The organism is Haloechinothrix salitolerans (assembly GCF_042662605.1).
Taxonomy (GTDB): domain Bacteria; phylum Actinomycetota; class Actinomycetes; order Mycobacteriales; family Pseudonocardiaceae; genus Haloechinothrix_A; species Haloechinothrix_A salitolerans.
Genome location: NZ_JBHSXX010000001.1, coordinates 1,255,078 through 1,312,748, shown reverse-complemented (window position 1 = coordinate 1,312,748; position 57,671 = coordinate 1,255,078). Strand labels below are relative to the sequence as shown.

The 57,671-nt window shown below is 65.7% G+C and carries 45 protein-coding genes and 2 CRISPR repeat arrays (2 of these 47 only partly in view); of the genes, 13 read left to right on the top strand and 32 right to left on the bottom strand.

The features are described 5' to 3' along the window. Positions 1-529, bottom strand: the 5' portion of a protein-coding gene (locus ACFQGD_RS06195; protein ID WP_390221020.1) for an SMP-30/gluconolactonase/LRE family protein. The gene continues 266 nt to the left of window position 1, outside the view; the window shows 529 of its 795 coding nt (coding positions 1-529); it begins with the start codon at positions 527-529; its stop codon lies beyond the left edge, outside the window. Between the two features lie 80 nt (positions 530-609). Between ACFQGD_RS06195 and ACFQGD_RS06190 the strand changes: the two genes are divergently transcribed. Together ACFQGD_RS06190 and ACFQGD_RS06185 are read left to right on the top strand one after the other, a co-directional pair. After that, positions 610-1,799, top strand: a protein-coding gene (locus tag ACFQGD_RS06190; RefSeq protein ID WP_390221019.1) for an IS3 family transposase whose coding sequence is annotated in 2 segments (ribosomal slippage) — positions 610-862 and positions 862-1,799 — 1,191 coding nt in all. Because the reading frame shifts where the segments join, the coding sequence is not laid out codon by codon here. A gap of 103 nt (positions 1,800-1,902) precedes the next feature. Beyond that, a protein-coding gene (locus ACFQGD_RS06185; protein WP_345398863.1) for an IS3 family transposase occupies positions 1,903-3,101 on the top strand; the annotation gives its coding sequence in 2 pieces (ribosomal slippage) (positions 1,903-2,161 and positions 2,161-3,101; 1,200 coding nt in all). 92 nt (positions 3,102-3,193) lie between these two features. Here the strand turns inward: ACFQGD_RS06185 and ACFQGD_RS06180 are convergent. Further along, the gene (locus ACFQGD_RS06180) at positions 3,194-5,266 is read right to left on the bottom strand and encodes a family 20 glycosylhydrolase (protein ID WP_345393081.1); all 2,073 of its coding nucleotides are present in this window, start codon (positions 5,264-5,266) and stop codon (positions 3,194-3,196) included. A 157-nt stretch (positions 5,267-5,423) separates the two neighbouring features. Between ACFQGD_RS06180 and ACFQGD_RS06175 the strand changes: the two genes are divergently transcribed. From ACFQGD_RS06175 to ACFQGD_RS06165, 3 genes are read left to right on the top strand one after another with little or no spacing between them, the layout of a single operon-like run. After that, entirely contained in the window at positions 5,424-6,719 is a 1,296-nt protein-coding gene (locus tag ACFQGD_RS06175; protein WP_345393078.1) for an alanine racemase, read from the top strand. A gap of 10 nt (positions 6,720-6,729) precedes the next feature. Next, positions 6,730-8,331, top strand: a complete 1,602-nt coding sequence (locus ACFQGD_RS06170) for an N-acyl-D-amino-acid deacylase family protein (RefSeq protein ID WP_345393075.1) — start codon at positions 6,730-6,732, stop codon at positions 8,329-8,331. Positions 8,332-8,387: 56 nt separating this feature from the next. After that, positions 8,388-9,815: an amidase family protein gene (locus tag ACFQGD_RS06165; protein ID WP_345393072.1), complete on the top strand. Its 1,428-nt coding sequence runs from the start codon at positions 8,388-8,390 to the stop codon at positions 9,813-9,815. A gap of 108 nt (positions 9,816-9,923) precedes the next feature. Here the strand turns inward: ACFQGD_RS06165 and ACFQGD_RS06160 are convergent, their stop codons facing one another. Then, positions 9,924-10,352, bottom strand: coding sequence for a VOC family protein (locus ACFQGD_RS06160; protein ID WP_345393069.1), 429 nt, complete (start codon positions 10,350-10,352; stop codon positions 9,924-9,926). Positions 10,353-10,445: 93 nt separating this feature from the next. On the opposite strand from ACFQGD_RS06160, the gene ACFQGD_RS06155 reads away from it, so the two are divergent. Continuing rightward, the gene (locus tag ACFQGD_RS06155) at positions 10,446-10,706 is read left to right on the top strand and encodes a hypothetical protein (protein ID WP_345393066.1); all 261 of its coding nucleotides are present in this window, start codon (positions 10,446-10,448) and stop codon (positions 10,704-10,706) included. A gap of 88 nt (positions 10,707-10,794) precedes the next feature. Here ACFQGD_RS06155 and ACFQGD_RS06150 read toward each other — a convergent pair whose 3' ends face one another. The 8 genes from ACFQGD_RS06150 to ACFQGD_RS06115 form a co-directional block, all read right to left on the bottom strand. Beyond that, entirely contained in the window at positions 10,795-12,030 is a 1,236-nt protein-coding gene (locus ACFQGD_RS06150; protein WP_345393063.1) for a S8 family peptidase, read from the bottom strand. A 316-nt stretch (positions 12,031-12,346) separates the two neighbouring features. Beyond that, entirely contained in the window at positions 12,347-13,117 is a 771-nt protein-coding gene (locus ACFQGD_RS06145) for a metallophosphoesterase family protein (RefSeq protein WP_345393060.1), read from the bottom strand. Positions 13,118-13,232: 115 nt separating this feature from the next. Next, the gene (locus ACFQGD_RS06140) at positions 13,233-15,437 is read right to left on the bottom strand and encodes a glycoside hydrolase family 31 protein (protein ID WP_345393056.1); all 2,205 of its coding nucleotides are present in this window, start codon (positions 15,435-15,437) and stop codon (positions 13,233-13,235) included. Further along, on the bottom strand, positions 15,434-16,597 hold the full coding sequence (locus ACFQGD_RS06135; RefSeq protein ID WP_345393053.1) for a glycoside hydrolase family 15 protein: 1,164 nt from the start codon (positions 16,595-16,597) through the stop codon (positions 15,434-15,436). Before ACFQGD_RS06135 ends, ACFQGD_RS06140 begins: the two co-directional genes overlap by 4 nt. Then, positions 16,594-17,847 carry an ABC transporter substrate-binding protein gene (locus ACFQGD_RS06130; protein ID WP_345393050.1) on the bottom strand — a complete coding sequence of 418 codons (1,254 nt, stop codon included), beginning with the start codon at positions 17,845-17,847 and terminating at the stop codon, positions 16,594-16,596. The genes ACFQGD_RS06135 and ACFQGD_RS06130 overlap by 4 nt, the downstream gene beginning before the upstream one ends. A 19-nt stretch (positions 17,848-17,866) precedes the next feature. Continuing rightward, positions 17,867-18,691 carry a carbohydrate ABC transporter permease gene (locus ACFQGD_RS06125; RefSeq protein ID WP_345393047.1) on the bottom strand — a complete coding sequence of 275 codons (825 nt, stop codon included), beginning with the start codon at positions 18,689-18,691 and terminating at the stop codon, positions 17,867-17,869. After that, the gene (locus ACFQGD_RS06120) at positions 18,684-19,643 is read right to left on the bottom strand and encodes a carbohydrate ABC transporter permease (protein WP_345393044.1); all 960 of its coding nucleotides are present in this window, start codon (positions 19,641-19,643) and stop codon (positions 18,684-18,686) included. The genes ACFQGD_RS06125 and ACFQGD_RS06120 overlap by 8 nt, the downstream gene beginning before the upstream one ends. Continuing rightward, entirely contained in the window at positions 19,640-20,857 is a 1,218-nt protein-coding gene (locus ACFQGD_RS06115) for an ROK family protein (RefSeq protein WP_345393041.1), read from the bottom strand. Before ACFQGD_RS06115 ends, ACFQGD_RS06120 begins: the two co-directional genes overlap by 4 nt. 521 nt (positions 20,858-21,378) lie before the next feature. Here ACFQGD_RS06115 and ACFQGD_RS06110 point away from each other — a divergent pair. The 4 genes from ACFQGD_RS06110 (at position 21,379) to ACFQGD_RS06095 (ending at position 30,033) form a co-directional block, all read left to right on the top strand. After that, on the top strand, positions 21,379-22,590 hold the full coding sequence (locus ACFQGD_RS06110; RefSeq protein WP_345393038.1) for an ROK family transcriptional regulator: 1,212 nt from the start codon (positions 21,379-21,381) through the stop codon (positions 22,588-22,590). A gap of 38 nt (positions 22,591-22,628) precedes the next feature. Beyond that, positions 22,629-25,949 (top strand): TIM-barrel domain-containing protein, encoded by a 3,321-nt coding sequence (locus ACFQGD_RS06105; protein WP_345393035.1) that lies wholly within the window; start codon positions 22,629-22,631, stop codon positions 25,947-25,949. Next, entirely contained in the window at positions 25,946-28,846 is a 2,901-nt protein-coding gene (locus ACFQGD_RS06100) for a TIM-barrel domain-containing protein (protein WP_345393032.1), read from the top strand. The genes ACFQGD_RS06105 and ACFQGD_RS06100 overlap by 4 nt, the downstream gene beginning before the upstream one ends. A 95-nt stretch (positions 28,847-28,941) precedes the next feature. Further along, entirely contained in the window at positions 28,942-30,033 is a 1,092-nt protein-coding gene (locus ACFQGD_RS06095; protein WP_345393029.1) for an ABC transporter ATP-binding protein, read from the top strand. Positions 30,034-30,097: 64 nt separating this feature from the next. Here ACFQGD_RS06095 and ACFQGD_RS06090 read toward each other — a convergent pair whose 3' ends face one another. The 10 genes from ACFQGD_RS06090 to ACFQGD_RS06045 form a co-directional block, all read right to left on the bottom strand. Continuing rightward, a complete protein-coding gene (locus ACFQGD_RS06090; RefSeq protein ID WP_345393026.1) occupies positions 30,098-30,607 on the bottom strand; it encodes a thioesterase family protein in 510 nt (169 codons plus the stop codon). Positions 30,608-30,797: 190 nt separating this feature from the next. Further along, entirely contained in the window at positions 30,798-31,082 is a 285-nt protein-coding gene (locus tag ACFQGD_RS06085) for a putative quinol monooxygenase (RefSeq protein ID WP_345393023.1), read from the bottom strand. Positions 31,083-31,123: 41 nt separating this feature from the next. Beyond that, positions 31,124-32,539, bottom strand: a complete 1,416-nt coding sequence (locus ACFQGD_RS06080) for a pyridoxal-dependent decarboxylase (RefSeq protein WP_345393086.1) — start codon at positions 32,537-32,539, stop codon at positions 31,124-31,126. Positions 32,540-32,561: 22 nt separating this feature from the next. Beyond that, the gene (locus ACFQGD_RS06075; protein ID WP_345393020.1) at positions 32,562-33,092 is read right to left on the bottom strand and encodes a hypothetical protein; all 531 of its coding nucleotides are present in this window, start codon (positions 33,090-33,092) and stop codon (positions 32,562-32,564) included. A gap of 300 nt (positions 33,093-33,392) precedes the next feature. Continuing rightward, on the bottom strand, positions 33,393-34,109 hold the full coding sequence (locus ACFQGD_RS06070; RefSeq protein ID WP_345393017.1) for a maleylpyruvate isomerase family mycothiol-dependent enzyme: 717 nt from the start codon (positions 34,107-34,109) through the stop codon (positions 33,393-33,395). Positions 34,110-34,141: 32 nt separating this feature from the next. Beyond that, complete coding sequence (locus ACFQGD_RS06065) at positions 34,142-35,047, bottom strand: carbohydrate ABC transporter permease (RefSeq protein ID WP_345393014.1); 906 nt, start codon at positions 35,045-35,047, stop codon at positions 34,142-34,144. After that, positions 35,047-35,988 carry a carbohydrate ABC transporter permease gene (locus ACFQGD_RS06060; RefSeq protein ID WP_345393011.1) on the bottom strand — a complete coding sequence of 314 codons (942 nt, stop codon included), beginning with the start codon at positions 35,986-35,988 and terminating at the stop codon, positions 35,047-35,049. Before ACFQGD_RS06060 ends, ACFQGD_RS06065 begins: the two co-directional genes overlap by 1 nt. Beyond that, positions 35,981-37,030 (bottom strand): ABC transporter ATP-binding protein, encoded by a 1,050-nt coding sequence (locus ACFQGD_RS06055; protein ID WP_345393008.1) that lies wholly within the window; start codon positions 37,028-37,030, stop codon positions 35,981-35,983. The genes ACFQGD_RS06060 and ACFQGD_RS06055 overlap by 8 nt, the downstream gene beginning before the upstream one ends. Before the next feature lie 36 nt (positions 37,031-37,066). Next, entirely contained in the window at positions 37,067-38,485 is a 1,419-nt protein-coding gene (locus tag ACFQGD_RS06050; RefSeq protein WP_345393005.1) for an ABC transporter substrate-binding protein, read from the bottom strand. A 71-nt stretch (positions 38,486-38,556) separates the two neighbouring features. Then, positions 38,557-39,777, bottom strand: coding sequence for an MFS transporter (locus ACFQGD_RS06045; RefSeq protein ID WP_345393002.1), 1,221 nt, complete (start codon positions 39,775-39,777; stop codon positions 38,557-38,559). 219 nt (positions 39,778-39,996) lie between these two features. Here ACFQGD_RS06045 and ACFQGD_RS06040 point away from each other — a divergent pair, with 219 nt between their 5' ends. Further along, positions 39,997-40,128, top strand: a complete 132-nt coding sequence (locus tag ACFQGD_RS06040; protein WP_390221018.1) for a hypothetical protein — start codon at positions 39,997-39,999, stop codon at positions 40,126-40,128. Between the two features lie 214 nt (positions 40,129-40,342). After that, positions 40,343-41,467: a CRISPR direct-repeat array (repeat unit 28 nt; unit sequence GGATCATCCCCGCGTGCGCGGGGAGCAC). A 77-nt stretch (positions 41,468-41,544) separates the two neighbouring features. Here ACFQGD_RS06040 and cas2e read toward each other — a convergent pair. The 10 genes from cas2e to ACFQGD_RS05990 form a co-directional block, all read right to left on the bottom strand. Then, positions 41,545-41,952 carry a type I-E CRISPR-associated endoribonuclease Cas2e gene (gene cas2e / locus ACFQGD_RS06035; RefSeq protein ID WP_345392999.1) on the bottom strand — a complete coding sequence of 136 codons (408 nt, stop codon included), beginning with the start codon at positions 41,950-41,952 and terminating at the stop codon, positions 41,545-41,547. Continuing rightward, positions 41,949-42,896: a type I-E CRISPR-associated endonuclease Cas1e gene (cas1e, locus tag ACFQGD_RS06030; RefSeq protein ID WP_345392996.1), complete on the bottom strand. Its 948-nt coding sequence runs from the start codon at positions 42,894-42,896 to the stop codon at positions 41,949-41,951. Before cas1e ends, cas2e begins: the two co-directional genes overlap by 4 nt. Then, positions 42,893-43,561, bottom strand: a complete 669-nt coding sequence (gene cas6e / locus ACFQGD_RS06025) for a type I-E CRISPR-associated protein Cas6/Cse3/CasE (protein ID WP_345392993.1) — start codon at positions 43,559-43,561, stop codon at positions 42,893-42,895. The genes cas1e and cas6e overlap by 4 nt, the downstream gene beginning before the upstream one ends. A 1-nt stretch (position 43,562) precedes the next feature. Beyond that, positions 43,563-44,288 carry a type I-E CRISPR-associated protein Cas5/CasD gene (gene cas5e, locus ACFQGD_RS06020; RefSeq protein ID WP_345392991.1) on the bottom strand — a complete coding sequence of 242 codons (726 nt, stop codon included), beginning with the start codon at positions 44,286-44,288 and terminating at the stop codon, positions 43,563-43,565. Beyond that, positions 44,285-45,406, bottom strand: a complete 1,122-nt coding sequence (gene cas7e, locus ACFQGD_RS06015; RefSeq protein ID WP_345392989.1) for a type I-E CRISPR-associated protein Cas7/Cse4/CasC — start codon at positions 45,404-45,406, stop codon at positions 44,285-44,287. The genes cas5e and cas7e overlap by 4 nt, the downstream gene beginning before the upstream one ends. 7 nt (positions 45,407-45,413) lie before the next feature. Continuing rightward, positions 45,414-46,067: a type I-E CRISPR-associated protein Cse2/CasB gene (gene casB, locus ACFQGD_RS06010; RefSeq protein ID WP_345392986.1), complete on the bottom strand. Its 654-nt coding sequence runs from the start codon at positions 46,065-46,067 to the stop codon at positions 45,414-45,416. Continuing rightward, positions 46,064-47,710: a type I-E CRISPR-associated protein Cse1/CasA gene (casA, locus tag ACFQGD_RS06005; RefSeq protein ID WP_345392983.1), complete on the bottom strand. Its 1,647-nt coding sequence runs from the start codon at positions 47,708-47,710 to the stop codon at positions 46,064-46,066. The genes casB and casA overlap by 4 nt, the downstream gene beginning before the upstream one ends. Continuing rightward, positions 47,700-50,492: a CRISPR-associated helicase Cas3' gene (gene cas3, locus ACFQGD_RS06000; RefSeq protein ID WP_345393084.1), complete on the bottom strand. Its 2,793-nt coding sequence runs from the start codon at positions 50,490-50,492 to the stop codon at positions 47,700-47,702. The genes casA and cas3 overlap by 11 nt, the downstream gene beginning before the upstream one ends. 304 nt (positions 50,493-50,796) lie before the next feature. Then, positions 50,797-53,522: a CRISPR direct-repeat array (repeat unit 28 nt; unit sequence GTGCTCCCCGCGTGCGCGGGGATGATCC). 21 nt (positions 53,523-53,543) lie between these two features. Beyond that, the gene (locus tag ACFQGD_RS05995) at positions 53,544-54,665 is read right to left on the bottom strand and encodes a methyltransferase domain-containing protein (RefSeq protein WP_345392980.1); all 1,122 of its coding nucleotides are present in this window, start codon (positions 54,663-54,665) and stop codon (positions 53,544-53,546) included. A gap of 216 nt (positions 54,666-54,881) precedes the next feature. Beyond that, complete coding sequence (locus tag ACFQGD_RS05990) at positions 54,882-55,049, bottom strand: hypothetical protein (RefSeq protein WP_345392977.1); 168 nt, start codon at positions 55,047-55,049, stop codon at positions 54,882-54,884. Between the two features lie 131 nt (positions 55,050-55,180). On the opposite strand from ACFQGD_RS05990, the gene ACFQGD_RS05985 reads away from it, so the two are divergent. Continuing rightward, the gene (locus ACFQGD_RS05985) at positions 55,181-56,425 is read left to right on the top strand and encodes a hypothetical protein (protein WP_345392974.1); all 1,245 of its coding nucleotides are present in this window, start codon (positions 55,181-55,183) and stop codon (positions 56,423-56,425) included. On the opposite strand, the gene cutA is transcribed toward ACFQGD_RS05985, so the two are convergent. Then, entirely contained in the window at positions 56,389-56,703 is a 315-nt protein-coding gene (gene cutA, locus ACFQGD_RS05980) for a divalent-cation tolerance protein CutA (protein ID WP_345392971.1), read from the bottom strand. The two genes, ACFQGD_RS05985 and cutA, sit on opposite strands and share 37 nt — an antisense overlap. Positions 56,704-56,910: 207 nt before the next feature. Between cutA and htpG the strand changes: the two genes are divergently transcribed. Next, positions 56,911-57,671 carry the 5' portion of a molecular chaperone HtpG gene (gene htpG, locus ACFQGD_RS05975; RefSeq protein WP_345392968.1) on the top strand. It continues 1,207 nt past the right edge of the window, so 761 of the gene's 1,968 nt are visible here — the first part of the coding sequence; its start codon is at positions 56,911-56,913; its stop codon lies beyond the right edge, outside the window.

Sequence of the window (57,671 nt, the reverse complement as noted above, 5' to 3'; positions counted from 1 at the left end):
TGAGCCCGTCGGGCAACCCGTCGGCGGCGGGCAGCGAACACACCACCCTGCCCGCGCCGAGCCCACCAGAGGAGACGTCGCAGTCCCACGCGGTCAGCGTCCCGGCGCCGGTGTCGACGTGATACAACACCTCCCCCGACGGGGACCAGTCCAGACCGTTGGACATCCCCAGCCCCGTCAGCTGCGTGGTGACCTCGGTGCCGTCGAACCGAAACAACGCCCCACGGCCGCTGGCGTCCCGCACCGCCGAACCAGCCCACAACGCACCACCGGCATCGACCGCACCGTCATTCATCGTGATGGTCTCGTCGTGCACGGTCCGGACCAGCTCCTCAACCCGACCGGTCGCCGGATCAAGCGTGCCGAACCCAGACCGGGTCACCGCCGCTAAAACCGCGCCCGGTCCCGGCTCGATCGCCGTGACCGCCCCCGACAACGCCACACTGGTCTCGGTGCCATCCAACACCAGCGTGAACAACCGGCACCCCGCCACATCCAGCCACCGCAACCCCACACCCGCAACCCACAACGGCGGCTGGGGTGCTGAGGGGCTGTTGATCTTCCGGACAGCGAACCCACTAGGGTTTTTGTTCGGAAGAGAGGAAGCCAGTGTCAAAGAATCGTCGGTCGTTTACTCCTGAGTTCAAGGAGGAGGCGGCGAAAATGGTGGTCGAGACGGGCCGCCCGGTGGCGTCGGTCGCGCGGGAGAACGGGCTGAACGAGCAAACGCTTCGTAACTGGGTGAACGACTACCGGAAGGCTCATGCTGCGGACGAGCCACCATTGACCGTGTCGGAGCGCGCGCGGCTGCGTGAGCTGGAGAAGGAAGTCCGTGAGCTACGGATGGAGAAGGAGTTCCTGGGAAAAGCCGCAGCCTTCTTCGCGAGCGAGTATCGGTGAACGAGAGGTACGAGTTCATCGAGGTGGAGAAGGGCGCAGTGACCGATACTGGCGAGAAAAAGTACACAGTGACCAAAATGTGCGAATGGTTGGGTGTGTCGAAGTCGGGATTCTATGAATGGCGTTGTCGGCCCAAGTGCGCGACGGCGCAGCGTCGCGCCTACCTGGCTCCGTTGATCACGAAGGTTTTCGACGATTCGGATGAGACCTACGGTCACCGGCGCGTCCACGCCCAGCTGCAGCGCCAGGGTGAGCGGTGCACCCCTGAGCTGATCCGCAGCATCATGCGTGAGCTGGGGCTCGAGCCTTGCCAGCCCCGTCCGTGGCGACTCGGCCTGACTGAGCCGTCTGCCAGCTTGCTGCCCGACCTCGTTGGCCGCGACTTCGCCGCATCCGCGCCCGGCGAGAAGATGGTTGGCGATATTACCTATATCCCTACGTGGGAGGGCTGGGTTTATCTCGCGACGGTCATCGACTGTCATACGAAGGGCGTTATCGGGTGGGCGATGGACGATAATTACCAGACGCCTCTCATCGAGAAGGCGATTCGCATGGCCGTACGCAACTATCCTATCGCACGCGGGGCGATATTCCACTCCGACCGTGGCAGCAATTACACTTCCGCCCAGTTTGCCAGCACGCTCCGATCATTGGGCATCAGGCAATCGGTCGGACGCACGGGAATATGCTATGACAATTCGATGGCCGAATCGTTTTTTGGTGCCCTGAAGAACGAGCGGGTTCACCGAGTGATCTACTCCACCCGAAAGAGGGCCAGGACAGATATTGCTGCCTATATCGAACTTAGATATAATAGTCGACGTCTCCATTCGGGACTCGACTATAAGGCCCCAAATGAGGTCTACAACGAGTACCTGAACCGGCAGCAAGCGGCATGAATTGACCCACTAAACAGCTGTCCGGAAAGATCGAGGCCGCTCATGCCCGTTATTTCCCGGACTGTGGACCGCATAGGGTCCGTTCTGGAAGGGATGTTGGTTCGTGGCAAGGAAGTATCAGAAGTACACGCCTGAATTTCGTGAGCAGGCGGCGAAGCTGGTTGTGGAAGGGCAGCGTCCGATCGCTGAGGTCGCTCGCGAGTACGGTCTCGGGGAAACGACCCTAGCTAATTGGGTGAAGAAATACCGCGAGGATCACGCCGGGGACGAGCCGCCGCTGGAATTGTCTGAGCGTGCCGAACTCGCCGAACTGCGTCGCCGGGTGCGCGAGCAGGAGATGGAACTGTCCTTTTTGAAAAAAGCGGCAGCGTACTTTGCGAGGGAGCAGCGGTGAGCGAGAAGTACGAGTTCATCGCCGCCGAGTACGCGCACAACAAGGGCCATAATGTGGCGGACGCTCCCACCCTGACGCAGATGCTGGCGTGGCTGGATGTGTCGAAATCGGGCTACTACGAGTGGTTTCGCCGGCCGCCGTCGGCGACCGAGCGGCGCCGCGAACTGCTCAAGACCAAGATTGAGACACTGTTTGACCTCTTCGGCGGCACCTACGGTTACCGGCGGATCCATGCCGAGCTCGTCCGTGCTGGTGAGCGGGTCGATGACGAGACGGTCCGCCAACTCATGCGCGAGATGGGCCTGGTCACGGTGCAGCTGAAGCCGTACCGCACCACCACCGTCCGCAGCGCTGAACAGCCCGACGGCGTGCCAGATCTGGTCGAGCGGAACTTCACCGCCAACCGGCCCGGGGCCAAGCTGGTCGGCGACATCACGTTCATTTCCACCTGGCAGGGCTGGCTGTATTTGGCGACCGTGATTGATTGTTTCAACAACGAGGTCATCGGCTACGCGATGGCCGATCACATGCGCACCGAATTGGTCACCGACGCCCTCGACATGGCCGCACGAAATCACACGCTTGAGTCGGGCTGTATTATGCACAGCGATCGCGGCACCCAATATACATCGGCCGAATATCGCGCGAAACTGGATGAACTCGATTTGCGACATTCCCTCGGTCGCACCGGGATTTGTTGGGATAACGCGCTCGCCGAGTCGTTCTTCGCCAGCCTCAAAAACGAGCGCGTTCATCATATGGTGTATCCCACACGAAAAAGGGCTTCGACTGATATTGCCCGCTATATCGAACTTCACTACAATCGGCGACGAATCCATTCAGCACTGGGATACAAAACTCCGCACGAAGTCCGCAACGAATACCTGAATCAGCAGTTCGCGGCATAAAAGGACACAAACTCACCAGTCCGGAAAACACGGGGCAGCCCACAAACCATCTGCGTCGACGGCGGCTGGACACCACTCTAAACCTGGCGCCGTCAGAGCAGCCACGCGTACCAGGACTCCGCGGGACGCAGTCCGTCCGTGTCGCGGAGCCGCTTGATGACGGGCTCGATGTCGCGGATGAGTCCCCAGTGTTCGCGCAGGGCGACGGGGGCGACGTAGGGTGCCTTGCTGTTCGCGGCCAGGTGGAGCAGCGCGGTGGCCCGGGATGCGAGCTGGGCCGTCTCGTGTTCGGTCGGCGGCTCGGATTGGCGAGCCGCGTCGAGCACGGCGAGGAACAGGTCCAGGGTGTCCGCCATCCGCGTGGTCTCGTTCCGCCATGCGGTGACCGGGTTGGGCCAGTGCCGCACGTCGCGACCGTTCGGCATGGTCGCGAGCGCGTCCCGCAGTGTCTCGATCACCTGCCGCACCACATCCCCCAACGCGGGCTGCGGCGCGGCGAACGCGCTCAGCACGCCGTCGGGGTAGGGGACGTCGTCAGGGCTCGTCGTGGCGAATAAGGGATGCACGTGGTTGAGGAGGTACATCATCAGCGGATAGCAGGCCGTGATGGTGCTCGCCATCGACAACACGTACCCAGCGGTGTCCGGGTCGTCGGGGCAGATGAGCCGCGCCCACCGTCGCCGGAACGACGCCGCTCCCTCCGAGGGGTCGCAGTTCCAGGCGAAGTCCGCGAGAAACGCGACATTCGCGTGGTCCGAGGGATCGCTGATCGAGTAGGCGAACGCGCCGGACGTACCTGCCGCCTGGCCGCGCCGGAGCACGGTTTCGATGTTGGTTCCGAAGTCGAGCTGGAACAGAAACGGCGCCAGTCCCGTCGTCGGGCAGCTCCATGACTCGGCGCGATCGGTACGGGGCGTCGGCACGGGGTCGTTGTACTTCCACCAGGCGATCACCGGCTCCGGCACGCCCGCGGCGTCGAGGCGGTCAAGGTAGTCGTCCAGCACGCCTTCGCGGACGAGCGTGTCGTGCCAGTGCACCATCGTGATGTCGTTTTCCGCGAGCACTTGCCCGACCAGCACCAGGTATTCCATCAGCAGCTGTCCCGGTGATAGTTGCCCGCATCCGGTGCAGCGGCAGTAGGGACTGACGACGCGTGTGCGGTCGTCCGGGTCGACATTGCGGATCGGGTAGTACTCGTCGCCCGCCACATGCAACCGGCGCACACCGTTCGGCGTGAGGTGCTGCCGCGCCAACGCCCTGATCAGCCGAGTGAGCGTGTCACGCGCGGTCGTGCGAGACACGCAGTAGCCGTATCCTGTGGGGTTTCCATCTTCGTCTACAGCGGACAGTTCCGGCAGGCACCGGGGTATCAACGTCGAATGTCCCGGACCGCCGAGTTGTGGCAGGACGTCGATCCCTCGCTCACGCGCGTAGCACACGATGTCGCCGAAGAAGTCGTGCTCGAACATCCGTGGCAGGTAGTGGTACTCGATCTCGCGCTCGGTCGCCGGATCCCACGTGACCATGCGTCGGGGTGACCGCAGTTCGGGGAACTCGTCCAGCGGCGTGAACAGCCACTCGCTGCGCTGACCGTGGTGGATGTCCCAGCAACCGTAGATGGACACGCCGAGCGTGTTGAGTTTCAGCTGCGCCAGCCGGTCGATGTGGCGGCGCCACTCGGCAAGGTCCATGTGGTCGACGCCGGCGTACGACTCGACGAACACGCCGCGCGTGGCGAACGAGGGTCCATCTTCGATGTCGGCGAGCGGCAACGCCGGACCATCGGCGCTGTCCCAGACGTCGACGAGCGTGCGCATCGCATGCAGTGCGGCCAGCGCGTCCGTCGCGCGAATCCGCACCTCATCACGCTGGATGCACAGGGTGTACTCCTCCGGCCTCCCGTCGAACCGGTCGAAGGTAACCGGCAGCACGGGCAGATCGGGCGTCCCCGCGACGACCTTGGCAAGAGCGAAGATCTCGTCCCGGTACGTCGACAACCCGTCGGGGAGCGCCTCGATGGCCAACCATCCGACAGCAGCCTCCCCCGGATGCCGGGCAACGTGGCGAGGTCGCGGGATCAGCGGTAGGGCATCGAGTTCAGCCATCGTCACGGCCTCCGACTCCTTACTGCCGCCAGCGTCGACCGGACGACGGTACTCCCGCATCTAAGAATGCTCCCACGCGCTCAGTTTCGGCCCTTTTCCTTACATTCAAAAAGGCGATGGGAAATCACGTTCGTTGACGCAACATAACCGCCCTCGTAATATCGAAAACACCGAGTATTATCCCGCTGATTTCAAACCGCGTTTCTTGGTGCCGTATATGACCGCTCCGCGCTCCACTGTTGCTTCTGATCTGGAGGTAGCGCCGCATAGCAAGGGATTTCCACCCGATGCGGCCGGACGGTCGATCGGCGAACTTCGCGGGAAACTCGGCCTTATCGGCAACGGGTTCACGAGCCCGGTATTGCTCCTTTCCGAATCCGCGCTACACCGAAACCTTCGCGCGATGCGGGAATTTTGCGCGACGGCCGGAATATCCATCGCGCCACACGTGAAAACGACGATGTCACCCGAGATCATCGCGCGGCAGTTCGAGCACGGGGCGTGGGCCGCGACGGTGGCCACCTGCACTCAGGCGGCCGCGGTGCGTGACATGGGCGTCGAGCGTGTCTTGATCGCCAACGAGGTCGTCGATCCCGTTGGCATCGGGTGGCTGGGCGCGGAACTCGACGGGGACGAGCGGTTCACGGCGTTGTGCTACGTCGACTCGGCGGCGTCCGTCGTCGCACTGGAGTCGGCGCTCAGCGCGCGAGGCCAACGCAGGCAGCTACCCGTCCTGATCGAGTACGGCATCACCGGCGGGCGCACCGGTGCCCGCACGGCGGACGAGGCGCTGAACGTGGCGGCCCTTGTCGCGAACTCGCCTCATCTCCGCCTCGCGGGGGTCGCGGGTTTCGAGGGCATCCTCGGCGCGGACGGCGACGTCGACGAGGTCACGACGTATCTGCGAGGGCTGCGTACCGTCGCTGACCAGATCTACCAGCGGTGGGCGACGGACGGCGCGGAGTTCGTCGTCACCGCGGGCGGGAGCTCGTTCGTCGAGGTGGTTCGCGACGAGCTCGACACGGAGTGGCGCGCGGGACGCCGGATCAGGGTCGTCGTGCGGAGCGGGTGCTACGCCACGCACGACTCAGGGGGCTACGCGAACGTTCGTCGCACCATGGCGACGCGAGCCGCGCCGCTACCGCTGGAACCGGCGCTGGAGCTGTGGGCGCGAGTGCTGTCCCGCCCAGAGCCCGAGTTGGCGATCGTCGACTTCGGCAAACGCGACACGGGTACCGACGCGGGCTTGCCCGTTCCGCATTCCGTGCTGCGTCGCGGGTCGAGCCGGGTGGAAGCGGCGCCATCGTGCACGGTGACGCGGCTCAACGACCAACACGCCTACTTGCGACTCGGTTCAGCCTCGGTCAACGGCGATCCGTACCGGGCGGTCCAGGTCGGCGACCTCGTCGGCTTCGGGATCTCGCACCCCTGCACCACCTTCGACAAATGGCGCCTCATCCCGATCGTCGACGACGACCGGACACTCATCGACGTCGCCAGGACCTGGTTTTGAAGCGGGCACGATGACGGGCACGGAGACCTGGTTGCGGGGTGGGACGATCGTCGACGGCACCGGGGCGGCGCCGCGTATTGGTGATGTCGCCATCCGGGGTGATCGCATCAGTCGGGTAACACCACCTGGTGTGGTGCCCGCGCACCCGAGCGACGAGATCGACTGCATCGGGCTGACGGTCACGCCGGGGTTCGTCGACATCCATACCCACTCCGATCTCAGCTTCGTTCACCATCCTTCCGCCCCGAGCAAGGTCATGCAGGGCGTGACCACCGAGGTCGTCGGCAACTGCGGCTTCTCACCGTTTCCCGCGCACCCGCATCGGCGAGAGGCGCTGATCGGCTTCCTCCGCGGCATCGGCGTGCCACGGACGAACATCCCGTGGTCCGATTTCGCGGGCTACGCCGACGTCGTCGACGCCTACCGGCCCGTCATGAACGTGGCTCCCCTCGCCGGACACGGCGCGCTGCGGATCGCCGCGACCGGCACCGACGATGTCACCGTCGACGGCGACATCCTGCGCACGATGGAACGACTCCTGCGTGAGTGCCTCGACCAGGGCGCCTTCGGGCTGTCCACCGGGTTGAGCTACGTGCCCTCCCAGTTCGCTGGGCCCGATGAGATCAACGCACTGGCGCGAGTCGTACGGGACCACGACGCGCTCTATGCGACGCACGCACGGGCCACACCGGACCCATTCGACTCCTTCGACGAGGCCATCGGGGTCGGCAAAGCCACCGGCGTCCGGGTGCAGTACTCCCATCTCGCGCTCAACGACCCGCGCATGTGGGGCCGCGCCGACGACGTCGTCGCGCACTTCCAGCACGCCGCCGACGCGGGCATCGACGTCCGGTACGATGTCTATCCCTACGACGCCTCCGCCTCCTCACTCACCCAGTACCTGCCCGCGTGGGTACAAGCCGGCGGCGAGGACGGGATCCGGCGCCAGCTCGCGGACCGGACAGGCTTCGCCAGGGCACGCGACGACCTGGCGAAGGGCCTGTACGGCACGATCCCGTGGGACTGGGAGCGCGTCGTCGTCTCCCTCGCCGGGCCGGACGACGAGGCACTCGAAGGCCGCAGCATCGCCCACGGCGCCGAGCGGTACGGCATGACACCGGAAGAGCTGTGCCTGCGCCTCGCCATGCGATACGGCAACCGGGCACAAGTCGTGCTGTTCTACCGCGCCGAGGCCGACGTCGCGGCGTTCCTCGCACATCCACTCGCCATCGTCGGCAGCGACGGCACCGCCATGCCGGTCACCGCCCCCGGCAGGCCACACCCCCGCAGCTTCGGCTCCCACGCCCGTCTCCTGCACCGCTACGTGGCCGACGAGGGGCGGCTCACTCTCGCCGACGCGGTCCACAAGTCGACACTCGCACCAGCACAACGCATCGGCATCACCGACCGCGGCGTGCTGACCGAAGGCGCACGCGCCGATATCGCCGTGCTCGACGCCACCGCCGTACGCGACACCGCCACCTGGACCGACCCCTGCCAGCTGGCCAGCGGCGTGCGCGACGTCTGGGTCAACGGCGAACACACCATCGCCAGCGGAACCCCGACCGGCCACCGCGCCGGCCACGTTCTCCGACGCGCCAGCCGCCCTTGACGTGGTCGTCATCGACGACCAGAGTCGATCACGTTCGAGGCGACCGGGGAGTAAGTATGGCCGACGTGACGTTCCAGACCGCGCGCGAGTTATCCGACCAGCTCGCCGCGCGGGAGATATCCGCACGGGAATTGCTCGACGCGCATGTGCGCCGACACGAGCAGGTCCACGATCCGCTGAACGCCGTCATCGCGACGGATCTGGACCGTGCGATCGCGGACGCCGCGGCCATAGACGACGCGAGGTCACGCGGGGAGCGGCTCGGCCCGCTCGCAGGGATCCCCATGACCATCAAGGACGGCTACGACGTCGACGGTCTGCCAGCGGTCGCGGGTAACCCGGCCTTCGCCGACCGGCCGAAGCGATGCGGCGACGCGGACCTCGTGGCGCGGCTCCGCGACGCGGGTGCCGTTATCTGGGGCAAGACGAACGTCCCCCTCATGCTGGGTGATCTGCAGAGCTACAACTCCGTCTACGGGACGACACGCAATCCGCACGACGTCGAGCGCACACCTGGCGGGTCGTCGGGCGGCGCGGCGGCCGCACTCGCTTCCGGTGTTACGCCAGTCGAGCTGGGCTCCGACATCGGCGGCTCACTACGGCATCCCGCCAACTGGTGCGGCGTCTACGCACTCAAACCAACGTGGGGTGTGCTGTCGATGCGCGGGCACATCCCGCCACCGCCGGGACGGCACGTCGAGCACGACCTCGGTGTCGGTGGTCCCATGGCACGCACCGCCGATGACCTCAGGATGCTCTTCGACGTCCTGCGCGACAACGCACCGCGGCAGCCGCGCGATGTCCGCGGGGCGCGCATCGCGCTGTGGCTGGACGAGCCGGGCTTCCCCGTGTCGCGGGACGTGCGTGACGTCGTGGCACGGGCTGCTGACAACCTCCGCCGTCAGGGAGCGACCGTCGAGGCCGCGACGCTTCCCTTCGCCGCCGACGAACTGATCGCGAACTACTTCGCGCTGATGTATCCGATCATCGGCAGTGGCTTGCCTCCGGCGGTCTACGCGAAGCTGGAGCAGGCTCGGGATGCCTACCTCACCTCCGGCGAGAGCACGCTCGACCCATATGGCATCACAGCGATGGCCACCCACTCCACCGCCTCCTACCGCGAGGTCGCACGGGCGATGGCGAGTAGGCAAGCGCTGAAAGACCAGTTCGCCGCATGGCTCACCCAGTGGGACGCCATCCTCGCGCCGGTCGCGGCGGTGCCAGCCATCCCCCATCAGCACAAGGGACCGCTGCCGGAGCGCACTATCGACGTCGACGGCACCGACGTCGCCTACAACCACCTGTTCGACTGGATCTCGCTGGCAACCGCCTTGCACCTTCCGGCTATCGCGGCACCGGTCACTAGGACAGACGCCGGGCTGCCCGTCGGCGTCCAGCTCATCGGCGGTTGGCACGAGGAGCACTTCCTGCTCAACCTCGCCGAAGCGCTCGAGCAAGAGACCGGCGGCTTCAGCGCGCCATAATCCAATGCCCGCGGATGCCGTGCGCCTAGTTCGACGAGCCGTACGGCAATCGCTACGCCCGGGGCCCTGGACGTCAACCGCCGAGAGCGGACGTCCGCGGACTGATGCCTAGCCGAAGTCAGGGATGGTGAGCGAGCCGTCGTCGGCAAGCGGAAAGCCGGGGTTGTAGGCGATCTCCCACGGGTGACCATCGGGATCAGTGAAGACCCCGGCATAGCCGCCGTAAAACGTCTCGCCAGCGGGCCGGGTGATGGCGGCACCCGCCTCCGCCGCGGCCCGCATGACGTCGTCCACCTCGGCGGCCGACCGCACGTTGTGTGCCAGCACCACGCCGCTGAATCCGGCGGGCGTATCGTCGGAAATCCCGCAGTCAGCGGCGAGCTTGTCCCTGCCCCACAGCACGAGGGCGCTACCGCCTGCCTGCAGGAACACCGTCTCCTCGACCTCCTGGCCCCGCCAGCCGAGGCGTTCGTAGAAGTCGCGAGCCCGTGCCAGGTCGGTGACACCCAGAGTAATGAGGCTAATCCGCTGCTCCATGAGTCGGCAGCGTAGGCCAACCGACCGACAATCACCCGCTCGCACTACGGCGCAGGCCGCGACGCCGAGGCTCGCGAGGATCTGACCGACTACGTGAACGACCGCCTACTCGACGCGCTCGATCTCGGCGAGGACCTCGTCTCCGACGTCGAGGCGAAGACGCGAGACAGATGGGGCATCCGCATGCCGACCGGCCGAGACACGCCCGGTGAGACGTACCGGCCGGAGAGCCAGAGCATGAACCGAGACAGCGTTCTCACCGACATCGTGTTCTGCTTCCGCGAGGACATCGACGACTACCCACGCGAACACGGCTCCTACCGCGGCATGACCGTGACGCCGCACGGCCGGTGACGATCGGGCACCCGCCCCACAACGAACCGCCGGGTGCACCCCGCCGAACAACGGCAGGACGCACCCGGCGATCGTGCATAGGCGTGCGTCAGAAGTTCGCGACGTTGAGCAGCTTCTCCTGAATGCCGTCCTCGTCCTCGCTCGGCCACGTCCAGTCGGTCGTGCCCGCGTCCTGTAGGGCCTGCTTGACCTGCTCCGGGGTGGCCGAGGGGTTGTTCGCCTTGTACAGCGCCGCCCCGCCCGCGGCATGCGGGCTGGCCATCGACGTCCCCGAGATGGTGTTGTAGCCACCGCTGAGCCAGGTGGACTCGATGCACACGCCAGGAGCGATCAGGTCGACGTCCTCGCCGTAGTTGGAGAAGTCGGCGAAGGTGTCGTCGACGTCGTCGCGGCAGGTCGGTGCCGCGCCGCCGCCGGGCTGACCGTTGAAGTCGGCGAGCGCGCTGACCGTGATCACCTCGTCGTACGCGGCGGGGACGAAGTCCTTGGCGTCCGCGTGGTCGTTGCCCGCGGCCACCACGAACGTCACACCAGCGGCGACCGCGCTGCAGATGGCCTCATGCTGGGCATCGCCATCAGTGGCGCCGCAATCGCCGTCGTCGCTGCCACTGCCGCCGAGACTCATGTTGGCGACCTCGATCTGGTCGGCGTTGGCGGCGACGTAGTCGATCCCGCAGATGACATCGGACGTCGAGCCGAAACCGAGATCGTTGAGCACCTTGACCGGCCAGACGCGCGCACCGGGCGCCATGCCGACGACTCCGTTGGCGTCGTCGAGCGCGCCGATGGTGCCCGCGACGTGCGTGCCGTGCCCGTGACCGTCATTGGCGCTCAGGCTGAGCAGCGCGCAGTTCCTCGCGCCCTCCCGGTAGACGTTGAGGTCCGGGTGGTCCAGATCGACACCGGTGTCGATCACCGCGACGTCGACGTCGACCCGCTCGTCGACACCGTCGATCGCCGCGGTCGGGCTCTGCTCGGCGTCACTGCGGTCGATGCCGGTCGGCACGCTCTGCGCGGTGGTTTCCACCGGTGTGTCGGCCTGGATGTAGTCAACCGCCGGATTCGCGGCGAGCCGCTGCCGCGCGAGGTCGGTCAGCTCCGCCGAGTAGCCGTTCAACGCCGAACTGTAGACATGGCCGAGCGTGCCGCCCAGCGCCCCCACTTGCTGCTGCGCCACCGACGAGGCGTCGATGCCGTCCTTGAGCACTACGATGTAGCTGTCGAGCACGCCGCCGAGCGTGTCCGCCGCCGCGATCTGCGCCGGTGCCACCGTCGCACCCGCGACCGCACACGCGGCGATCGCGACACCCATCTTCGTTCTCATTGCTTCCGTCTCCCATGCGTCGGTTCGGCGGAGTGTCCGATATACGAGTCGGGCTCACGTCCGCTGACTTGCGCTGCCCAACGCACGGGTTGAGCTGGGGAAACGGGTACTGGCGAAGAATTTGTCAACTAGGCGCCAACATGGTCAATCGATTACTCCATTCGCCCTAGCGGTGGTGAGCTGTCCGGCACCCGCCGAAAGTCGGTGGGCACCCGACGCGCTGTGTCCGACACTCACGCCGGTGTATTAGGCACACACGACGTCGTGTTTCTCACCGCGAGCGCTGGAGTGCACGGTTTCGCCTTTCCGGCGACGTCTAGGAACGCGAATCGACCGCGCGGCCGTCACGGGGCGCGAAGACAGCCATAGCCTCCGCGTCGCTGGCGCGAGCGCGCACGAAGTAGTCGACCCAGTCACCGACGCTCGAATAGGACGAGGTCGCGCTGATGGTCGCGCACGCGGCGTCGAAGTCAAATTCGGTACGGCGCAACGCCACCGCGCCATCAGCGAGCAACGCCCAGTGCGCACCCGCGCGGCCGTATGGCATACCGACACTGCCCGGGTTAACAACCTGTCTGCCGTGCGCCAGCCGGACGAACGGCATGTGAGTATGTCCGCAAACCACGGTAGTCACCGTGGATGGCAGGTCGGACAGCACGTCATCCCAGCGATCCAGCCGGGTGTCGACCAGGACCACCTCGTCGTCATCCCGTGGCGTGCCATGGCAGAACACGACCTCCCCGAACCCGGCGACAGGCAAGGTCACCGGATGTGGCAGTTCGGCGAGCAACTCGATGTCTCTCGCGCTGAGTTGGTCAGCCGCCCACGGAACAATCGGGTCGGGAATGTCGGTGTGACCTCCGCGTGCCAAGGCGACGAGTTCCCGATCGGCGTTCCCTCGGACCCATACCGCCCGATCGCCCAGTTCAAGGAGCCGGTCGATCACCGCGACGGGCTGCGGCCCCGCGGCGATGTCACCGGTGAGCACGATGCGCTCGGCCGCCGCCACATCGGGCTCCGCCAGGACAGCATCGAGCGCGGGGAGAACGCCGTGGATGTCCGAGAGCACCGCGACCGAGTTGAGCATGCCGACACGATGCCCCGCCCCGGTCGAACCGACAAGGCGTCTCGCGAACGGCGAACACAGCGTCCCGAGGGCAGGACACGATGTCCCGAGTGCGGGACACAGCGTCATACGACGTCTAGGGGTGGATGACCGCCGTCAAGCTCGCCCACCGGTCGGCACGGCAGTACACCGGTATCTCATCGATCGGCACTGGGCGACGGACCACCTGACCACCGGACACCGCCTCCCCACTGAAGACGTCCGTCCACTCGCCGGGCGGCAGGTACGTCGCCCACTCCGTGGCGCCCGGCTCGGTAACCGGGTGCACCAGCAGGTCGTCGCCGAGCAGGTACTGCCCCGGGTAGTCCCACACCTCATGGCGGTCACCAAAGTCGAAGAACAGCGGGCGCATCAACGGCCGATCCGTCGTGACGGCGATCCGTGCCTGCTCGGCGAGGTAACCCACCAGGCGTTCCCGCAGCTTCGCGAACGCTCGGAACACCGGCACGACGCGCTCGTCTCCGGTGGTCTCCGCGACATGCCACGGCGTGCGGTCCCGCAATGGACGTCGATGGTGGTTGAACTCCGAGTGGTACTGCATGATCGGCATGAACGCCGACGCGCCCGCCGCCCGCAGGTACAGCTCGGCGTCCGGCACCGGTCCGGAGAACCCGGCCAGGTCCCAACCCCAGTACACGATGCCGCAGGACGCCGCCGTGACGCCCGCGGTTACCGAGTTGCGGAACGCCTCCCAGGTTGAGTCCTCGTCACCAGCCCAGAACACGCCGTGCGCCTGCGAGCCGGTGAAGCCGGCGCGGGAGAACGTCACCGGCGCCTTGCCCGCCGAACGTAGCAAGTCACCGAACGTCCGCGCGTAGTGCACCGGGAACAAGTTGTTGCCCTCGTCGCCGCGCTTGCCGTCGCCGTACCGCAGGTCGTGACCCCAGCCGTGCTCACCGCCATCGGTCTTGAACCCATCAACGTCGAGGTCCTCAACCAAGTAGCGGCGCTTCGCGGCCCACCATTCGCGGCCGCGCGGCACCGACAAATCCGGCATGAGCGCGTTCGGAAACCACCAGCCCCGGTTGTGGTATGGGGTCCCGTCCGCCTCAAGCACCGCGTGCCCCTCGCGCACCATCGCTTCGGCGTCCGCCTTGGCCTGCGCACCGAGGTCATCATCGGTCTTGAGCAGCGGAATCTGCCACAGCAGCACCTTGACGCCACGCGCGTGTAGCTCGTCGATCATTCCCTTCGGATCCGGCCATGCGCCGTCGGCCGGGTAGTGGAAGTCGCTCGCCTTGTGCGCGCTGCCGTCCTCGGTCACGGCGTACTGCGCGTCGCGGAAGATGGTGATGCCTTCCTCGTCGCTCCACGCCTCGATCACAATCGCGCCCACCGGGATGTCCAAGTCGCGGTGACTGTCCATCCGGGACATCACGATGTCCTGAGTGTTCCACTCGTTACCTGACGCCCACAGTCGAAACACCCACGCCGGCAATTCCTCGGCACGCCCGACCTCGTCCAAAAACGCCGACAGCACCGCACGCGGGTCACCTTCGTACATACCGACGTCCACAGTGGCCTCCGGGCCAAGAGCGACCTCGACGATCAGCCGGTCCGGAATAGCCGCGCCGACGTCGAACCAGGTGCGCCTGCTGGTGCGCACGTGGAAACCCCAGCCGTCACCATCGACACCCACGACGTGCGCGAACGGCATCGGCAGATACGTCCTGCCGTGGACACCCTGCTGCTTGTACTGCTCGAACACAACCGCATCCAGCGCGCGTCCCCGCTGGTCAAGGGCGTCGTAGCGCTCGCCGAATCCGACGACGTGGTCGTCCGGCCGCAACGCGAACGCGAACCGGGCACGGTGGACGCCGGCATCGGACACCAGCCACTCCACGCTGCCTGGCACGATCCGCTCGCTCCCGCCGGTCAGCGTCCCCACAGGGTCGGTGGTCCACCGCGCGGGAGACACCTCGAACCAGTCGGTCGTCTCCGTGCGACCGTCCGACGTCGTGGCGCGAAAGCGGTACCGGTAGGTGACGTCGGCGGCGAGCGGCGGCGACTCCACCGACCAGCCGCCGCTGCCCAGAGCCGACGCCTGTGCCTCGGCGAGGTGGCCCTCGCCGCCCGCCAGCGCTGCCGCATCCGCTTCCGAGGTCTGGGTGGGCGCCATTGTCAGCATGGCGTCGCCGAACTCGCAGGTCACGTCCGTCACCTCGGGTTCGGTGACAATGCCGAGCCGCACCCGTTCCCCTGCCAGCGGAAGGACAGGCACGCGCTGGTCAGGAGACGCGGCGTAAGGGTGCTCGATGCCGTGTGGGCGGTGCCGGATCATGGCTCCTCCGTGGCTAGCAGGCCGAGTTCGTCGGCGAGGATCAAGTACATGCCGTGCGACCACAGCAGCGGGCTGGCGACCTCACCCCAACGCGCCACCCACTCCGCCTTGGTCTCGGGGTGCAGCAAGTGGTGGTCGACCTGTTCTGGCAGGTCACCGTCGTCGTTGGCCTGCGCCGCGATCCAGCGCAGGTGCCGCATCGCGCCGTCGGTATCACCACGCGCGGCGAGGTTCCAGCCGAGCAGCGCGGCGAGCAGGATCCACTGCCCGCCGCCGTAAAAGACGTCGGCGGTGAAGCGATGCACCCCGCCGTCGACGTCGAGGTCGTGGGCAACGGCCTTGAGCGTGGTGTCCGCGAGTTCGGTGTCCGGCGCGACCAGTCCGAACGGGACTATGCACGCTGGCAGTGAACCGTCCACGGCGGAGTTGCCGAGCCACTTCGTCAGGTGCCCCGCCGCGACACCTTCCTCACGAACGAGGTCGTAGATGTCCTCTGCCGCGGTGCGGACCGCGTCTGCACGGCGCGTGTCGAGCAGTGTCGCGACGGTCGTGAACCCACCATATATAGCGGCCAATGTGGACACGTGCCGCTGCTCGACATGCTCCTCCCACCAGTCGTAGCAACAACGGTCCCAACAGGACAGCAGATAGTCGACGGCGACGGTGATGCCGCGACGCCACCGTTCGATGTCGATGCCGTGTCTGTCCGCGTGGGTGACGACCGACCACAGCCACATCCCGTAGCCGTCGGTCTGGAAGTCCCACCACGGGTCAGAACCGTCGGCACCGTCGAAGGTGTAGCGGGTCGGCAGCATCTCGTCCGCCGGTGGCGGCTCACCCCGCAGGGCGGCCGCCACCAGCCGATCGACCTGCTCCCGACGACCGCGCAGTACGCCGTCCACCCAGTCGTGGAAGCGGTTCGCCGACTCGGTGTCGCCGTACCGGGAAATCCCTTCCGCGGTGAACGAGCCGTCCCGCAGCCAGGCGTATCCCCGGTAGGCCGAGAACGTCGGCGAGGCGGGATAGGCGCCGCCGTCGTCCTGGTGACGGGTGATCACGGCGTGGCTGTGCTCGGCGAGCGCACGTATCCTCGTACGCTCGTCGGCATCAATGGCTACGGTCGCCGGGCAGGTAGGGACCCTCTTGTCAGTTTCGGTCATTTCTCCAGCAGTTCATTCACGGCGGCCTGTGCGTCGGCCAGTGCTTCCTTGACGGTCTTGCGGCCAGCCGCGGCGTCAGACAGTTCCTGCGTCACCGCGTCCTGCATTTCCTGCTGCCGCTCGATGACGGGAGGGAGAACCGCGGCGTCGAGCGAGGCGAACACGGCCTCGCGGTTGTCCGGCTTCGGCTGCTCCAGGTAGGAAGCGAGTTTGGTCTCGTCAGCGACCGGCGGCAGCTCCCACGACGTGTCGAGCCGTACCTCCGCGGTCTTGTCCGACGCGGCGAGGAACGAGATCCACTTCTGCGCGGCCTCCTGGTTCTTCGAGGCGGCCGAGACGGCAAGGCCGTTGGTGAACATCGCGGACGCCTTCCGCTCGCCGCCCGGCTCGACGACGACATCCCATTCGAACCCGACATCCTCCAGTTGGCTGAACATCCAGATGCCGGAGTGCCACATGGCGAGCTTGCCCGACTTGAACAAGTCGGTATCGAAGTCTGGTGTGCCCGCACCGTCGGCCTCGGTGGGCATCGTGGTGCCGACCTTGTCGACCAGGAACTTCGCGGCCTCGACGCCCTCCGGCGAGTCGAACACGGCCTCGGTGCGGTCGTCGTTCAGGAACTCGCCGCCAGCCTGGGCGAGCGTCTTGTAGAACTCGTGGAACGTCACCGGCTGGTAATCGCCCCAGACTCCCTCGCCCTTGTCCGTGAGCTGCTTCGCGGCGGCCTGCTCGTCCTCCCACGTCCAGTCGTCGGTAGGCGGCTCGACGCCAGCCTTCTCGAACAGCGTCTTGTTGTAGAACAGGACGACGTTCGAGAACGACTCCGGCAGTCCGTACTGCGTACCGTCGTGGCTGAACGCGTCCAGCAGCGACTCCTTGTATGCTGAGGAGTCCACATCGGTCAGCTCCGCGAGCGAGCCGTTGTCAGCGTAGATAACGAAGTTCTCGTAGTTCAGCTCGAAGGCATCCGGCGCGGTGCCGCCCGCGACGGCGGTTTGCAGCTTAGTGAAGTAGTCGTCGTACGGAACGGTCTCCACCTGCACCGTGATGTCCGGGTTGGCCTTCTCGAAGGCGTCCACAATGGCGTCGAGATCCTTCTCGTGGCCGTCATTGGCGGAGAAGTTCATGTATCGCACGGTGGTTTCGCCGTCGGGCGACTCGGCTTGGCGAGTGGCCGAGCCTTGCGTGCACGCGCCGAGCGCTAACGCCGCGACCCCCGCGATGGCGATCGCCCTCAGTCCGTTCGTCATTGAACGCATCGGATTCCTTTCATTTGATACCGGTGTGCGCGATGCCAGCGATGATGTGGCGCTGCGCGAGGAGGTACACCAGCGCGATGGGCACGATGGACACGACGGATCCCGCCATGACGACGTCCCATTGCGTGGTGAACTGGCCTTGCAGGGTCGAAAGGCCGAGAGGAAGGGTCATCAGCTCGGGCGAACGGATCACCACGAGCGGCCAGAGGAAGTTGTTCCAGCTGTACATGAACGCGAACACCGCGACGGTGGCGAGCGCTGGTCGGATCTGCGGCAACACGATGGTCGCGAAGATCCGCAGGTGGCCAGCGCCGTCCAGCACGGCAGCCTCGTCCAGCTCGGTCGGCACCGCCGACACCGCTTGCCGTAGCAGGAACACGCCGAACGCCGACGCGATGCCCGGTGCGAGCAGCGCGAAATAGGTGTCCTGCAGTTGCAGCGCTCGCATTTCGATGAACAGCGGGACGACGAGCACCTGCAGCGGCACCATCAACGTCGCGAGGTAAACGCCGAATACGACGTTCTTGCCCGGGAAGTGCAACCTGCCGAACGCATAGGCGGCCATCGAGCCGGTCACCAGCTGCAACGCGGTGGATACGATCGCGATGCCGAGCGAGTTCAGCACGATCCGCCACATCGGCAGCGTGTCGAACAACGTGCGGTAGGCGTCCAGTGTCGGGTCCTCGACGAACAGCGTCGGACCCTTGGACAGCGAACCGTCCGGGGTGATCGAGGTGATCACGGTCCACAGGAACGGGAACAGCATGATCGCCGCACCGAGTATCACCGCGGTATAGAAGGCGATTCGTGCGACGGGCGAGCGTGTCTCACGCATAGTGCACCCACTTCCGCTGCACCCGGATCTGGATCACGGTCACCACGAGCAGCACCGCGAACAAGATCCACGACAACGCGGACGCCTCGGCGGCGCGACCGTAGCGGAACGTCAGGTCATAGATCTGCCCGACGACGACCTGGCTCGCGCCGGACGGCCCGCCGCCGGTCATCACGTAGACTTGATCGAACACCTGAAAGCCGTTGATCAGCGAGATCACCACAACGAAGAACGTCGACGGCGACAGCAGCGGCAGCGTGATCCGGTAGAAGCGCTGCCACGCGCTCGCACCGTCAACCCGGGCGGCCTCGTAGTAATCCGATGGGATGGCCTGCAAACCAGCCAACAGGATGACCATGACGAAGCCGAGGTCCTTCCACGCCGAGGCGAGGATGACCGACGGCAACGCCCAGTCCGGGTCGGTCCACCAGCCGGGTTGCGGCAGGCCGAGCGTGCCGAGTACTTCGTTGACGATGCCGTTGGCCGGGTTGAGCAGCCACTGCCACACCAGCGCGACGACGACCCAGCTCGTCACGACCGGTAGGAAGTACGTCGCACGCAGGAATGCCCTGCCCTTGAGCTTCTGGTTCAGCAGCAGTGCGAGGCCGAGACCACCGACGTAGACCAGCGGCAGGTACCCAGCGACGTACATCAGCGTGTGGCCGAAGACCGTACCGGTCTGCGGATCGGTGAGCAGGTTGCGGTAGTTGTCCAGCCCCACCCACTCCATCGGGGAGATGAGGTTCCACTCGTGCAGGCTCACCCACGCGGAGGAGATCATCGGCGTGATCGTGAACAGCAGCAGCGGAATCGCGCTGGGCAGCAGGAACACCAACGCCCACAGCACCTGACGACGTCTACGGCGTTTGCTCGCCCTGCGTCGTGGCGCCACCGGGGGCGGCTCTGTTGTTCTGGGCTCGGTAACGGGTTCGGTCACGGCGGCTTGGGTCATCGCGCCACCTCCACCGCCCGGTTGCCGAGCCGAGCCCGCACCAGGTTGCTTTGCTCACCGCCGTTGCCGCTTGCGTCGAACGGCGAGGCCAGCACCAGCGACGCCGCTCCCCGCGCCCACTGGTCCTCGCTCCACGGCTCGACGACGACGGGCAACTCGCCCCTGGTAGGAGCGATGCACCGGCGTAGTGCGGAGTCAAAGCCGGGCCGCCAGTGCTCCCAGGCGTCAATGCCCTCACCCATCAGTACGACGACCTCGGGGTCAAGGGTGAGCGCGATCCCGGCCAGGGTCCTGCCGAGCAGCTCGCCCGCCTCGCGGTAGACGTCTTGGGCCTTCGGGTCACCGTCGCGCGCGGCACGCAACAGGGTGGCGAGCCGCCCGCGGGCGCTGACGAGGCCGCGTTCCCTGGCAGTGCGGAGCAGTCCTGCCGCACCGATGTGCGCTTCCAAGCATCCGGTGTTGCCGCAGCCGCACACCGGGCCATCGATGGAGACCGGGATGTGTCCGATCTCGCCCGCGGTGCTGGTGGCGCCCCGATAGATCGCCTTGTCCAGCACGATCGCGCAACCGATACCACGGCCGATGGTGACGACGAGGTACGACGAGTGCTCGCGCCCGATGCCGTAGACCTGCTCGGCGGCGGCGAGCGTGTTGACGTCGTTGTCGACCAACACCGGTGCGCCGAGTGCGTTGCGCAGCACCGGGCCAACGGGCGCGGCCTGCCAGCCGAGTGTCGGAGCGTGGACGAAGCCGGAGTCCTGCGAGTCGACCGACCCGGGCACACCGACGCCGACACCGAGCAGTTGTTCGTCCATGCTGTTCGCCTGCGACGCCAAGATGTCGGCGAGCTTGTGCACGGCGTCGGGGGCGTTCGGTGTGAACGGGTGCTCGGTCGACGTCCGCACCGAGCCGTCCAGCTCGACGGTCACCACCGCCACGTGGTCGGCGGTGACCTTCGCGCCCAGCGCGACACCACCCCGGGCGGCGAGGCCGAGCAACTTGGCCGGCCTGCCACCCCGCGACGGAACCGACGCCTGCTCCTCGACGACGCCGCGCGCGATCAGGTCTTTCGTCACCTGCGTGACCGTGGCCGGACTCAGTCCGAGCGAGCGGGCGATGTCGACGCGCGACGACGGCCCGCGCGTGCCAAGCAAGCCGACGATCGCCGCTGGCACGAGATCGCCGCGCGGGGTGGAGCCTTGCGTGCTCACCACCAGGCCAACTCCCTTTGTTTGGTACTAAAATTAGCGATAAACTAAGTGACGGCGACCACCGTGTCAACACCCGGCGCCCGGACAGTTACCGCGCCGTGTCCCCACTCCCGACGCTGTGTCCTGCACTCCGGACGCTGTGTCCGACGTTCAGAACGTTGTGTCCGACGTTCAGGACACTGTGTTCCCCGTTCCGGGCGTCGTGTTCCCCGCTCCCGACATCCGTGGAGCGAACGATGTCGTTAAGTGCGCCGTTATGACATGTCGAGCCGCGAAGGTGCCCTTCGCGACAGACCGACGTCCTCGAGTGTCGAACTCGCCGTCGGGAGTGTCGAACTCGCCGTCCGGAGTGTCGGACACAACGTCCGGAGTGCAGGACACGGCGTTCGGAGCGAGGGGCACGACCGCACGGGCCTGGCGACTGGGCTGTTCGGGGCAATCCGACGGGCGGAGCGTTGACCGCGGTTTTACGGCGGGGTTACGGTTCGACACACTTTCTTCGGTGACCCTAGTAAGGGGTGGCGATGCAGCCGATGCGCACGGGCAGCAAGGAACTGATCCGCGAGATCAACGCCTCGCTGGTGTTCCGCGAGCTGCGCGCGGCACCGCTACAATCCCGCACTGACCTGGCACGACACACCGGTCTCAGCCTGTCGACGGTGTCCGAGATCGTGGCGGGACTCCTCGGCAGCGGAATCATCGAGGAGCGCGAGACCGGCAGGTCAGCGGGCGGCAGGAAACCCGTGCTACTCGCGGTGCGCCCGGACGCGGGCTACGTCGTCGGCATCAAGCTCACCGAGACCCGCGCGGTCGCGGTGCTCACCGACCTGGACTCCGTGATCGTCGAGCGCACGGTCACGCCGATCGCCGAGACCAGCGTCGACGCCGTCACCGAAGCCGTCGTCACGGCGGTGCGAGAACTGCTCCCCAAAGCGGGCTCCCGCCCGGTGTTCGGTGCCGGTGTCGGGCTGGCCGGTGTGGTCGATCCAGCGGCGGGCGTCGTGCGACACGCGACGTACGCGAGCTGGCACGACGTCGATCTGCCGCGCCTCCTGACGGAGCGTGTCGGCCTGCCTGTCGTGGTGGACAACGACGTGAACACGCTGGTCGCGAGCGAGCAGTGGTTCGGCGCCGGCCGCGATGCCACCGACTTCGCCGTGGTCAGCATCGGCCGGGGCGTTGGCCTCGGCATGGTGCTTGACGGCAGGCTGTACCGAGGCGCATCGGGCGGCGCGGGCGAGTTCGGGCACACGAAGGTCACCGCTGACGGGCCGCGCTGTGCATGTGGTGGCGTCGGCTGCCTGGAGACACTGGTCGGCGAACCAGCGATCCGCGCGAAGGCGAGCGAGCACCTCGGCAAGCACGTCACCACCGACGAGGTGATCGACCTCGCCCGAGGCGGCCATGACGCGCTCCGCGCGATCTTCACCGACGTAGGCCGCACGCTCGGCACAGCAGTCGGCAACCTGGTCAACCTGCTCAACCCAAAGCTCGTCATTCTCACCGGTGAGGGCACGCGCGCCGCCGACCTGTTCCGCGACGGCTTCGATGCCGCGCTTGGCGACGCCGTGTTCGACGGCCTGCAACAGGACCTCGACGTCGTCGTCGACACCTGCGATGACGAGACCTGGGCACAAGGTGCCGCGGGGCTCTTCCTCGGCGAGCTGTTCCAACCCAAGCTCCGGCCCAGCGATGCGGGCCGACCCTCCCTCACGACACCGACGACATCCGACTGATCCGCCCGAGTTTTCGATCCCCACCGGGAGGAAGTGTGATGAGAAGAGGTCCAGTCCGATCGCGACGACGGGTGGTAGCCACCCTCGGCGCCATCTTCGCGATGCTGTTACTCCAGTTAGGAACGACACCATCCGCGATGGCGGGTGAACTCAACGGCGTCTACCACGATCCGTACGGCTACGACGAGCTCTACGGAACCCAACCCACCGAACGCGCGCCGCGTGATCCCATGGCGGGCCAGAACGTCGAGATCAACGCGACGACCTGGCCGGTCTCTGATGGACAGTCAGTATGGGTCACGTGGACGAAGAACGGCGTTGACCAGACGCCGATCGGCGCCGCGTGGGACTACAACGCGGACAACAACAGTTACTGGAAGCTCAACCTAGGGAGCTTCTCACGCGGTGACCAAATCAGCTACACCGTGCACGCCGATGTGGACGGAACGAATCAGCAGTCCATCGGCCCGTTCAACTTCTCAGTGACGTCGTGGAGCGGTCCTACCGATGTGACCGGCTATGTCGACAACGGCAACTCTGTCGACATCTCGACCGGCGACAGCGCGGGCGAACTATCCCCCAAGATCCGCTACGCCCTCCCGGAACCCGACCGGTTCCACACCCAGATCGCACCGAACGGCAACGGCCTCGACATCTCCGGCTCCGCGCCGTACACGGTCACCGATGGTGCGAGCGAGCTGCGCATCACGACATCGGACATCGAGCTGCGCATCCAGAAGTCACCGTATCGGGTCGCGGTGCACAGATCCGACGGGAGCTTGATCGCGCGGCAGTACGACCCCGCGACGTTCCGCAACGTCGGGTGGGCCAGCGACGGCAACGGCACCGTCACCAAGATCGAGGACCACTGGTACACGCCGTCCGGTGAGCGCTTCGAGGGCTTCGGTGAGCGCTACGACTACCTGGACCAACGCGGCAAGGACGTCCACAACTACGTCTACAACCAGTATCAGAATCAGGGATCGACGCACCGGACGTACCTGTCGGTGCCGTTCTTCACCAACTCGGCGGGTTACGGCATCTCGATTCCGAGCGACCGTTACTCCATCTTCAATCTCGGCACACACCTAAGCGACATGGCCGGATTCACCGTCGACACGGGTGGCGATCTGAACTCCACTGTGGACTATCACTTCTACACCGGCAGCCGGAAGGCGATACTGAACGACTACACGGACCAGACTGGCAAGCCGAAGCTGCCGCCGAAGTGGGCTTTTGGTCTCTGGATGTCGGCGAACGAGTGGAACACTCAGGACGAGGTCGAGTCCGAACTGGCCAATGTGACCAACTACAACATCCCGCACTCGGCGATGGTGCTGGAGCAGTGGAGTGACGAGGCCACGTTCTACATCTGGCACGGCGCGGACTATGAACCGACGCCCGGAAGCGGTTCACTGTCCTACAGCGACTTGACCTTTCCGGACGGGACGGCGTGGCGCGATCCGAAGGCGATGGTCAACGCCGCGCACAACCAGGGCATCAAGGTGTTGCTGTGGCAGATCCCGGTGCTGAAGGAGAACTTCGACAGCAACCCGTCGACGGCACCACAGCAGCACATCAACGACCGTGACTACGCGACGCAGCAGGGTTACGTGCTCGGCGACGGTGATGGCGGCGAGTACCGCATCCCGAGTGGACGCTGGTTCGGTGACAGCACCGTCCCAGACTTCACCAGCCAGGCGGCGACCGACTGGTGGATGAGCAAGCGGTCCTACCTGTTCGACGACGTCGGGATCGACGGTTTCAAGACCGACGGCAGCGAGGCCGTGTTCGGTCGCGACGTCACGGCGGCGGACGGCCGCAAGGGAGATGAGCTGCACAACGGCTACCCGAATGAATACACCGGCGCGTACGACGACTACGTGAGCGGTAAGACCGGCGGCGACGGCACGATTTTCAGCCGGGCTGGCACCACCGGCGCGCAGACGAACTCGATCTTCTGGGCGGGTGACCAGGCGTCGACGTTCGAGGCATTCCGGGAGGCCGTGCGAGCTGGGATCAGCGCTGGTCAGTCTGGTGTTCCGTTCTGGGCGTGGGACCTGGCCGGGTTCACCGGTTCGTTCCCGACCAGCGAGTTGTACTTGCGGTCGACCGCGCAGGCGACGTTCTCGCCGATCATGCAGTACCACTCGGAGAAGGCCAACCCGTCCACGTCGGAGGCGCGGACGCCGTGGAATGTGCAGGCACGCACCGGCGACACCAGCGTGATTCCGACGTTCCGCAAGTTCGCCAACATCAGGATGAACTTGATCCCGTACCTCTACACCGAGGCGAAGGACAGCTCCGAGACCGGGCTGCCGATGATGCGGGCCATGAGCATCGCCTACCCCGGCGACGCGACGGCCGCGGCGCAGGAGCAGCAGTACATGTTCGGCCGCCAGCTGCTGGTCGCCCCGATCACCACCGAGGGCGCCACCAGCAAGGACGTCTACCTGCCACAGGGTGAGTGGTACGACTTCTTCAACGGCGGCAGAGCGCAAGGCGCTGGTACGAAGACGTACTACGCGGGCACCGACGACATCCCGGTCTACGCCCGTGCCGGTGCGATCGTGCCACTGAACCTGAACGCGAACTACGAGCTCGGTGGCAACATCAGCAACAGCGTCACCGACTACACCAACCTCGCGTTTCGCATCTACCCGTCCGGCACGTCGAGTTACGACTACTTCGAGGATTCGGTGGGCCAGACGCGCACCGTCACGTCCACCGCGGACTGGGCAAACCATACGGTCACCGTGGATGCTCCCGCCTTGTCGACGGCAAGCACGCTGCAGGTGGCGTCGAGCAAGCCGAGCTCGGTGAGCAACGACGGCACGACGCTCACCGAGGTGGCCAGTGCGGCTGACCTGAACGCGACGACACAAGGCTGGTACTGGAACCCGGAACAGCAGCTCACCATGGTGAAGCTGCCCGCGGACACCGTCAGCCGGACGGTCGTGCTGAACGGCGTCGACAAGGCCGCTTACGAAGCCGAGTTCGGCGAGCAGACCGGCACGGCCACCGACACCGACCACACCGGCTACACCGGCCTCGGCTTCGTCGACCAGTTCGACACGGCGGGTGACTCGGTGGCCTTCGACGTCCACGCCGACAGCAGCGGCACGCACGAGCTACGGTTCCGCTACGCGAACGCACTGTCCGAGGCGCGTCGCACCGTCTACGTGGACGGTAACGCGGTCGGCACGGTGTCCTTGCCGACGCTGGCGGACTGGGACACCTGGAGCACCGCGACGCTGAGCACGTCGCTCAGTGCGGGCAGGCACTCCATCCGGCTGTCGTTCGACAGCGACGACTACGGCCCGATCAACCTCGACAACGTGGCGGTGGCACGACCATGAGACGACGGCACCTACGTCTGAGACGCACACGCGGCCGACTCGACCAGCTCGCCGCATTCCTCACCGCATCCGCGCTGGTGCTCACCGGGCTCGTCGGGCTCGCCCCAGCGGCGCAGGCCGTGCCGGAACGGGTGGACTTCACCGCGAACGGCAACTACCTGGTGGTGGAGTTCCTCGACGACGACCTGGTTCACTTCGAGACCGGCACGGGCAGCGGACCCGGCACGGCGAACCCGCTGTTCACGACGGACCAGGTGGCCAAGACTGATTACCCCGGCCCGTCCAGCCTCACCCAGAACGGTGGCATCCTGACCACCCCGGAGCTGCGAGTGGAGGTGGACACGACGACGTTGTGCGCGACGGTGTACGACACCGCCCGCACGACGGACCTGTTGCTGCACACGTCGTGTCCGCGCAACCTGTCGCAGGACTGGAAGGGCCTCTCGTTCACCAAGTCGAGCATGGAGAACGCCTATGGCCTTGGTGAACAGTTCTTCATGGGCGGTAGCTCGGACGGCGACTGGGTGGGCCGCACTCGTACGCCGGGCGACACCTTCGGCAACGCGATGGTCTACGACGACGACAATGGCCCTGTCGGTAACGCCCAGATCCCGGTGCTGTTCGCCGTCGGCTCCGGCACGTCCGGGTACGGGTTGTTCGTCGACCAGATCTACAAGCAGGAATGGGACCTCACCGGTGACCCATGGACCATGGACACCTGGGGCGACCAACTGCGCTGGTACGTCATGAGCGGCCCTGACCTGCCAGATCTGCGCTCGGACTATCTGGAGCTGACCGGGCATCCGCCAGTGCCGCCCAAGAAGGCGTTCGGGCTGTGGATGTCGGAGTACGGCTACGACAGCTGGTCCGAAGTAGACAGCACGCTCGCCGACGTGCGCGGGGCGGGTTTCCCGGTCGACGGCATGATGCTCGACGTCCCCTGGTTCGGCGGCGTTACCGCGGGCTCGGATGACACCCGGATGGGCACGCTGGACTGGGACACGACGAACTTCCCCAGTCCAGCGTCCAAGATCGCGTCGCTGGCCAGCGACGACGGCGTGGGTGTGATCCCGATCGAGGAGTCCTACATCGGCAAGAACCTGCCAGAGCACTCCGACATGGAAGCCAACGGCTACCTGGTGCGGGACGGGTGCTCGACCTGCGCGCCGGTGTATCTCACCGAGAACGACTGGTGGGGTCGCGGCGGAATGATCGACTGGACGCAGGAGTCCGCCAGCGCACACTGGCACAACAACCAGCGGCAGCACCTGCTGGACGAGGGCGTGCTCGGTCATTGGCTCGACCTCGGTGAGCCCGAAATGTATGACAGTGCGGATTGGACGGCAGGTGTACTGCCCGGCAAGCACGCACATGCCGACTACCACAACGTCTACAACCTGAAGTGGGCCGAAGGTATCGCCGACCAGTACGCGGCGGACGGTGAGACGACCCGGCCGTTCCTGCTGACGCGTTCAGGCGCGGCGGGAATCCAACGCACCGGGGCAGCGATGTGGTCCGGTGACATTGGATCGAAACTCACCGCGCTCGCGGCACAGCAGAATGTCCAGATGCACATGTCTATGTCGGGTGTGGACTACTATGGTTCGGACATCGGCGGGTTCCGGCGCGAGATGTTGGACTCCGATCTCGACGAGCTGTACACCCAGTGGTTCGCCAACTCGGCGTGGTTCGACGTCCCGGTGCGTCCGCACACCGAGGACCTGTGCGAATGCCACGAGACCAAGCCGAACCGGATCGGCGACGCGGCGAGCAACCGGGCCAACCTGCGGCAACGGTACGAGCTGACGCCGTACTACTACTCGCTGGCGCACCGCGCGCACACCGAGGGCGAGCCGCTGGTCCCACCGCTCGTGTATCACTTCCAGAACGACCCCGCCGTCCGGGAGATGGGCCACGAGAAGATGGTCGGTTCCGACCTGCTGGTCGGGATCGTGGCCGGTGCCGGTGAGCGTAAGCGCGACATGTATCTGCCCGAGGGCACGTGGTTCGACTACCACACCAACACCAAGCACGTCAGCACCGGCGAGTGGCTGCGCGACGTGCCACTGTGGCGCAACGGCGAGTTCCAGCTGCCCGCCTACGCCAAAGCCGGGGCGATACTGCCGAAGATGCACGTCGACGGCGAGACGCTGAACGTTATGGGTAAGCGTTCCGACGGCAGCACCCGCGACGAGCTGATCGCACGGGTCTACGCCGACACCACAGCGTCGGACTTCACGCTGGTGGAGGACGATGGCGCGACGGTGAGCTACCAGTCGGGCGCGAAGCGCAGCACCGTGATCAGCCAGCAGCTGTCCGGATCCACCGCCACGGTGACTATCGGGGCCGCGTCCGGCAGCTACGACGGCGCCGCAGCCAGTAGGGCCAACGTCGTCGAGCTGGTCGCGGACACCCAGGCGTCGGCGGTCACGCTGAACGGCACCACGCTGACCCAGCACGCCAACAAGGCGGAGTTCGATGCCGCGACCAGCGGCTGGTACAACGCGGGCGGCAACCTGATTGTGGCGAAATCAGACTCGATGTCCGTTTCAGGGAGTAAGACGTTCGAGTTCACGCTCGACCAGGAACCGGTGTCGATGGAATTTCGCTGTGACAACGGCAACACGGTGACGGGTCAGTCCGTCTATGCTGTCGGCAATGCCCCCCAACTCGGTGAGTGGTCGGTCGCCAGCGCGGTCAAGCTGGAGCCGACGAACTACCCGACCTGGACGGGCACCATCAGCAAGCTGCCGCCGAGCACGGCGGTCGAGTGGAAGTGCATCAAGCGTAAGGAGGACAACTACCCGGATACGGCTGACGAGTGGCAGCCGGATCCGAACAACGCGTTCACGACGCCGACCAGCGGATATGGCGGCGTCACGAGCGGTTCGTTCTGACGCGGTGGGTGCTGGCCGGACGTCCGGCCGGCACCCGCACACCATCACCTTTACTACGGATCGTCCGGCACGTACCTGCCGGTGAAGGGAAAAACATGAGTTCTGTGCGTTTCGAGAAGGCCAGCCGGGTGTACCCGGGGTCGGATACGCCCGCGGTCGACGCGCTCGACCTCGAGATCTCCGACGGCGAGTTCATGGTGCTCGTCGGTCCGTCCGGTTGCGGCAAGTCGACGTCGCTGCGGATGCTCGCCGGTCTCGAGGAGGTCACGTCAGGCGCGATCTACATCGGCGATCGTGACGTCTCCGACGTCGCCCCGAAAGACCGCGACATCGCCATGGTCTTCCAGAACTACGCGCTGTATCCCCACATGAGCGTCGCCGACAACATGGCGTTCGCGCTCAAGATGCAGGGCGTGTCCAAAGACGAGCGGCTACGGCAGGTCAAGGACGTCGCCGAACTCCTCGGCCTGCAGGACTATCTCGATCGCAAGCCGAAGGAACTCTCCGGTGGTCAGCGGCAGCGCGTCGCGATGGGACGCGCGATCGTTCGCCAGCCGCAGGTCTTTTGTATGGACGAACCGCTCTCCAACCTGGACGCCAAGTTGCGCGTGTCCACCCGGAGCCAGATCGCATCGCTGCAGCGCAGGCTCGGCATCACCACCGTCTACGTCACCCACGACCAGGTCGAGGCGATGACGATGGGCGATCGGGTGGCCGTGCTCAAGGACGGCGTGCTGCAGCAGGTCGACGTCCCCCTCACGCTGTACGACAAGCCAGCCAACCTGTTCGTGGCCGGGTTCATCGGCTCACCCGCGATGAACCTCCTCGACGCCAAGCCCACCGAGGGTGGCGCCGACGTCGGCGGCTACGTCATTCCGCTCGACAGGGACACGCAAGCGCTGACGCCGGGACGTGCCCTGAAGGTCGGCGTCCGGCCGGAGCACTGGCGCATCGTGGCGAACGACGACGCTGGGCTGGCCGTCGAGGTGACGCTGATTGAGGAACTGGGCGCGGACGCCTTCCTCTACGGCAGCATGACCGAGAGCGAGCAGACCGAGCTGACCGAGGTCGTCGCGCGGATCGACCCGAGGGACCCACCGCGCAAGGGGCAGTCGCTGCGCCTTGCCTGTGACCCCGATCGCGTGCTGGTGTTCGACACCGAGACGGGCGAGCGCCTGACGGCGTGACGCCGTGACAGCGGGGCCGGTTGGCGAGCGAACTCGCCAACCGGCCCTTCGTCGTTACTCGTGCTCAGCGCAGCCGGGGTGGTCCGGGCGTCGTGATGCCTCCTAGGTGGGCACACCGGGCCAGCTCCGCGTCGAGCGCGTCGGCGATGCGCTCCGGGAACGGGCTGGTGCGGCGCACCGACAGATCCACGTTCGCCGATACGAACTCGAGCGTGTTGGCCACCTGCTCGGTCGTGCGGTTGACCAGGAACGAGACGCCGCGCACGACCTTGTCGGTGCGCTCGAGCAGTACGACGTGCGCCGACACTTCCTGACCGACTAGCACCTCGTTGTGATAGCGCAGGTGCTGCTCCAGCGTGAACGCGCCTTCGTGCGGCCGCTGCGCGTGCTCATAACCGATCCTGCGGAACACGCCCCACACCGCGAGCGACTGCAACTCGAAGTAGTGCTGGATGTTCATGTGACCGTTGAGGTCTTCGTACTCCGGCGGGACGGCCTGCTTCAGCTCCGCGGGGAGGCTCAGCAGCTCCGCGACCGGTGGCAGCCATTCACGCCGGGCGTCACTGGATGTCATGGGCGTTCCTTCTCGGTCCTCACCGGCCGAACCGGTGCGCCCAGGCACAGCAGGGCGACAGACAACTAAGCGCTTGCTTAGGTTCGCTGGCGGGGCGTGCGGTTGTCAACGCCTGCCGGCAAGGAATGCCATGAGCTGGACCACACCGTGCACCTGCCACCGGCGCCCGGTGGGGCCCTACGTTCGCGAGTTACGGGTCCTCCGTCGCGGAGATGCGGTACTTCGCGACAGACGCGTCCCTGATCTGGGTCCTCTGCTCCGACGACGGCCCCGAACCGCGGAACCGCATCAGGTTCTCGTCGGAGTCCCATCGCTCGTAGACGTTGATCCGGTCGACCTCGATCGGATCCGCGGCGATCACGAAGTCGAGACATCCTGGCGACTCACGCGCCTGCTCCACCACACTGACGCAGTCCTTGACGTACGCGTCGCGCTCATCGGCGTCGACGTACAGCGATCCGGACACGATGATCATATTTCCTCCCCTGGCTGACCGTGTTTCGCAACAATACGAGACTAGGCGCGTAGTGCGCGGTACTCCGCGTTGATGCGCCGCCACGCCGTGAGCACATGATCATGCGTAGTCGCGGGCGCCCCGATCGCCACCCGGAGCGTCGTCCGTCCGTCGATCTTGGTGTGGCTGAGGTAAATGTCGCCAGAATCGTTGAGCCGATCCAGCAGCGAGATCGTAGCGGCCTCGGCGTCCGCGACGGACCGTTCAGGCCACAGTGGACGGAAGCACACCAGGCCGAACGGATGGTGTTCCAGCAGTGCGAAGTCGTCGTGCTCGGCGACCCAGCCCGCCAGCTCGTCCGCGAGCGCCACGCCGGTACGGATGTGCTCGCGCAGGCCTTCCGCGCCATACCAGCGCAGCACCGCCCACAGCTTCAGCGAACGGAACCGCCTGCCGAGCGGGATCTGCCAGTCGCGGTAGTCGATCACCTCGCCGGACTCGGTCGCCGCGTTGCGCAGGTACTCCGGCAGGACCGACAGCGCCTCGATCAGCGGCGCGCGGTCGGCCACCCACAGCACGGTGCAGTCGAAGTTGGTCAGCAGCCACTTGTGCGGGTCGGTGACGTAGGAATCCACGAACTCCGCGACGCCATCGTTGATCCAGCGCAGCTCCTCACAAACCGCCGCGACCCCGGCGTAGGCAGCGTCGACGTGCAGCCAGATGCCGTGCTCGGCGCACAGCTCCCCGATGCGGCGCACCGGATCGATGGCGGTGGTCGACGTCGTGCCGATGGTCGCGCACACCATCGTCGGCGTATAGCCGTCGCGTAGGTCCTGCGCGATCAGCTCGGCCAGGTGGCCGGGGCGCATCGCCAGCGGGTCCGGGTCGACGTCAACGATCCGAACGTTCTCCTTCGCCACCCCGGCGATAATGGCGGCCTTCTCCAGCGACGAATGCGTCTGTGAGGAGACGTAGAGCGTGTTGCGAGCCCTGCCCGCGCGGTGCAGCGCGGCGAGCAACGCGACCAAGCTGCCGCTGGATGCCGAGTCCTCGATGACCCCGCCACCCCGAGCGTCGGTGCGCCAGTGCCGCGGCAGGCCGAGCAGGTCAGCGAGCCAGTCGACGACGACGGTCTCCAGCTCCGTGCAGGCCGGGCTGGTCGCCCAGATCATCCCCTGCACACCGAGGCCGGACGAGAGCAGATCACCGAGGATCCCGGGGCCGCTGGTGTTGGCGGGAAAGTACGCGAAGAAGTTCGGATGCTGCCAGTGCGTCACACCAGGCATGATGATCCGTTCCAAGTCCGCGAGGATCTGGTCGAATGGTTCGCCTTGTTCCGGTGCGCACTCCGGCAGCGCGGCCCGAATGTCGCCCGGCCGCACCTGCGAGCGCACCGGGTACGACTCAATCCCGGCCATGTAGTCCGCGATCCAGTCGATCACCTGCTTGCCGTGCTTGCGGAACTCCTCCGCTGACATGTGACCCGCCATGGTGCAGACACTAGCGGCCGGGCGCGGCTCCGGAACCACTCGACCGGAACGTTCTGCCCCCACGGTCTGGCGCGGCGTCGCGCGTCTCGGCGGCATCCCGACCATCCCCATCGGATGTAGCGCCACGACGTGACGGCGTTCCACGGCTGCCGTCCGGCCGGTCATGGCTAGCGCCAGTGGTGAATGAGCCCTGGCCTGGCCGGGGGTCGCCGCGCCGGTCCGTCCGCTGCCGTTGATTCGGCCGTGACGTCGCGGCGGCAGGTAGCGCTACCGCCGCACCACCACGCGAGTGCGCCTCACGCGGCGAACCCAGCTTCACGGGCACGGTGATCGACTGGCTGGTCGACGGCCTCGCGACGTCCACGGCCGGGCCGGTCGGCGCGTCGGGTTCGGAACCCTCCGCCAGCGGCGACCCCTGATTGGTGGTGGGCAGCGCATAGGTGCCGATGTCCGACACCACGATCACCCCGCACACCAACAGCGACGACAACACGAACCCCGTCGCCGCGTTGGCGCCGCGCATGGCAAGCGATTCCGTCATCCACGCCACCCCGGTTCATGGGTCATCTGACCACCACGTGATCCTTGCGGATCACGTGTCATCGTTTCACGCCTCATCTACCGTACCTGGACATTTAGTTCAGATAAACAAGTACAAAACATATCGCCAAGACCACCCAGGCGGGGCCAGCCGCCGACGAGCGTGTTGATCAGCTTCACGTTCATGTCAACGGATGCGGGCGACGCGGGATACGACGTCGCGGTGATTCATTCAGGTTCTCGGCAGCGTCATTCGTCACCGGTGCCGCGACTCCCGACTTCCGGTACCGCGTGTTCCCGGCTAGAGCCAGCGAGGCAGATCGGGGACGCTGCCCTCACAGCGCAGCCTGCTCGCGTCCGCACGACCAACGAGCCACCCCGCGATGCGGTTCGCCGGCCCCGCGATCGTGGTGGGCGTGTCGATGTCCGGGCCCAATGGGACCGGCAGGTGCCCCTCCGGCCTGAGCGAAGCGGCCTGATCCAACTTCGGTGACATCCAGGTCGCTACATCTCGCACCAACTCGGCGGCGACATCATCCGGGATGACGTCAACACCAGGACCAGCCCCGAGGTCGACCAAGTGCAGCCACACCTCGCGGGTGCGAAACCACGGGATCTTACTGGCGGGCATCTCGACACCCTGGGCGTTTCGCACCGTTGTCTGCCAGGCGTTCGTCGACAGCGCGGCGGCCGTCGCGGCGAAACGTCGGCCGGACTCGCGCAGGTCGTCCAACTGCTCGGCGAGCGCACGTCCCGCGCCGGCCTCGATGTCGTCGTCTCGCTGCGTCGGCGTGGCGTACATCGGGGTCGGTGTGCCGGTGTCCGCCCAGGTCAGCAGGTTGACAAGCGCGTCGGCATTGCGCGCGACATGCGTGATCACATGACCGCGCGTCCAGCCAGGCAACGCGGACGCCTCCGTGGCCGCCGCCGCGGGTAACGCGGCGACGGCGTCCTCGAACTGGCGCTGCCCGCGCTCGACCCAGCCCAGCAGGGTCTCGATAGTCGGCTCCGATGTCATAGGCCCACAGTCGCAGCCCCGCCCCCGCGCGGCTAGCCCTTCACCGCACCCATCGTGAAGCCGGAGATGAAGCGGGCGAGGAACAGGTTGAACACGAACGCGATCGGTACCGCGATCAGGATGTTCGCCGCCTGCAGCGACTGCCAGAAGAAGACGTCACCCCGGATCAGCTCGGTCGGCACACCCGTACTGACGACCTTCTCTCCCGTGGGAGATATAAACGTCAGCGCGTAGATGAACTCGCTCGCCGTGAGCGTGAACGCGAAGACGACCACCGCGACCATTCCGGGGAACAGCAGGGGCACGATGGTGCGCAGCATCGCGCCCAGCCTGCTGTAGCCGTCCACCATCGCCTGCTCCTCGATGTCGCGCGGCAGCGCCTTGAGGAAGCCGATCAACAGCCACGTCGACACCGGCACCGTGATCGTCGGATAGATGAGCACCAGCGACCACGTCGAGTCCTGCAACCCGGTCCAGACCACAACGCGTGACAGCGACAGGAACAGTAGGCTCGGCGGCACCAGGTACACGAAGAAGATCGCGATACCCATGGGCGTCGACCACGGCCGATTCAGCCGTGCGATGGAGTACGCCGCCGGGATACCGAGCACCAACGTGATCAGCACTACCAGCAGGCCCACCCACAGCGTGTTCCAGGCGAACGTCGCGAACGCGGTGTCGGTGAACAGGAACAGCACGTGGTCCGCGGTAGGTGGCTTGTTGTAGAGGAACGGGTTGTGCTGGGGGTTGTAGAGATCCGCGTTGAGCTTCGTCGCCGTCAGCGTGCTCCACACGAACGGCCCCGCGCAGACCAGCGCGGCGAGGATCGCCACGACGTATAGGCTCACTCTGCCCAGGATGTCGCGTCGAGCGTAACGACGTCGCAGCCGCGCGGTCTCGGCCTCGGACCGTACGTCGGATGCTGTCGGGGCCGCCATCAGATCGTCTCCATCTTGCGGACCGCCCGCAGGATCAGGATCGCCGCGGCGAGCAGCAATGGGAACAGGAACAGCGCGATCACCGCGCCCTGCCCGATGTCACCACCACCGATGCCCCTCACGAACGACCAGCTAGCCAGCACGTGCGTCGAGTTGGTCGGCCCACCACCGGTCAGGACATACACCACCGCCATGTCGGTGAACGTGAAGATCGCGCCGAACAACGCGGCGACGGCGATCAGCGGGAACGTCAGCGGGATGGTCACCTCGAACATCCGCCGCCAGAAGCCAGCGCCGTCGATGCGGGATGCCTCGGTGATGTCGTCCGGGATCGAGAGGATGCCGACCATCATGATCACGGCGGCGAGCGGGACCAGCCGCCACACGTGCACCGCGATGATCGAACCCATCGCCAGCCCGGGACGTCCGAGGAAGTACATATTGTCCTCGATCAGCCCGACGTTGCGCAGCACCCAGTCGATCGGACTGTAGATCGAATGCAGCAGCCACAGCCACGTCACGCTGGACAACGCCACCGGCGTCGTCCATGGCAGCAGCACGAGGAACCGGACGATCCACTTGCCCTTGAAGTCGGCCACGAGGATCATCGCGAGGACCTTGCCCAGCACCACGATCAGCGCCATGGAGATCACAGTGAAGACGAAGGTGTTGCGCAGTGACTGCCAGAACACCGCGTCGTCGAACACCCGGTAGAAGTTCTCCAGCCCCACCCAGTCATACGACGGGTTCCCCGAGGTGACGTCGCTGAACGCGAACGCGATCGCCAGGAAGAACGGGATCGCGACCAGCACGACGATGTAGACGACCGTCGGCACGAGGAAGATCCACGCGAGGAAGCCGTCCCGGTCGCTCAGCCGCTGCCGCGCACCGTCGATCTTCTGCCGCGGCGGCGTTTCCGGCTCCGTCAGTGTCTCAGCCATGCTCGGCATCCACCCGGACAGGCTCGCTACGCTCACCGCTCTCGGCGTCGAAGAACCGCAGCTTGTCGACATTGACGGCGAAGGGGTGCGACTCCCCCGGCGTCACAGCGTCGGTTACCGTCGCGGGCAGCCGCGCGATCACCCGCGTGTCCTTGCCTATTCCGTTCACGGTGCCGTAGACGTGGCGATCGCCAGACAGGTACTCGATCCGATCGACGTGGAACGACGCCTCGACCCGCTCACCGCTGACGTGCGCCGCGGGCAACAGATGCTCCGGGCGGAACCCGACGAGAGTGCCATCCCTCGGCACGAGGTTCATCGGTGGAGAACCGATGAACGTGGCGACGAAGGTGTCGGCCGGGTCGTCGTAGACCTCGACGGGATGACCTAGCTGACGCAGCTTGCCATGGTTCATCACAGCGATCCGGTCACCCAGGCCCATCGCCTCAGCCTGGTCGTGTGTGACGTAGACGGTGGTGGTCCCGACCCGCTGTTGGAACCGCTTGAGTTCGTCCCGTGCGGATGCCCGCAGCTTGGCGTCCAGGTTGGACAGCGGCTCATCCAGCAGGAAGACGTGCGGTGCGCGCACGAGCGCGCGAGCGAGCGCGACTCGCTGTCGTTCCCCGCCGGAGAGCTGCCGTGGTTTGCGGTCGAGAAGGTGGTCGATACCCAGCAGCTCCGCCGCCCAGCGTGCCTTGCTTTCCCGTTCCTGCTTCGGCAGCTTCTCCGGTTTAAGCGGGAATACGATGTTCGCCAACACCGTCTTGTGTGGATACAGGGCGTAGCTCTGGAACACCATCGCCACCTTGCGCACCCGGGGCGGCAGTCCATTGACGACTGACCCATCTATGAGCACATCGCCCGACGTCGGTTGCTCAAGCCCAGCGATAGTGCGTAGCAACGTTGTCTTGCCGCACCCAGACGGCCCGAGGAGGACGAGATACTCGCCCTCCTCGATCGCCAGACTGACGTCATCGATGGCACGCACATGCCCGCCGTCGAACTGCTTGATGAGGTTGCTGACCTCGACGGTTACCGACACCCCCAACTCCCTCACTGCCATGGCGCCGCCACGACCTCAGCCACCACCGATCAGATCTCGCTCGCGCCACCTGCGGAAAATTCGCTCGCACTCCTCGTGCGCCCGCTTCACCGTCTGCTCGGGTGACATGCCGCCGCGCGCGGCGCGCGCGAACATGTTCGGGATCACGAAAGTGCCGATGACCTCGCCGACCGCTGGGCTTGACGGCCCTGGGTGGCCGATGCTCGCGCTCCACTCCGCCGCGGTGTCGACGTCACCGAGGAACGACAGCTTGTCAGCAGGCTTGGCGCCGAACGGGTCGTTGCTCAGCCACTCACCCAACTTCGGCGACAGGCTCGACCACGACGGGAAGTCGTACAGCCGGGAGTGATACGTGGCCAACGCGAAGTTGTCGGTGAAGTGCAGCAAGAACTCCTTGGCGGCGTCCGGGTTCTTTGCGTGCTTGGGAACGACGTAGTTGTACATCACGTGTTGCGCCGCCAGCGCGGTCTCCGGACCTTCGAGCGCGGGCACGAAGAACGTGTCGTTGGCGACCTGCGGATTCGCCTCCTGCGAGGACCGCCAGGCCGAGATCGAGTTGAGGATGTAACTCAGCTCGCCAGCGATAAGGCCCTCGTTGTTGCTCGCCGCGTTCCACGAGAAGACCTCGTCGGTCATCGAGTTCTTGAACAACTTCTGCATGAACTCGACGGCGGCCACGGTCTCCGGAGAGTCGAGGACGACGTTCTCGTTCTCATCCTGCACCGACGCACCGTGCGACCAGAGAAGAGCGTGTCCGGCCATATTGGAGTCGATCTCCTGAGACATGCCGAGTCCGACCGGGACGCCCTGGCTCTTCTTGATCTCGGCTGATCCCTGCAACAACTCATCCCATGTGGAAGGTCCATCCGGGAACCCGACCGGCTCCCACAGACTCTTGCGGAAGTTGCCGGGGTCAGGCACCCAGCCCGGCGCCAGCGCATAGAACTTGTTGGTATGCGGGTTGAAGCTCGACTCCCGGCACATGGCGAGCTGTTCGCCGTGCCGGTTCGTCACCTCGTCGTTGACGTCGGTCAGGTCGAGAACGCCCTCCTCGAACTCGGACAACGTCGCGATGTACTGAAGGATGTCGTGCCCCTGGCCGGCCTGGATCTCGGAGGCGATCTGCGTCGGCACATTACCGACGTCGACGTGATCGACCCTCACCTTGACACCGACCCTGTCACCCCAGTCCTTGGCGAAGGTGTCAAACCACGTGTCGTGACTGGGCACGAAGTGGCTCCAAAGCAGGATGCTCAGTTCGCCGGACAGCTGCTGTGATGGTTCGTTGAATGCCGGACTCGGAGCCTGGCCCCCGCCTTGTTCCGCGGGGCTCTCCGGCTCACTGGCGCAGGCTCCCAGCGTGACACCAGCCCCGGCCAAACCCGCGAGCTGGAAGAACCTGCGTCGTGTCCATGGGTCTATTTCGAATGGCATAGCCCAACCTCCTGCGGCTCATTCGAGACCGTACTCCCGAGCGCCGACATGATCTAGACCACACATCAAAGTCACCTCAGGTGGCGTATCTGCCGACTGGCGAGGCCCGTGACGGCACACAGCGTGAGCGTTGCGGCGCACAACGCGATCGTCGCCGAAGCCCCAAGCGCGTGCGCGATAGCTCCGATACTGGCGCTCATCACCAGTAATGACAGGCTCTGTGTCAGCGAGAACAGTGCCTGTACACGCGCGAGGTGGCTCTCCGGTGCCGCACTGAGCAGGACCGGCGCCAGGTGGCTGACGAACGCACCGACACCGGCGCCCGCGACGAACGCCCCGGCGGCCGCCACCGGCAGGCTCGGCGCGCCTCCGATGACCGCCACGCCGAGCCCCGCGATCGCGCAGGCGACAGCGGCAGCGAACCCGGGCAGCCGGTGTGTGCCGACCCGCGCGACGGCCAGCGTCACGAGGACGGTTCCCGCGCCAAGTACGCCGACGAGGATGCCAGCCGCGTGCGCGCCCCAGGCGTGTTCGCGCGCGAGCAGTGGAACCAGCAACGAGCTGACCGGCAGGAACACACCAGCCACTTCCGCGATCAGCAGTAGCGCGGTGCCGAGCCCGGGTGTCCGCAACACGACTCGCACCCCGTCGAATGCCTCCCGCACGATGTGCCTGCGCACTTCGGAATCGGGCGGTCTGAACCGCGGCCTGATCAACAGCAGCACGGCGAAAGCGACAAGGAACGTTCCCGCGTCGATCCAGGCCGCTGCCGAAAGACCGCCAAGCGCGACGAGCACTCCACCCACCGGTGCGCCTACGGTTCTCACCAGGTGCACGCCACTCTGCCGTAACGCGACCGCCCTGCCCACCTGCTCTGGCTCGACCATGCGTCGTGGCATCGACCCGCACGACGGGGTGTAGAACGCGTCGTTGATACCCGTGAGCACACCCGCGACCAGCAATAACGCGACGGGTGCGCCGATCGCATCGGCCGTGACGGCGACTGCCACCGCCACGATCACCATCACGACGTCGCACGTCAGCATCACCCGCCGCGCGCCAGCACGGTCGCCCATCGCCCCGCCGATGAGCACGAACAGCACGCTCGGTGCCACGATCGCGGCGAGCACCAGCCCAGCCGACCGGCCACCATGCGCGGTCGCGGCCCAGGTCAACGCGAAAAACATCGCCCCGCTGCCGAGTTGAGACGTCAACGCCCCGCCGAGCCAGGCCAGATACGAACGAGGAAGCCGACTGCGTTGCGTGGATGTCTGATCCGACGTGACGATCACGACGCCGGAGGCTACGGCCGCCCACCGACAACCACGTCGCTCGCGGACGTCACGGATATTCGATCGCACTTTCGACGTCGGCGCGGTTGATCCTCAAAGCGACTAATGCGCCTCTGAAACACCGCGTTGAATCGCGCGCTAATGCCACGTAGAATTATTCATCTACTAGGTTCTGTATTAGATCTATGATCGCCACCGTGCGCCCTCTGGAGTCGGCTGATGAACCTATTGCACTATGCGATATTCGCGGTCGTCGTGCTGATCTTCATCGTCAAACTCAGCTACCACGTTTTCTACGAGATACCCCGGGACAAAAAACTCATCGAAGAGCGCGTCAATCAGGAAAGGTGACATCACGTTCCGCCTAGCAGAACTTAGCGGTAACGCGCAAATTGCCACGCTCTAATGTTGACTGGACGACCGTCCTTACTGAGCGATATCGGCAGATCAACACGATTACAAACCATGCCGAGCAGGCATTTAATGATTCCAAGAGCGCGCCGAAAACCAGCTGATTAAATGCCCCAACTGGAGTCAGGACTGCCTTAAGAAACTCCCGGAGAGCGGATCACCTCCGCGTGCGCGGGGAGCACTCGTCGGACGCTGGTGTGTGACCTAGTTCGACGGGATCATCCCCGCGTGCGCGGGGAGCACGAAGGTGTTACCCGAGGTAACTTCGTAGTCAACGGATCATCCCCGCGTGCGCGGGGAGCACATGCTGACCCTGGGCGTGACGCTTCCGGTGGCCGGATCATCCCCGCGTGCGCGGGGAGCACGGGCGGGACCTGCTCCGGGGGGCGCGCGGCGGGGGATCATCCCCGCGTGCGCGGGGAGCACAGGAAGTCTGTCGCGGCCGGTTCTCCCTCTTGCGGATCATCCCCGCGTGCGCGGGGAGCACTCGTGCAGCGACATCGACGCGGCATAGAGCCACGGATCATCCCCGCGTGCGCGGGGAGCACCAGGGCCTGGTCTTCGCGAAGACTCTCGGGGACGGATCATCCCCGCGTGCGCGGGGAGCACCCCGGCATCGCTGCGGTGATCCGGCCGCGTCGGGGATCATCCCCGCGTGCGCGGGGAGCACGCGCTCGATCGTCTTGCGGTGCTTGCTCATCGCGGATCATCCCCGCGTGCGCGGGGAGCACTCTCTCGTCATCGATCCAGTCGCATTCATTACCGGATCATCCCCGCGTGCGCGGGGAGCACCGTACCTCCGAAGCCTAATGCCGCTCGCCGGAAGGATCATCCCCGCGTGCGCGGGGAGCACATGCTTCTGGTTGTAGTCGAGAGTGATCGCTGGGGATCATCCCCGCGTGCGCGGGGAGCACGCGAGTGGCACGCAGGGTTGGCGGGGAACGCGGGATCATCCCCGCGTGCGCGGGGAGCACTGTCAACACCTAGTTAGGATTTTTCGCACGCACGGATCATCCCCGCGTGCGCGGGGAGCACGCGAGCCGCACCGCGGTACCCGCGTCGTGCGACGGATCATCCCCGCGTGCGCGGGGAGCACAACGTACCGGCGGAACAACATTCGCCCGGCCTGGGATCATCCCCGCGTGCGCGGGGAGCACGGTGGCGCACCTATGAGGACCATCGCGGTGGACGGATCATCCCCGCGTGCGCGGGGAGCACGTACACGTCAGTGTCGGGGACCCGCGCGGTGCGGGATCATCCCCGCGTGCGCGGGGAGCACACTTGTTGACCTGGGCCGATACTACGGCATGGCCAGATTTTCATTCACTTTGCTCTCGCCACCTCGCCGTAGTTTGATCACTTCTTACGGAACTTCCTCCGAGCTTCGCGCCGCTTCCATACGGTTTCATCACGCATGGCGGCACCCTCAGTTGCGGACGTCTTCGGCTGCGCGTTGCTGAACTTGTTCTGTTTCGCGGGCACATAGTCGGGTGCGGTCTGCCGCCTCATGAGGGTGATGCCGTCGTAATCGACAGGCATCCAGTCGTGTCCGTGAACTTGAAACTCAAGCCGCTGCTCACCTCGGGTGCCGTACACCATAAGCGCTCGCCCTTCGGCAACGTACTCGATGATTCTCTCCCACATCAGCTCTCTGACACGAGCGAACACGTATCCGACATACACGCCCGGGCTGATCTCCAGCAACCACCGGGTTAGATGACCGCGCAGACCGGGCGGGACCGCGGTAAGCACGATGACCGTCATGACGCATCGCCGTAGGAAACACCACCGGCAACGTTGCCGTGCCGATCGTCCCAAAGTGAGATAGTGTCGACTTCGAAGTACTCGGCCGAGTCGGTCTCCTCCGGGTCACCTATGAGGAGTCGCCGTATGTCGCGTGCGCATCGTTCAAGCAGCTTGCCGCCGTGCAGCGCGTCTCGAATGAGTCGTCGAGCTTCGCTAGCGATGTCGGGTGACGCACTAGCCGCGACGTCGAAAGCGACCGGGATCGTCAGTTCCGCCTTGTACAGATCGGCGATGTCATAGACAAACGACCGGTGATGTCCGGTGTGGATGAAGCCCAGGGCAGGTGAACAACCAATGGCGACGATGACCGAGTGCACGACGCCGTAGAGTGCCGAGTTGGTCGCGGAGAGCGCCTGGTTGATGTCGTCCCCTGCCTCGAAGTCCTCAACGTCATATGACCGTCCAGTCCACTCAACGCCTGTGCGTTCTGAGTGTTCGCGATACACCCGGCGAACACGAGCACCCTCACGTCCCCGCAGTTGTTGCATGGTCAGCGCTGACACGTCCTCGTCGGGGAAACGCATCTCATACATCGCACGTGCGACTCGCAGTCGTGATCGGGTGTTTGTCACAGCATGAGCTTGCGCCTCCAACAACCTGGACGATCGCGTCAGTGACGAGCCGTGCGCGTAGTAGCGCACGCCCTGCTCCCCTACCCACACAACTGTTGATCCGCTGTCCGATAACAGCGCGATCGCCTGGTGCGTGATGGTCGTACCTGGTCCAAGAAGAAGTACACCAACCGATGCGGCAGGTACGTGAACTGTGCCGCGCTCATCTGTCGCCGTGATCGCATTACTGTCGCGGTTGACGACGCAGCGATCCAGGTACAGAAACGACACGCGGTCGACGGCACGGACGAGTTCCCTCGGTTCAGTAGGTCGTCCACCGATGGTGTTCATGACAACCGTGCCGGTTTCGCCAAAGTCAGCAAACCGCAGCCGTACGACTTCGCTCGCCCGATGCCGAACGTGAGCGCACAACGGAACGCGTCGGTGTCTGCGACGTCGAGATGCCCCTCGAAGGTGGCAGTGGAGATGGTGACTCGTGATCCATTGCGGTCGAACCGACGGACCGCGCGATCCACTACCGCCACATCCAGTTCATCCGCTACGGAACTAGGGGCGATGCGAAAACCGAGCCGCTCTTGCCGATCCAGTAACCATTGCTGCTGCTGGACAACGGTCACGTGTCCAAGCGGCTTCGTGGCGGACCATCCCTCACGCCTGACCGCGTGTACCGGGTTCGCGGTAAGCCGGAACTGCCAGCGCTGCCCTGTCTCGAGCGAGTCGAGCAAGCTGTCGTACGAGGCGGTCTGCCACCCTTGCGTCGTCGGCCATCCAGCCTGTTCGACCAGGTGTGTCAGGTCGGGCTTGTCAGGGCTGGAGATGTAGAGCAACACCCGATGCGCGCCGTAGGAGTCGACCCGCCAGAGAACTCTGCCGTCTTCACTCGGCCGAGAATCCGGAAATCCGGCGAGGACGGCCGCATGCATGGCCTGCGGCGAGGACAGCAACTTGCGCGCTTTCCTCCGCTGCGGGTTGAGCTGCATCTTGGTCAGAAACACGTCACCCTCCCAGCAGCGTCATCGGATCGTGCTCCGGTTCGGAGTCAGCGACACCGTGCTCATTCGGAATCGTCACCGTGTCACGAACGATCGAGCGCCACGCGTACTCTCGCCGGTTGGGATCGAAACTCACGGGCATGTCCCGCAGCGACTCGGCCCGCGGATCATCAGGCGCGACGTCACACACCGTCGCCAACTCCACCATGCGGTCCCGTCTGCTGCGTTGGACACGTGTGCTCGCCAACCACGGCTGCGTCGCCAGCGCTTCCGCCATGTCGCAGTCGGCGACCCCGAGCGCCACGGGCCCGGCAGGCGGGCAGCTCCTGCGTCCGAGATAGAGCGGGAAATGAGGTGCACGCACGGCCGCATCAACGGCCTCGACGAGGGCACGATCGCCTTCCAAGACAGCGAGGAAGACCGCGTCACTCAGGTAGTAGCGGCGTGACAAGGGTAGTGCGTGCCAGGTGATCTCACCGGAGCCGTCGCGACGGGGACGGCGCGCTGTCTGGAAGTCCGGCACTCGCTGTCCCGGCTGGTCGATACGCACACCGAGCCGAAGGCCAAGAAGGTCTTCGAGTGGATCGCTGCGCCGGAGCCCCCGCGCAGCGGCCACCATTCCGATGATGCCGCTCTTGGTCGGCTCCCTCTCCGTGCCGCGTCGAACGAACCGGCTCTGCGACCCCCACGACTGTAGTGGCCCTGCCAGCCGGAGCTTGACCACACTCATCGCGCTTCTCCGAGCCGCGCGTCAACCGTCTCGCCGAGTTCGTTCACCAGATCGGACAGCGGGAGATTCGCGCCGAGCGCATCGACGCTGCTGGTGTCCGCGCCTACCCGGGTGACCCAGGTAGCGACCGGCCGCTCGCCGTATGCGCGCTCGATCTCCGCGGCTTCTTCACAGAGCGCTTCGCACGCCAGCTTGATGCGACCCGCCGTCTGCGACTCCCGCACCGGGTTTTCGAACGCTCCAACGAGGTTGATCGGCTGCGTGTCACGAACCTGCACCACGATCGCTTCTGGCAGGGTCCGGTTGGCGAAGGTGTTCTGCTTGCCGGTAGGCATCGATCGCACGAACGACGTCAGGAACGCCCCTACCGCACGTCGTGTGGCCTCGGCATCGCCGAGGTTGTCTTGCAACCGGTTCACGTCAACGGTGGCATAGCGATACAGGGTGGAAGAATTGAACTCGACTGTACCGATCATGCCCGCACCGGTTTCCTCGTCGGTGCTGCGATCGTCAACAGCGGTGTAGTAGTCGAACTCCGTCTCGACTGGGTGCACGCTGATCGCGTGCGCGACCTGTGCGGCGGCATCGACGTTGATGTCGGCTTGGTCAGCCACCATCCGTCCGAACAGTGCGATGTCGATCGAATGGTCGCGGTCGGCCAGGTCTTTCACCTTGGCATCCTTCAGCGCCTGCTTCACATTGTCGGCGTTGGCTGCCTCGATCGCCGCCTCGGCGAGATTGTCGATCTGACGCCTGCTGAGAAACACCAGGTACCCGGATTCCTCGGTGGCGTCCTTCTTCGGTGCCTTCACCTCGATGCCCACCGCCTTCATCGTGTCAACGGCGAGCTGCCGTGAGCGGTCCTCGAGTTCGGGCGCCCGCGAGGTGATCTCCGAGGCCAGCCATTCGACGACGCGCTTGGTGCGCACTCCGAGTTCCGAGCGGTCCAGATGTGACTCGAACGCGGTGCGGGTCGCTCGTTTCCACGCCTGACTGGACACCCGCGCGCGCCGAACCCCGCCATACGTCGCGGTCTTCGGACTACCGGTGTCGTCGCGGTTGATATTGCTCGGTGGAACGGTCTGCAGGACGTGGATGTCGATGAAGGTGCGGTTCATGATCTCATCACTCCGGGTCGTTGGTGGCGGACTCGTCTGTACTGTCGTCGGAACTACTGGGTTTCGTGCGGTAGAAGGAGCGCCCCCAGGCCAGGCGGACCCGCTGTGCGCCGGCGGGCGTCAACAGGCCCCATACGTCGTCGGCGAAGCGGGCGTAGTCCATCCCTTGCCTGGCCGCGCGAAGCTGAGTGATCAGCCCTCGCGCATGGGTCAGCAGCTCGTCGATCGACTCCGCGGTGGCGACGGCCATGAACCGGCGGGTGACCGCTTCCTTGCTGCGGTCATCGTGGGCGCTGAGACGGCCAACCGCTTGCCCGAAGCTGACACCGGGAACGTGCGCGGGGATGTCCAGCGACTGTTGATGCACGGCATACAACGTCATCGCGGCATGCACGGCCTGCTCGGCCCAGCTCGGATCGTCGTCGTCACGTGCCAACTCCTCCGGCACGGCGCCGACCGTGAGTTCCCATATCTCTGGGACGCTGCCCGCGGGCTTGCCGACCCCACGCCGCAGCCGCGCGAGGTCGGCACGCGCCGCCGGTGCGGCCTTCAGGTACTCGCGTTGCAGGCGATCCAGGCGCCAGTCAAGAGCCTTACCAAGCGTGCCAAGCCGCTGGTGTTGCTCGCGCGCTGGCTTTTCCGCACTGGTTGTCGCGGTCATTGTTGTACCTCCACCTGCATGCTTTCTCTCGGTGGGAACGCCAGTGGCAACACCTCGCGCAGCGCGGCGTTGAACCATGCTTCGGCCAGCGGCACGTTCACCAGACGTCCATTGATGTCACGGCCTATCCACGCAGCGGTCGGCGCTGCGCTCACGAATTCAGTCGTCACCGGCGCACACGCACGGCGGACGGTTTTCTGCCACTTACGCCGCGCCTCCCCGAGGTCGCAGTCCGGCCGCAACGTCGCCAACCATGCGCGATACTCCGGTTCAAGCGCGGAAAAGAACGTCTCCTGCGCCCGCTCGCCCGCTCCCGACTTCGGCTCCGCCCCTGCTGCTTGCGCCACGTTCTCAGCGAACCGCCAGAGACGCTGAGCCGCCGCTTCGGCATCAGCGACCGCGCGCTCGGCGGTCCTGCCCGCATCCGGACGGTCCTGTCGCACCAACTGCACCGGCAGCGGCAGCACGTCGTCGATGATCTCGGCGTAAGTCGCGCTCTGTGCACCGTACTCCACACCGTGGGCGCGCAGCCTCACCACGAAGTCTTCCGGAAGACACTCGTTCTCGGTGAGCTCGTCGATCCACTGCATCAACCCCGGGGCCAGGTACGGTTGTGGATCACCACGCGCAGCACCACTAGCCGGCGAGATCGACGGCAGCAACGCTTCTAAGCCGCGCCAAAACGACCGGCTCGTCTCATGCGCACGAGGCATGTAAACGACTCGCTTGAGCTTCGCGCTCTGCGGTTTGCTGTGCCGCCACGCCGAGTGTGGCTCAACACGATGGCGATTCTGCGGCTGGATTCTGTCGCCATTCGCGAGAACCACACCGGTGACTCCGGCACGATCACCAACGAGCCGAACGCGGCGGGTTTGCCAGGTGTAAAGCTCAATGGCGCCGTTCGGCGGTCGGTCTGCGTGCCCCGCCGCGTGATCAGGCTCCCGTTCCCACGGCGGCAGATCATCGGTACCACCAATACGGACGTAGGTCTCGGCGTCCCTGGCGATCAAGTTCAGCAGCAGCGTCTGTCGCAGATCCGAGCCATGTGCGAGCACTCCGCCAATCTGGCCTGACCAGCCGGTGCCGATCGGATAGCCCTTGCCGTTCTTCACCGCGGGGTCACCCACCACACCGGACTTGATTCCGGACGGATCAAAGGCGTGGGCATGCACCAACCAGCGTGTTGCCTCAGCCGGGGTGATCCGCCGCAAACTGGCGGCCGAGCGCGTCGTGAACAGCGGAGCGCCATTGGGCACATCCGCGACGATCTTCTCCAGACCTGACACTTCGCCTTTCGCGGTGCGTAAGTCCGCGACCTGGAAGAACGGGGCCTCCGCATCGAACAGTTCGAACCGGTGCCGCACCCGATCGGCGTAGGTGTTGATGGCATCCATCGGCAGTTCCGGCCGCGCCCACAGTTCGGCCCACTCGTCCTGGTCAGCGGGACCATCCAGCGCCCGGTGGAGAAACGCCAGCAGCAGCCGCGTGGTCGCGAACGGCTGTGTCGACACCTCGCCACCGATCATCGACAAGCGCGGCGCCTCCGCGAACAAGTCGAGAATCGACACCTCATACTCGCGCCCGTCCGGTGCGAGCACGATGATCCACGGTTCGTCGAGGAGATTGAAGCCGTCACTCGTCACTGTCGAACACCTCCAATCCCTTCTCAACCGTGTAGCGAACGGGGCGCTCGTTGATGCGGCCCCAACCGTCGTCGTCCACGATCAGCACGGGCTGGCGGTAGATCAGCGGCGACAACTCCCAGGCTGGGGGTGTGGCATCCCAAAGCGCGGTTTCGGCATCAGCATTGCTGAACGCGAGTGGAAGCCGGAGCACGCAGGACGCCATGACCTCCGCCAGTTCGATGGAGGGCGTTTCGTCGCGCGGAATCGTCAACCCGCCGCGTCCCTCGGGTAACCACGCGGGCGTACGCCACTCGCCGTCAGCACCCTCACACAGCAGAATCGCCTCCAGGCTGGGGGCGCCGTCGCGGACCTGGCCCTGCCCTTGCGCCTCATCGTCCGCCTCACCAATCGAGGCCGACATCCACCCGGTGATTGGCTCGCCTGCGTTGCCAGGCGCCATGATCTGGAAACCACGCGCCTTGTCCTCACGATCCGCGACCCGGCGCTGCCACTTCTCTCGTGCGGCGGCCAAGGTGTCACGCCACGACTCCGGTCCGATCTCGTGCGGTCCGTACGCCTCTTGCACCAGTGGAGCGATGTCGTCGGGCAATTCGATCACTGATCCGAATCGTCCTCGCAGTACTGCCGCGGAACGGAACAATGTGTGCTCGCCGTAGACATACCGTGCCGCTGACGATTCCAGCTCAGGTGGATTCGCACTGAAATCGGCACCCGCGACATAGACCCGAGCAGACCGCAGCTTCGGCGGCCGATCAGCCTGGTCCCGGCCTCGCTCGTGCCGATGTAGTCGTCCCGTACGTTGCAGCACTAGATCCATGGGCGCCAAGTCGGTGACCAAGACGTCGAAGTCCACATCGAGCGACTGTTCGACCACCTGGGAGGCGACGAGGATCGCTCGGCGCGGCCTGGTTTTGGCCCGATCGGGTGCGCCGAACATGTCGAGCAGCTCGGTGTCTTTGCCCATGCGGTCGGCCGCGATGAAGCGGGAATGCGCGACCGTGATTTCCCCGGGGAACTCGCGTTCCAACTGTTCAGCCGTAGCCAGCACCCGACGTACGGTGTTGCGCACGACCAACGCGCATCCACCGTCACTGAGGAGGTCGCGCAGCAACGCTGATAACTCATCCAGATCGTCGGCACCGTTGGTCAGTGCCTCGACGGCCACCGACGTACGGCGGCCAGACGGTTCGACGACGCGAGTCGATATCGCGTTGCCTTCGGTCCAGGTCAGCGCGGGGTACCCAATGTCGCCGTCCAGCCGATCAAGGTGGTCATGGCCGGAACCGTCGCGCCCACGCTCGTACGCCTCTATCAGCTCTCGCCGCTGCTGCGCGGGAAGTGTCGCCGAAAGCGCGATGACCGGCACACGGTACGCGCCAAGCCACGTCAGCACTGTCGACAGGTAGGAGTTCATGTAGGCGTCGTAGGCGTGGATCTCATCGATCACAACGACCTTTCCCGCCAACGCGAGATGGCGCAACATCAAATGCCGCGCCCGCAAGCCCGCGAAAAGCAACTGATCGATCGTGACGATCGCGAAATTCGCCAACTGCGCCTTTTTGCGCCCAGACAGCCACGCATGCGCGCTGACGGCATGGCCGCAACGAACTGCCGTATCGTCACGCCCGATCTCCGCGAGCTTTCCAGCACGTACGAGACCTTGATAAACGCGGTTGAACCGGGCCTTGCCGTGCCCGAGCATGATCGAGCCACCAACCTGCTCGTCACGAGCGCCCATCGCGTCAAGCCAATCGACGACACGATGGAACATCGCGTCCGTCGTCGCCTGGGTCGGCAACGCGATCATGACGCCTCCCGCTCCGAACCGGGCCGCCATCACCTCGGACGCGGCGAGAGCACCCTCGGTTTTGCCTTCTCCCATTGGCGCTTCCGCGATGAGCAACCCCGGTTCGGACATACTATGGGCGACGTCGAACATCGCCGCCTGCACCGGACGCGGCCGGGCACCGGCGGGAAGAGAGAAACGCCGCGCGAAAAGCTCAGACACGTCACCGCCATACGGAGCAGGTGCCCACGGAGACGGCAACCGCAAGGTGGCGAGCGCGTCTCGCACGCGACGTGGTTCGCTCCTGGGCTCAGGCAACCGCTCGACGTGAAACGGCAACAAGTCTTTGTTACTTGCGATCCAGTCCGACATGATCACCAGCGCGGTAGCCAGGACCTGGAACTGCGCCGAAAGCTTGATGTCACGCCACTTCGTGAGCCATGCTTCCGCACCGGTTCGCGTCACCATCCGGTCGATGAACTCGCGCTGCACGTGCAACCACGTGCCACGACCATAGAGTTCGGGCAGTTCATCAGGCTTCGCCGCCTTCTCCGCGGACGAATCCGGAGTAACGCCGTGATGTCCACCAAGTACGACGCCCCATGTCCTCGCTACTCGCCGCGACCAGCCCTGATCTCGAAGCCAACGGACAAGCAGATGATGTCCCGCAACCGAATGATGCGCCAAGTGCCGATCGACGAGTTCAGACTTGTGCGAAGCCATATAGAGTCCGTGCTCCCGCATACGCTGCGCGATATTGCCGTCCTGCACGGCGAACGCCGGGGTTGCCTTACCGAGGTCATGAATGCCCGCTAGAAACCCAACCGCTGTACGAGCTTGGTCGATGTCATCGCCAAACTCAGCCGCGAGCAGGCGAACGACGCTTGGAGCAAGCCAACGCTCGAACAGTTCAGCGGCCACATCCGCGGAGTCGTCCATGTGTTGCCACAACGGCAGCCAAGCGCCGTCCTCATCCGCAGATTTCGCCCACACCGATCGAGCCGCCTCGCTCAATCCCACCGACCACGCCTCCCGACCACTTGCTGACCTGCATCACGGTGGCGCACAGAGTGTCAGACGGGTCTGACACTTAGGTCAAGTGACGATCATTGGGATAATGATCCAGCGTCCCCAGGACCCAAACGCCTACGGGGTACACCACGTGATGAACGACGTGTTTTCGGAGTCGTCTACGGATCGCTCCGTGTTACGGGCAGAAGTAAGATCGCGGCAAGTTAACGGAAACAAACTGAAGAAAATCCGGCAGATGCAGTAGGATCGGCCCAGGTCAACAAGTGTGCTCCCCGCGTGCGCGGGGATGATCCGGTGCGACATTTTCTGCGATGTACTGCGGAGAGGTGCTCCCCGCGTGCGCGGGGATGATCCGGAAAACGCGTGGGAAGCGATGAACCTCGAAGAGTGCTCCCCGCGTGCGCGGGGATGATCCGGTGCGACATTTTCTGCGATGTACTGCGGAGAGGTGCTCCCCGCGTGCGCGGGGATGATCCGGAAAACGCGTGGGAAGCGATGAACCTCGAAGAGTGCTCCCCGCGTGCGCGGGGATGATCCTGCATCGCCAAGGTCGCCCACGTCCTGCCCTAGGTGCTCCCCGCGTGCGCGGGGATGATCCGACGATGCTCGGGCAGGCGCAGAAGGACTGGTTGTGCTCCCCGCGTGCGCGGGGATGATCCGCTGACGATGGTCACGATGATGCCGCGCCACTGGTGCTCCCCGCGTGCGCGGGGATGATCCCGCCCCAGAGATCACTCTGGGGCGTTTCGTTATGTGCTCCCCGCGTGCGCGGGGATGATCCGCCCAAGACGTCTGGCCGAACGCCCTAGGTGGTGTGCTCCCCGCGTGCGCGGGGATGATCCTGACACGAAGCCGTTGACCTCGTACCAGCCGTCGTGCTCCCCGCGTGCGCGGGGATGATCCTTCCGTCGTACCCGCCCCGGTGGGATGTGTCGGGTGCTCCCCGCGTGCGCGGGGATGATCCGAACGCTTTCGAGAGGCTGGTCGACAACCTTCTCGGTGGGGTGAAGTGCTCCCCGCGTGCGCGGGGATGATCCGCGAACCGCGAGAAGATCGCCGAGGCGTACGGCGTGCTCCCCGCGTGCGCGGGGATGATCCCGGGGTGGATACCTTGGACAGGTACCCGTTGCCGTGCTCCCCGCGTGCGCGGGGATGATCCGCCAACCGCCCGCAGGATGGCGCGGGCGTCTAGGGTGCTCCCCGCGTGCGCGGGGATGATCCTCATCGGGCTCTTTATCATCCGACTCTGGCAGGGTGCTCCCCGCGTGCGCGGGGATGATCCCACCGCCGCATACCCGTCAAGGGTCATACCGTCGTGCTCCCCGCGTGCGCGGGGATGATCCCTCTCGGCGGTGATCCGCAAACACCTGCGCATCGTGCTCCCCGCGTGCGCGGGGATGATCCCCTCGCCATTGCCCTCGGCGATCCACATGGTCGGTGCTCCCCGCGTGCGCGGGGATGATCCGGGAGGTGCCGTGGCGGACTGGGATAGCAGCAGGTGCTCCCCGCGTGCGCGGGGATGATCCCCCGCGAACAGCGCCGGGCCGACCGCCTCAATGGTGCTCCCCGCGTGCGCGGGGATGATCCGGTTGCCCGCGCGTCGAAGCTGTTCAACACGTTGTGCTCCCCGCGTGCGCGGGGATGATCCGTTCGGAGTTGAGGCGTCGGTGACCATCAGCACGTGCTCCCCGCGTGCGCGGGGATGATCCCGTCGACCCCGTGTCCTGCCCAGTGGCCTGCCAGTGCTCCCCGCGTGCGCGGGGATGATCCGCACTGTGCTGGCCAACCCGAACCGTTGCGGTGGTGCTCCCCGCGTGCGCGGGGATGATCCGAGTACCCGGTATGGGATGACCATGATCACTCCGTGCTCCCCGCGTGCGCGGGGATGATCCGCTCCAGCGGGTGCTCAACGCGTGGTATCCGTGGTGCTCCCCGCGTGCGCGGGGATGATCCGCGATCGACGGGTGAGCCGACCGAGTACATCGAGTGCTCCCCGCGTGCGCGGGGATGATCCCGTGACAGCGCTTGACCGCTCGACGGTCTCTTGGTGCTCCCCGCGTGCGCGGGGATGATCCACCCATCCTCGTCCAGAACGACAATTTTGTCGTGTGCTCCCCGCGTGCGCGGGGATGATCCGTGCCGCGCACGGCGGCCAGATTGGCGGCACGCGTGCTCCCCGCGTGCGCGGGGATGATCCACCCATCCTCGTCCAGAACGACAATTTTGTCGTGTGCTCCCCGCGTGCGCGGGGATGATCCGTGCCGCGCACGGCGGCCAGATTGGCGGCACGCGTGCTCCCCGCGTGCGCGGGGATGATCCTGCCTCCGCACGTGCGGCAGGCAGGTCGCTTTCCGTGCTCCCCGCGTGCGCGGGGATGATCCGAGGTCGAGGTGCCCGACGAGCTGGCCGGGCACGTGCTCCCCGCGTGCGCGGGGATGATCCGGGGCTGAAATGGCAGGACGTAAGGGCGCGATCGTGCTCCCCGCGTGCGCGGGGATGATCCCGGCCGAGGTACTGCGAAGAGTAGACCTCAACAGTGCTCCCCGCGTGCGCGGGGATGATCCGCCGCGTCACCGCTACTCGGCTACGGCAGGCGTGTGCTCCCCGCGTGCGCGGGGATGATCCGTCGCACGACGCGGGTACCGCGGTGCGGCTCGCGTGCTCCCCGCGTGCGCGGGGATGATCCCTGGCCGTTGCCGAGCGTCGCGCGGAGTTGCGCGTGCTCCCCGCGTGCGCGGGGATGATCCAGGCCCCTGCCAGTTCCCCGCTGGTCAGGGGCCGTGCTCCCCGCGTGCGCGGGGATGATCCGTTTTACGCCTAGATTTGTGCCCTAGATTTGAAGTGCTCCCCGCGTGCGCGGGGATGATCCGGTGCTTTGACGCGCTATAGCTCTGTGGTGTAGGTGCTCCCCGCGTGCGCGGGGATGATCCGCTCGTGGCGATCTTTGACGAGGCGTTGCGAAGGTGCTCCCCGCGTGCGCGGGGAGCATTCGGACCACCGCGAACAGTGCTGTCATACCGATTCGCTCTCGTTCCCCAGTGACCAGCGGTTGTCGTTGTCCGGCGTGTCGATCCAGACAGTGTGGGTGCCGTTCGGCTGCACCGTGAGTCCGTACCGGTCGGGGGTCGGCTCGCCCGCTGCGAGCCACCAGTCGTAGGCAACGTCCACCTCGTCCCACAGCCGACGTGGGCCGAGCTGGTGCACCGTCCACGGGTTGTGTCCGCGAACGAGGCTGACCCGCGCCCATGACTGAGAACGGACGTCGTGAAGTTCGATCTTGCGGTGATCGTCGTCCACGTCTTCCACGGTGACGTAGCAGTTCGGGACACGGAGCCCGATCGTGAACGCCGCTTGGGAAAACGTGATCATCTCGAATAGCTCGCGACCACCGCGCGAAGTCACTGTCTGATCGGCCGCGCTGATCTCCTCTGCGGTTGGGTCGAGGAAGTCCCGGCGTTGGTGTCGGAGGCGCATGAAGGCGAGGTTCATTCCGCACCGGCCGGATGCCGAACCGTCCTCGTGCACTTCCAGGCATGTGAGCGCGTCGTCGCCGTAGTCGGTGCCCCACGGGGTGACCAGCAGCCCACCGGGTCGTGTCTGGTCGATCCATGCTCGGGGAATCGTCCGGACAGACGCGGTACAGAGAAGCCGGTCGTACGGGGCGTGCGGCTGGTATCCCTTGGCGCCGTCCCCCGTGACGACCAGAGGTCGGTATCCGGCGCGTGCCAGGGAACCACGAGCGTCATCCGCGACGTCGGCATCTACCTCGACCGACACCACGTATCCACTGTCGCCTACCCGCTCGGACAACAGCGCCGCATTCCAGCCGGTGCCGGTGCCGATTTCCAACACTCGGTGTCCCTCGCGCACGTCGAGCACGTCAAGCATGGCAGCCACCAGCGACGGCTGACTACACGAGCTGGACGGACGCAGACCGATGCCGCCTAGCGGTGTCTCACCGTCATCTACCTGGGTAATGATCGGTTCGTCTGCGTCGACCAGCGCACGCCATCGAGATTCGTCATCGTCTCGGGACACGGCGGTGAATCCGCCCGTAGCGGGGTCATCGACCCACACCACGGGCGGAATGAACTGATCGCGCGGCACAGTGAGTCGTTCGCGCCAGTCAGTCACGGTGTCGTGCCGCCCTACTTCTTGTCGTCGCCTTCGTGCTTATTGCCATCGTCTTTCTTGTCCCAGTTCTCCCATTTATCCGGCTGCGGGTCGCCCTGCCCGTCACGGTCAGCGTCGCGCTTACCCATCTTCGTACTCCTTGTGCTCAGTTCCTCCTAGTGACCGCGCTCAGACGCGGAGACCTACCCACTCACCGCCGGGCCACAACAAGCCAGATCACCGATCGTCATCTCGTCGGTTGCCCTTCTGGTGTTCGCGTTCCACGTCGACGTCGTCGGCGCGGATGTCCTCATCGGTTATGACGACCGGCTCGTCGTAGGTGCCACTGCTGATAAGGCTCCAGCCCGCAGGCGTCGGGATCATCGGTCCGGAATTCCAGCTCATGCCACCGTCCCCGTTATGCTGTGTAATGGTTACGTCACGTACAGGCAAACAGTGGTCGGCATTTGCCCGGAGTGGCCTGCTAGGGGGCCATTTCCGAGCAGGGTGGCCAGAAGTGTGGGCCAGGAGCGGCAATGGGAGAGCAGACCATCGGCATGCTGCTTCGCGACCTGCGCAGCCGGGCCGGTCGTTCGCAGGCGCAGCAGGCCGAAGTGCTGTCGCTGCAGGCAGGTCAGGTTGTGACCCGGCATGAGGTGTCACGGTGGGAACGTGAGGTCCGGCTGCTGACCCCGTTCTGGCAGAAACACTACGCTGCCAGCCTGAATGTGCCTGCCGAACAGCTCCGGCGAGCGGTGGCGGCAACCAAAGCGCAGCGGAGACAGCGGGAGGACCCCGTGCGGCGGCGACAGTTCATCAGCGTCATGGCCGGGCTGGCGCTACCCGCCGCGGAGGGTCTGCCGTCGCGGGTTGGCCAGGCTGATGTTGACCGGTTGGCCAGGCACACGGCACGGCTGCGCCGTATGGACAACTTCATGGGCGGCGGCGACACCTATGGGGTGTACGCGCAGGAGGCGCAGCGCACGGCCCGGCTCCTCTCCGAGAGCGGTCACAGCGACACTGTGGGGCGGGCGCTGCGGTCGCTGCTGGCCGAGCAGACCCAGCTCGCCGGGTGGGCAGCGTTCGACGCCGGTGACCATACGACCGCCCGCAACCACTACCGGGACAGTTACCGGGCCGCGGAAGAAGCCGGTGACGACGTGCTGGCCGGGAACGCGCTCGCGTTCACCGCCTACCAGCAGACGGTAACCAGCAGCCGCGGCGCCGATGTGGCGGAGGCGTCCTGGGAGAAGGCGCGCAGGGCGGCGACACCGCGAGTGGCTGCTCTGCTGTTGGAGCGGTCAGCGTGGGCACACGCGGTAGCGGGCGACGCGCGGGCAGCTGATCGTGGCTTGGCGCAGGCGCGGGAGGCGCTGCAACGGCACGACGACCGGCCGGAGCCGGACTGGGTGTTCTGGGTAGACGATCGCGAGCTCGACATCATGGCCGGACGCTGCTGGACGGAGCTACACAGACCATTACGGGCGGTACCGGTGCTGCACGACGTGCTGAACAGGTACGACGACACGCACGCCCGACACAAGGCGCTATATCTCACCTGGCTGGCCAGTTCCTACCTGCAGGCTCATGAAGTGGAGCAAGCAGCAGCCACGCTGGGACGCGCGTTCGATCTCGCGGCAGGTGTGGCGTCAGTGCGGCCATCGGCGCGGATCATGGCGGAGGCACGGCGGTTGGAGCCACACCGGCGGGTGCCGGAGGTCACCGAAGTGCTGGATCGAATCGATCAGGGCGTGGTTGCCGATTCGAGCCACGCCAGGTAGGGCTGCGACCCGCCCAGCCGCACCGAGGTGACCTCGGGTTTGTTCCACGGGTGTTCAGCGATAATGTGGGCCTCCAGGTCGCTGTAGCGGGCGCTGGTGGTCTGGAACACCGCTTGCCATTCCTCGCCTTCGCCCTGCTCACCGAGATGCCACCAGAAGGAGCTGATGGGGCCGTGCACCTTCGCGGTGGCGGCGAGCTTGTTCGCGACGGCTGTGGCGGAGATATGGGCGGCGCTGTCCCGGTCCGGCGTGGTCGTGGTGACAAGCAAATGATCCATGGTCATCAGGCTAGAGGTGACACCACATTCGCATATAGCCCCCGACCCCCAGCGCTGTGCAGCACGCTGCGCGCGAAGTGCAACGCGGCGGTCGTCGAGCAGAAGCGCTGGCTATCGGCGATAACAGCCCCCGGCGGCAGACATAGCCGTTCGAGTTCGCTTTACTAAAGTTCACACCAGTATGCATCGCAGGGAAGGGAGTTGCGCGTGAGTACGCAGACCGAGACGTTCGAGTTCCAGGCAGAAGCGCGGCAACTGCTGCAGCTGATGATCCACTCGGTGTACTCGAACAAGGACGTCTTCCTGCGCGAGCTGATCTCCAACGCCTCCGACGCCCTCGACAAGGTGAAGCTCGAGTCGATGCTCGACAAGGATCTGGAGGTCGACACCTCCGACCTGCACATCGCCATCGAGACCGACCCGGACCAGCGCACCCTGACCATCACCGACAACGGCATCGGGATGTCGCGCGACGAGGTTGTCGAGGTCATCGGCACCATCGCCAAGTCGGGCACCGCCGAGCTGCTGCGCAAACTCAAGGACGCCGGTGACGCAGAGTCCGCCGACCTGATCGGGCAGTTCGGCGTCGGTTTCTATTCCAGCTTCATGGTCGCGGACAAGGTCACCATGGTGACCCGGCGCGCGGGCGAGTCGAACGGCACGCGCTGGACGTCCGACGGCACCGGCACCTACACCATCGAAACCGTCGAGGACGCGCCGCAGGGCACGGCGATCACGCTCCACCTCAAGCCGGAGGACGCCGAGGACCAGCTGCACGACTACACCAAGGAATGGAAGATCCGGGAGCTGGTGACGAAGTACTCCGACTTCATCACCTGGCCGATCCGGATGGCGGTGACCAAGCCCGCGACCAGCGAGGACGCCGAGGCCACCACCGAGATCGAGACGATCAACTCGATGAAGGCGCTGTGGGCGCGACCGAAGGACCAGGTCACCGACGAGGAGTA

Coding starts and splice junctions, on each gene's coding strand:
- ACFQGD_RS06170 (WP_345393075.1), top strand. CDS start 6,730: ATGACGGGCACGGAGACCTGGTTGCGGGGTGGGACGATCGTCGACGGC.
- ACFQGD_RS06075 (WP_345393020.1), bottom strand. CDS start 33,092: ATGACGGAATCGCTTGCCATGCGCGGCGCCAACGCGGCGACGGGGTTC.
- ACFQGD_RS06105 (WP_345393035.1), top strand. CDS start 22,629: ATGAGAAGAGGTCCAGTCCGATCGCGACGACGGGTGGTAGCCACCCTC.
- cutA (WP_345392971.1), bottom strand. CDS start 56,703: ATGGATCATTTGCTTGTCACCACGACCACGCCGGACCGGGACAGCGCC.
- ACFQGD_RS06040 (WP_390221018.1), top strand. CDS start 39,997: ATGAACCTATTGCACTATGCGATATTCGCGGTCGTCGTGCTGATCTTC.
- ACFQGD_RS06175 (WP_345393078.1), top strand. CDS start 5,424: ATGACCGCTCCGCGCTCCACTGTTGCTTCTGATCTGGAGGTAGCGCCG.
- ACFQGD_RS06070 (WP_345393017.1), bottom strand. CDS start 34,109: ATGACATCGGAGCCGACTATCGAGACCCTGCTGGGCTGGGTCGAGCGC.
- ACFQGD_RS06095 (WP_345393029.1), top strand. CDS start 28,942: ATGAGTTCTGTGCGTTTCGAGAAGGCCAGCCGGGTGTACCCGGGGTCG.
- ACFQGD_RS06090 (WP_345393026.1), bottom strand. CDS start 30,607: ATGACATCCAGTGACGCCCGGCGTGAATGGCTGCCACCGGTCGCGGAG.
- ACFQGD_RS06150 (WP_345393063.1), bottom strand. CDS start 12,030: ATGAGAACGAAGATGGGTGTCGCGATCGCCGCGTGTGCGGTCGCGGGT.
- cas2e (WP_345392999.1), bottom strand. CDS start 41,952: ATGACGGTCATCGTGCTTACCGCGGTCCCGCCCGGTCTGCGCGGTCAT.
- ACFQGD_RS05985 (WP_345392974.1), top strand. CDS start 55,181: ATGGGAGAGCAGACCATCGGCATGCTGCTTCGCGACCTGCGCAGCCGG.
- ACFQGD_RS06110 (WP_345393038.1), top strand. CDS start 21,379: ATGCAGCCGATGCGCACGGGCAGCAAGGAACTGATCCGCGAGATCAAC.
- ACFQGD_RS06050 (WP_345393005.1), bottom strand. CDS start 38,485: ATGCCATTCGAAATAGACCCATGGACACGACGCAGGTTCTTCCAGCTC.
- ACFQGD_RS06140 (WP_345393056.1), bottom strand. CDS start 15,437: ATGATCCGGCACCGCCCACACGGCATCGAGCACCCTTACGCCGCGTCT.
- ACFQGD_RS06120 (WP_345393044.1), bottom strand. CDS start 19,643: ATGACCCAAGCCGCCGTGACCGAACCCGTTACCGAGCCCAGAACAACA.
- ACFQGD_RS06125 (WP_345393047.1), bottom strand. CDS start 18,691: ATGCGTGAGACACGCTCGCCCGTCGCACGAATCGCCTTCTATACCGCG.
- ACFQGD_RS06100 (WP_345393032.1), top strand. CDS start 25,946: ATGAGACGACGGCACCTACGTCTGAGACGCACACGCGGCCGACTCGAC.
- ACFQGD_RS06145 (WP_345393060.1), bottom strand. CDS start 13,117: ATGCTCAACTCGGTCGCGGTGCTCTCGGACATCCACGGCGTTCTCCCC.
- ACFQGD_RS06180 (WP_345393081.1), bottom strand. CDS start 5,266: ATGCGGGAGTACCGTCGTCCGGTCGACGCTGGCGGCAGTAAGGAGTCG.
- ACFQGD_RS06160 (WP_345393069.1), bottom strand. CDS start 10,352: ATGGAGCAGCGGATTAGCCTCATTACTCTGGGTGTCACCGACCTGGCA.
- ACFQGD_RS05990 (WP_345392977.1), bottom strand. CDS start 55,049: ATGAGCTGGAATTCCGGACCGATGATCCCGACGCCTGCGGGCTGGAGC.
- ACFQGD_RS06065 (WP_345393014.1), bottom strand. CDS start 35,047: ATGGCGGCCCCGACAGCATCCGACGTACGGTCCGAGGCCGAGACCGCG.
- ACFQGD_RS06085 (WP_345393023.1), bottom strand. CDS start 31,082: ATGATCATCGTGTCCGGATCGCTGTACGTCGACGCCGATGAGCGCGAC.
- ACFQGD_RS06135 (WP_345393053.1), bottom strand. CDS start 16,597: ATGACCGAAACTGACAAGAGGGTCCCTACCTGCCCGGCGACCGTAGCC.
- casB (WP_345392986.1), bottom strand. CDS start 46,067: ATGACCGCGACAACCAGTGCGGAAAAGCCAGCGCGCGAGCAACACCAG.
- cas5e (WP_345392991.1), bottom strand. CDS start 44,288: ATGAGTGTGGTCAAGCTCCGGCTGGCAGGGCCACTACAGTCGTGGGGG.
- cas7e (WP_345392989.1), bottom strand. CDS start 45,406: ATGAACCGCACCTTCATCGACATCCACGTCCTGCAGACCGTTCCACCG.
- ACFQGD_RS06060 (WP_345393011.1), bottom strand. CDS start 35,988: ATGGCTGAGACACTGACGGAGCCGGAAACGCCGCCGCGGCAGAAGATC.
- ACFQGD_RS06130 (WP_345393050.1), bottom strand. CDS start 17,847: ATGACGAACGGACTGAGGGCGATCGCCATCGCGGGGGTCGCGGCGTTA.
- ACFQGD_RS06080 (WP_345393086.1), bottom strand. CDS start 32,539: ATGTCAGCGGAGGAGTTCCGCAAGCACGGCAAGCAGGTGATCGACTGG.
- cas1e (WP_345392996.1), bottom strand. CDS start 42,896: ATGAACACCATCGGTGGACGACCTACTGAACCGAGGGAACTCGTCCGT.
- ACFQGD_RS06165 (WP_345393072.1), top strand. CDS start 8,388: ATGGCCGACGTGACGTTCCAGACCGCGCGCGAGTTATCCGACCAGCTC.